48 protein-coding genes and 1 other RNA gene are annotated in these 56164 nt (G+C 66.7%); 36 read left to right on the top strand and 13 right to left on the bottom strand.

Features of this window, described 5'->3' with window-relative positions:
- The 7 genes from C664_RS10530 to C664_RS10500 all read left to right on the top strand — a co-directional run.
- On the top strand, positions 1-334 hold a 334-nt coding region (locus tag C664_RS10530), incomplete at its 5' end, for an ANTAR domain-containing response regulator (RefSeq protein ID WP_004259222.1).
- Positions 335-683: 349 nt separating this feature from the next.
- Complete coding sequence (locus tag C664_RS10525; protein WP_004259220.1) at positions 684-1943, top strand: CmpA/NrtA family ABC transporter substrate-binding protein; 1260 nt, start codon at positions 684-686, stop codon at positions 1941-1943.
- Between the two features lie 43 nt (positions 1944-1986).
- Positions 1987-2904, top strand: a complete 918-nt coding sequence (gene ntrB, locus C664_RS10520; protein ID WP_004259218.1) for a nitrate ABC transporter permease — start codon at positions 1987-1989, stop codon at positions 2902-2904.
- Positions 2905-2921: 17 nt separating this feature from the next.
- Positions 2922-3725 (top strand): ABC transporter ATP-binding protein, encoded by an 804-nt coding sequence (locus C664_RS10515; protein ID WP_004259216.1) that lies wholly within the window; start codon positions 2922-2924, stop codon positions 3723-3725.
- 36 nt (positions 3726-3761) lie between these two features.
- A complete protein-coding gene (gene nirB / locus C664_RS10510) occupies positions 3762-6239 on the top strand; it encodes a nitrite reductase large subunit NirB (protein ID WP_004259213.1) in 2478 nt (825 codons plus the stop codon).
- Between the two features lie 27 nt (positions 6240-6266).
- Positions 6267-6578, top strand: coding sequence for a nitrite reductase small subunit NirD (gene nirD, locus C664_RS10505; RefSeq protein ID WP_004259210.1), 312 nt, complete (start codon positions 6267-6269; stop codon positions 6576-6578).
- Positions 6579-6624: 46 nt separating this feature from the next.
- Positions 6625-9405 carry a nitrate reductase gene (locus tag C664_RS10500; protein ID WP_004259208.1) on the top strand — a complete coding sequence of 927 codons (2781 nt, stop codon included), beginning with the start codon at positions 6625-6627 and terminating at the stop codon, positions 9403-9405.
- 20 nt (positions 9406-9425) lie between these two features.
- Here C664_RS10500 and C664_RS10495 read toward each other — a convergent pair whose 3' ends face one another.
- From C664_RS10495 to C664_RS10480, 4 genes are all read right to left on the bottom strand, one after another.
- The gene (locus C664_RS10495) at positions 9426-12188 is read right to left on the bottom strand and encodes a bifunctional diguanylate cyclase/phosphodiesterase (protein ID WP_004259204.1); all 2763 of its coding nucleotides are present in this window, start codon (positions 12186-12188) and stop codon (positions 9426-9428) included.
- Between the two features lie 180 nt (positions 12189-12368).
- Positions 12369-14228, bottom strand: a complete 1860-nt coding sequence (locus C664_RS10490) for an SLC13 family permease (RefSeq protein ID WP_004259201.1) — start codon at positions 14226-14228, stop codon at positions 12369-12371.
- 148 nt (positions 14229-14376) lie between these two features.
- The gene (locus C664_RS10485; protein ID WP_004259184.1) at positions 14377-15792 is read right to left on the bottom strand and encodes a hypothetical protein; all 1416 of its coding nucleotides are present in this window, start codon (positions 15790-15792) and stop codon (positions 14377-14379) included.
- Positions 15793-15829: 37 nt separating this feature from the next.
- Positions 15830-16651 carry an NADPH-dependent oxidoreductase gene (locus tag C664_RS10480; RefSeq protein WP_004259180.1) on the bottom strand — a complete coding sequence of 274 codons (822 nt, stop codon included), beginning with the start codon at positions 16649-16651 and terminating at the stop codon, positions 15830-15832.
- Positions 16652-16895: 244 nt separating this feature from the next.
- On the opposite strand from C664_RS10480, the gene C664_RS10475 reads away from it, so the two are divergent.
- The gene (locus C664_RS10475) at positions 16896-18587 is read left to right on the top strand and encodes an AMP-binding protein (RefSeq protein ID WP_004259177.1); all 1692 of its coding nucleotides are present in this window, start codon (positions 16896-16898) and stop codon (positions 18585-18587) included.
- Positions 18588-18655: 68 nt separating this feature from the next.
- Positions 18656-18754, top strand: an RNA gene (ffs, locus tag C664_RS20330) — signal recognition particle sRNA small type.
- 76 nt (positions 18755-18830) lie between these two features.
- On the opposite strand, the gene C664_RS10470 is transcribed toward ffs, so the two are convergent.
- Positions 18831-19733: a ZIP family metal transporter gene (locus C664_RS10470; RefSeq protein ID WP_004259174.1), complete on the bottom strand. Its 903-nt coding sequence runs from the start codon at positions 19731-19733 to the stop codon at positions 18831-18833.
- A 140-nt stretch (positions 19734-19873) separates the two neighbouring features.
- Entirely contained in the window at positions 19874-21082 is a 1209-nt protein-coding gene (gene cfa / locus C664_RS10465) for a cyclopropane fatty acyl phospholipid synthase (protein WP_004259163.1), read from the bottom strand.
- A 392-nt stretch (positions 21083-21474) separates the two neighbouring features.
- Between cfa and dnaX the strand changes: the two genes are divergently transcribed.
- From dnaX to C664_RS10420, 9 genes are all read left to right on the top strand, one after another.
- On the top strand, positions 21475-23508 hold the full coding sequence (dnaX, locus tag C664_RS10460; RefSeq protein WP_004259161.1) for a DNA polymerase III subunit gamma/tau: 2034 nt from the start codon (positions 21475-21477) through the stop codon (positions 23506-23508).
- A 68-nt stretch (positions 23509-23576) separates the two neighbouring features.
- A complete protein-coding gene (locus tag C664_RS10455; protein WP_004259160.1) occupies positions 23577-23900 on the top strand; it encodes a YbaB/EbfC family nucleoid-associated protein in 324 nt (107 codons plus the stop codon).
- 10 nt (positions 23901-23910) lie between these two features.
- Positions 23911-24504 carry a recombination mediator RecR gene (gene recR, locus C664_RS10450; protein WP_038011490.1) on the top strand — a complete coding sequence of 198 codons (594 nt, stop codon included), beginning with the start codon at positions 23911-23913 and terminating at the stop codon, positions 24502-24504.
- 183 nt (positions 24505-24687) lie between these two features.
- On the top strand, positions 24688-25281 hold the full coding sequence (gene petA / locus C664_RS10445) for a ubiquinol-cytochrome c reductase iron-sulfur subunit (protein WP_004259156.1): 594 nt from the start codon (positions 24688-24690) through the stop codon (positions 25279-25281).
- 3 nt (positions 25282-25284) lie between these two features.
- The gene (locus C664_RS10440) at positions 25285-26553 is read left to right on the top strand and encodes a cytochrome b (protein WP_004259155.1); all 1269 of its coding nucleotides are present in this window, start codon (positions 25285-25287) and stop codon (positions 26551-26553) included.
- The gene (locus C664_RS10435) at positions 26550-27305 is read left to right on the top strand and encodes a cytochrome c1 (protein ID WP_004259154.1); all 756 of its coding nucleotides are present in this window, start codon (positions 26550-26552) and stop codon (positions 27303-27305) included. Before C664_RS10440 ends, C664_RS10435 begins: the two co-directional genes overlap by 4 nt.
- A 108-nt stretch (positions 27306-27413) precedes the next feature.
- Positions 27414-28010, top strand: a complete 597-nt coding sequence (locus C664_RS10430) for a glutathione S-transferase N-terminal domain-containing protein (protein WP_004259147.1) — start codon at positions 27414-27416, stop codon at positions 28008-28010.
- A gap of 63 nt (positions 28011-28073) precedes the next feature.
- Complete coding sequence (locus C664_RS10425; RefSeq protein ID WP_004259143.1) at positions 28074-28547, top strand: ClpXP protease specificity-enhancing factor; 474 nt, start codon at positions 28074-28076, stop codon at positions 28545-28547.
- Between the two features lie 8 nt (positions 28548-28555).
- Positions 28556-29053 (top strand): hemerythrin domain-containing protein, encoded by a 498-nt coding sequence (locus tag C664_RS10420; RefSeq protein ID WP_004259139.1) that lies wholly within the window; start codon positions 28556-28558, stop codon positions 29051-29053.
- Positions 29054-29081: 28 nt separating this feature from the next.
- Here the strand turns inward: C664_RS10420 and C664_RS10415 are convergent, their stop codons facing one another.
- Positions 29082-30335, bottom strand: coding sequence for a D-amino acid dehydrogenase (locus tag C664_RS10415; RefSeq protein ID WP_038011488.1), 1254 nt, complete (start codon positions 30333-30335; stop codon positions 29082-29084).
- Positions 30336-30527: 192 nt separating this feature from the next.
- Between C664_RS10415 and C664_RS10410 the strand changes: the two genes are divergently transcribed.
- The 13 genes from C664_RS10410 to C664_RS20325 all read left to right on the top strand — a co-directional run bounded on the left by C664_RS10410 (position 30528) and on the right by C664_RS20325 (position 43461).
- On the top strand, positions 30528-31529 hold the full coding sequence (locus C664_RS10410; protein ID WP_004259121.1) for a class 1 fructose-bisphosphatase: 1002 nt from the start codon (positions 30528-30530) through the stop codon (positions 31527-31529).
- A gap of 10 nt (positions 31530-31539) precedes the next feature.
- The gene (locus C664_RS10405) at positions 31540-33285 is read left to right on the top strand and encodes an autotransporter assembly complex protein TamA (protein ID WP_004259117.1); all 1746 of its coding nucleotides are present in this window, start codon (positions 31540-31542) and stop codon (positions 33283-33285) included.
- A 164-nt stretch (positions 33286-33449) separates the two neighbouring features.
- On the top strand, positions 33450-34046 hold the full coding sequence (locus tag C664_RS10400) for a phosphoribosyltransferase family protein (RefSeq protein WP_004259113.1): 597 nt from the start codon (positions 33450-33452) through the stop codon (positions 34044-34046).
- A gap of 13 nt (positions 34047-34059) precedes the next feature.
- On the top strand, positions 34060-34692 hold the full coding sequence (locus C664_RS10395) for a phosphoribosyltransferase (protein WP_004259107.1): 633 nt from the start codon (positions 34060-34062) through the stop codon (positions 34690-34692).
- A gap of 201 nt (positions 34693-34893) precedes the next feature.
- Positions 34894-36657, top strand: a complete 1764-nt coding sequence (gene acsA / locus C664_RS10390; RefSeq protein ID WP_004259104.1) for an acetate--CoA ligase — start codon at positions 34894-34896, stop codon at positions 36655-36657.
- Positions 36654-37667: a pyruvate dehydrogenase (acetyl-transferring) E1 component subunit alpha gene (pdhA, locus tag C664_RS10385; protein ID WP_004259101.1), complete on the top strand. Its 1014-nt coding sequence runs from the start codon at positions 36654-36656 to the stop codon at positions 37665-37667. Before acsA ends, pdhA begins: the two co-directional genes overlap by 4 nt.
- Complete coding sequence (locus C664_RS10380) at positions 37664-38644, top strand: alpha-ketoacid dehydrogenase subunit beta (RefSeq protein ID WP_004259097.1); 981 nt, start codon at positions 37664-37666, stop codon at positions 38642-38644. The genes pdhA and C664_RS10380 overlap by 4 nt, the downstream gene beginning before the upstream one ends.
- Positions 38637-39854 carry a dihydrolipoamide acetyltransferase family protein gene (locus tag C664_RS10375; protein ID WP_004259094.1) on the top strand — a complete coding sequence of 406 codons (1218 nt, stop codon included), beginning with the start codon at positions 38637-38639 and terminating at the stop codon, positions 39852-39854. The genes C664_RS10380 and C664_RS10375 overlap by 8 nt, the downstream gene beginning before the upstream one ends.
- A gap of 24 nt (positions 39855-39878) precedes the next feature.
- Positions 39879-40127, top strand: a complete 249-nt coding sequence (locus tag C664_RS10370) for an acyl carrier protein (RefSeq protein ID WP_004259091.1) — start codon at positions 39879-39881, stop codon at positions 40125-40127.
- Positions 40128-40170: 43 nt separating this feature from the next.
- Positions 40171-40773 carry an acyl carrier protein phosphodiesterase gene (locus C664_RS10365; RefSeq protein ID WP_004259088.1) on the top strand — a complete coding sequence of 201 codons (603 nt, stop codon included), beginning with the start codon at positions 40171-40173 and terminating at the stop codon, positions 40771-40773.
- Between the two features lie 207 nt (positions 40774-40980).
- On the top strand, positions 40981-41781 hold the full coding sequence (locus C664_RS10360) for a methyltransferase domain-containing protein (protein WP_004259082.1): 801 nt from the start codon (positions 40981-40983) through the stop codon (positions 41779-41781).
- Positions 41774-42529 (top strand): PEP-CTERM/exosortase system-associated acyltransferase, encoded by a 756-nt coding sequence (locus tag C664_RS10355; RefSeq protein ID WP_004259080.1) that lies wholly within the window; start codon positions 41774-41776, stop codon positions 42527-42529. The genes C664_RS10360 and C664_RS10355 overlap by 8 nt, the downstream gene beginning before the upstream one ends.
- A 146-nt stretch (positions 42530-42675) precedes the next feature.
- Positions 42676-43461: a GNAT family N-acyltransferase gene (locus C664_RS20325; protein WP_004259075.1), complete on the top strand. Its 786-nt coding sequence runs from the start codon at positions 42676-42678 to the stop codon at positions 43459-43461.
- Positions 43462-43581: 120 nt separating this feature from the next.
- On the opposite strand, the gene C664_RS10350 is transcribed toward C664_RS20325, so the two are convergent.
- The gene (locus C664_RS10350) at positions 43582-44379 is read right to left on the bottom strand and encodes a PEP-CTERM sorting domain-containing protein (protein ID WP_004259071.1); all 798 of its coding nucleotides are present in this window, start codon (positions 44377-44379) and stop codon (positions 43582-43584) included.
- Between the two features lie 277 nt (positions 44380-44656).
- Between C664_RS10350 and C664_RS10345 the strand changes: the two genes are divergently transcribed.
- From C664_RS10345 to C664_RS10330, 4 genes are all read left to right on the top strand, one after another.
- Positions 44657-45529, top strand: coding sequence for a ThiF family adenylyltransferase (locus C664_RS10345; protein WP_004259067.1), 873 nt, complete (start codon positions 44657-44659; stop codon positions 45527-45529).
- A gap of 151 nt (positions 45530-45680) precedes the next feature.
- The gene (locus C664_RS10340) at positions 45681-46451 is read left to right on the top strand and encodes an outer membrane lipoprotein-sorting protein (RefSeq protein WP_232435090.1); all 771 of its coding nucleotides are present in this window, start codon (positions 45681-45683) and stop codon (positions 46449-46451) included.
- Positions 46452-46504: 53 nt separating this feature from the next.
- A complete protein-coding gene (locus C664_RS10335; RefSeq protein ID WP_004259061.1) occupies positions 46505-47767 on the top strand; it encodes a DUF1302 family protein in 1263 nt (420 codons plus the stop codon).
- Between the two features lie 40 nt (positions 47768-47807).
- Positions 47808-50114: an efflux RND transporter permease subunit gene (locus tag C664_RS10330; protein ID WP_004259058.1), complete on the top strand. Its 2307-nt coding sequence runs from the start codon at positions 47808-47810 to the stop codon at positions 50112-50114.
- A 78-nt stretch (positions 50115-50192) separates the two neighbouring features.
- Here C664_RS10330 and proB read toward each other — a convergent pair whose 3' ends face one another.
- The 5 genes from proB to C664_RS10305 form a co-directional block, all read right to left on the bottom strand.
- A complete protein-coding gene (proB, locus tag C664_RS10325; RefSeq protein ID WP_004259054.1) occupies positions 50193-51308 on the bottom strand; it encodes a glutamate 5-kinase in 1116 nt (371 codons plus the stop codon).
- Between the two features lie 108 nt (positions 51309-51416).
- Positions 51417-52586 carry an Obg family GTPase CgtA gene (gene cgtA / locus C664_RS10320; RefSeq protein WP_004259051.1) on the bottom strand — a complete coding sequence of 390 codons (1170 nt, stop codon included), beginning with the start codon at positions 52584-52586 and terminating at the stop codon, positions 51417-51419.
- An 84-nt stretch (positions 52587-52670) separates the two neighbouring features.
- Complete coding sequence (gene rpmA / locus C664_RS10315; RefSeq protein WP_004259048.1) at positions 52671-52934, bottom strand: 50S ribosomal protein L27; 264 nt, start codon at positions 52932-52934, stop codon at positions 52671-52673.
- A gap of 20 nt (positions 52935-52954) precedes the next feature.
- The gene (gene rplU, locus C664_RS10310) at positions 52955-53266 is read right to left on the bottom strand and encodes a 50S ribosomal protein L21 (RefSeq protein ID WP_004259044.1); all 312 of its coding nucleotides are present in this window, start codon (positions 53264-53266) and stop codon (positions 52955-52957) included.
- Positions 53267-53400: 134 nt separating this feature from the next.
- On the bottom strand, positions 53401-55107 hold the full coding sequence (locus tag C664_RS10305; RefSeq protein ID WP_038011484.1) for a SulP family inorganic anion transporter: 1707 nt from the start codon (positions 55105-55107) through the stop codon (positions 53401-53403).
- A 191-nt stretch (positions 55108-55298) separates the two neighbouring features.
- Here C664_RS10305 and C664_RS10300 point away from each other — a divergent pair, with 191 nt between their 5' ends.
- Entirely contained in the window at positions 55299-56060 is a 762-nt protein-coding gene (locus C664_RS10300; RefSeq protein WP_038011482.1) for a PP2C family protein-serine/threonine phosphatase, read from the top strand.
- The last annotated feature ends 104 nt before the right edge of the window (positions 56061-56164 follow it).

Below are 56164 nucleotides of genomic sequence, written 5' to 3'. Positions count from 1 at the left end.
AGCGGTGCCCGCCCGCACGGCGCCAGGCGCCGAGCGGGTCGAGGCGCCGGGCGCCGAAGCGCTCGGCCCGCGCCTGGGGCGCTCCATCGTCGATCTCCTTCACGCCCAGTCGCAGCGGCTGCAGGCCATGAGCGACGAGCTCGACGCGGCGCGCGCCGCGCTGGAGGAACGCAAGCTGATCGAGCGCGCCAAGGGCCTTCTGATGTCCTGCCGCGGCCTGTCCGAGGACGAGGCCTACCGCCTGCTGCGCCAGACGGCGATGAGCCAGGGGCGTCGCCTGGCCGAGGTGGCCGGCGCGACATTGGCGCTGGCGGATGTGCTCGCCAGACCCTGATCGGGGTGTCCGATCGCCGCGGCCCGCGGCCCCGACCAGGGTGGCGCGACATCGATGGCGGCGCACCACGGGTGTGCGAGGAGCGCGGCTGTTGCACTGCAGCAGTGCGTGCGGCATTTCCCTGAGTTTCGCGACGAATCCTCTCCGGGCCAGACGGCAAGCGGGTTTCGAGGCAGTTCTCGTTCCTGGCACGCTTGATGCATAAGGAAAAGCGTGGCTGAGCCAACGAGGGCTTGGCGTTCGAACAACCGACTCGAACACAGGACAACGGCGTCCATTCCCCTTCGCAGCATGCGGAGTGCGGGATGGGCGCCTTTTGCTTTTCCGCTTGCCTTTCAAGGAGCTCATCATGAAATCGCTCAAGACCGAAACGCCCGAACTGTCGCGCCGCGGCTTCATCAAGGCCGGCGCAGCCGCCGGCGTGGCCACCCTGTTGCCCGGCCTGTTCCCCGGCGGTGCGTGGGCGGCCGGCTCGGACGCCCCCGAGAAGAAGGAGATCAGGGTCGGCTTCATCCCGCTGACCGACTGTGCCTCGGTGGTGATGGCCGCAGTCAAGAAGTTCGACGAGAAGTACGGCATCAAGATCATCCCGAGCAAGGAGGCGAGCTGGGCGTCGGTGCGCGACAAGCTGGTGTCGGGTGAACTGGATGCGGCGCACGTGCTCTACGGGCTGGTGTATGGCGTGCATCTGGGCATCGGCGGGCCGAAGAAGGACATGTCGGTGCTGATGACGCTGAACAACAACGGCCAGGCCATCACGCTCGCCTCGCAGCTGAAGGACAAGGGCGCTGTCGACGGCGCGTCGCTGAAGAAGCTCGTCGCCGCCAGCGCGCCCGGCAGCTACACCTTCGCCCAGACCTTCCCCACCGGCACGCATGCGATGTGGCTGTACTACTGGCTGGCGGCCAACGACATCCACCCGTTCCAGGACGTCAAGGCCATCGTCGTGCCGCCGCCGCAGATGGTGGCCAACGCCCGGGTCGGCAACATGCACGGCTTCTGCGTCGGCGAACCGTGGAACCAGCGCGCCATCATCGACGGCGTCGGCTTCACCGCCGTCACCACGCAGGACATCTGGACCGACCACCCTGAAAAGGTGCTCGGCACCACCTCCGACTGGGTGGCGAAGCACCCCAACTCCGCGCGTGCCCTGACGGCCGCCGTACTCGATGCCTCGCGCTGGATCGATGCCTCGGACGCCAACAGCAAGGAAACCGCTGCAGTCATCGCTGCGCGTTCCTACGTCAATACCGACGTCGATGTCATCGAGGGCCGCATCCTCGGCCAGTACGACAACGGTCTGGGCAGGACGTGGGCGGACGCCAACGCGATGAAGTTCTTCAGGGACGGCGCGGTGACCTTCCCCTACCTCTCGGACGGCATGTGGTTCCTGACCCAGCACCGGCGTTGGGGCCTGCTCGAGCGGGACGTCGATTACCTCGCAGTGGCGAAGGCCATCAACCGCATCGACGTCTACAAGCAGGCGGCCACTGCGGTCGGCGTCGCCGTGCCGGCGAATGAAATGCGCAGCGCAAAGCTGATCGACGGCGTGGTGTGGGACGGCTCGAACCCGGCGGCCTATGCCGGCGGCTTCAAGATCAGGGCCTGATGTCGTGGCCAAGGCGGAGGAACTCGAAATGACTGTCGTCGCAATGGCGGAGCGCAGCACGGGCCTGGCGCCCGTGAGCGGGACCGCGAGGGAAGGCGAGGCCGCTGGCGGCCGTGCCGAAGTCAAACCGATCACGCCGGCGGTCGTGGTGCCGAGCGGTCCGGGGTTCGCGGAAAGGGCGGGCGATGCCCTGCGCGCGCTCGCGGCCGCCCTGCTGCCGCCCATCATCGGCCTGGCCCTGCTGGTCGGCTTGTGGCACCTCGGCACGGCCAACGGCGGTGGCATCCCCACGCCGGCCAAGACCTGGGATGCCGCGGTGGCGCTGTTCTCGGACCCCTTCTATCGCGAAGGGCCGAACGACCAGGGCATCGGCTGGAACGTGCTGGCCTCGCTCGAGCGCGTCGGCATCGGCTTCGGCATTGCCGCGCTGGTGGGCATCCCGGCGGGCTTCATGCTGGGGCGCTTCGCGGTGCTGTCGAAGATGATGAACCCCATCATCAGTCTGCTGCGCCCGGTGTCGCCGCTGGCCTGGCTGCCGATCGGCCTGCTGGTGTTCCAGCGCGCCGACCCGGCCGCGACCTGGACGATCTTCATCTGCTCGATCTGGCCGATGATCCTCAACACCGCCCAGGGCGTCACCCGCGTCCCGCAGGACTATCTCAACGTCGCCCGCGTCCTGAACCTGTCGGAATGGAAGATCTTCACCAGGATTCTGTTCCCGGCCGTGCTGCCCTACATGCTCACCGGCATCCGCCTCTCCATCGGCACGGCCTGGCTGGTGATCGTCGCCGCGGAGATGCTGACCGGCGGCGTGGGCATCGGTTTCTGGGTGTGGGACGAGTGGAACAACCTCAAGGTCGAGCACATCATCATCGCGATCTTCGTCATCGGCGTGGTGGGCCTGCTGCTCGAACAGGCGCTGATGCTGGTCGCGCGCCGCTTCAACTACGAAAGCCGCTGAGCGCAGGAGACATCGTCATGAAAAAGATCGTTCAAATCCAGGATGTCGGGCAACGCTTCGAGATTACGCACAAGCGCAAGAAGGACAGCTTCGTCGCGCTGCGCGACATCCAGCTCGACATCTTCGAAGGCGAGAGCATCGCGCTGATCGGCCATTCCGGCTGCGGCAAGTCGACGCTGCTGAACCTGATCGCCGGCCTCACCACGCCTAGCACCGGCGTGATGCTGTGCGACGGCCGCGAGATCGCCGGCCCCGGTCCCGAGCGCGCGGTGGTGTTCCAGAACCACTCGCTGCTGCCGTGGCTGACCTGCTACGACAACGTCTACCTTGCGGTCGAGCGCGTGTTCGGCCGCAAGGAAGGGCGCGCCAGCCTAAAGCAGCGCACCCACGACGCGCTGGCGCTGGTTGGGCTGTCGCATGCCGAGACCAAGTTCCCGCACGAGATCTCGGGCGGCATGAAGCAGCGCGTCGGCATCGCCCGTGCGCTATCGATGCAGCCGCGCGTGCTGCTGATGGACGAGCCCTTCGGCGCGCTCGATGCGCTGACCCGCGCCCGCCTGCAGGACGAACTGATGAAGATCCTGTCCGACACCGGCGCGACGATGGTGATGGTCACGCATGACGTCGACGAGGCGGTGCTGCTCTCGGACCGCGTGGTGATGCTGACCAACGGCCCGGCGGCCACCATCGGCGAGATCCTCGAGGTGAAGCTCGAGCGCCCGCGCGATCGCCTGGCGCTGGCGCACGACCCGGACTTCGCCGAGTACCGCGCCGCGATCATGGAGTTCCTGTACCAGAAGCAGCTCAAGCACGCTGCCTGAATCCGCCCGACACGACGTCCGACCACTGGAATCGCCATGAAGAAACAGAAACTCGTCCTCGTCGGTAACGGCATGGCCGGGGTGCGCACGATCGAGGAACTGCTCAGGCTCGCTCCCGATCTGTACGACATCACCGTGTTCGGCGCCGAGCCGCACGGCAACTACAACCGCATCCTGCTGTCGCCGGTGCTGGCGGGCGAAATGAGCCTGCCCGAGATCATGCTCAACGATCTCGACTGGTACCGCGACAAGGGCATCACGCTGCACGCCGGCAGCAAGGTGGTGAAGATCGACCGCGTCAGGCGCAAGGTCATGGCCGAGGATGGCACCGAGGCCGACTACGACCGCCTGCTGCTCGCCACGGGCTCGACCCCCTTCATCCCGCCGATTCCCGGCAACGACCTGCCGGGCGTGCTCGGCTACCGCGACATTGCCGATACCGAGGCGATGATCGAGGCCGCCGGCAAGTACCGGCACGCCGTGGTCATCGGTGCCGGCCTGCTCGGCCTGGAGGCCGCCAACGGTCTGATGCTGCGTGGCATGGACGTCACCGTGGTACACATCGGCGAATGGATCATGGAGCGCCAGCTCGACCAGGCCGCGGCCGACATGCTGCAGGCCTCGCTCGAGGCGAAGGGCATGAAGTTCCTGCTCGCGCGCCAGACCGAGGCACTGCTGCCGGCGCGCAACGAAGACGGTGACATGACGTCGCGCGTGGGCGCGGTGCGCTTCAAGGATGGCATGGAGATTCCCGCCGACCTGGTGGTGGTCGCGGCGGGTATCCGCCCCAACTTCGCGCTGGCCGAGTCCGCCGGGCTGTACTGCGGAAGCGGGCGGGTGCGCGGCATCCATGTGTCGGACACGCTGCAGACCGTCACCGATCCGCGCATCTACGCGGTGGGCGAATGCGTGGCCCACCGTGGTATCGCCTATGGTCTCGTCGCGCCGCTGTTCGAGCAGGGCAAGGTGTGCGCCAACCACCTCGCCAACTTCGGCATCGGCCGCTACGAGGGCTCGGTGACCTCGACCAAGCTCAAGGTGACCGGCATCGACGTGTTCTCGGCCGGTGATTTCAGCGGCGGCGCGGACACCGAGGAGATCGTGCTGCACGACCGCCAGGGCGGGGTGTACAAGCGCATCGTGCTGCGCAACGACCGCATCGTCGGCTCGGTGCTGTATGGCGACACCGCCGATGGCGCCTGGTACTTCCAGCTGATGAGGGACGGGCAGGACATCCACGAGATCCGCGACCACCTGATGTTCGGGCAGAACAATCTGGGGGACGTCGGGCACAAGGGCGAGAACCGCGCCGCCAGCATGCCGGACAGCGCCGAAGTCTGCGGCTGCAACGGCGTGTGCAAGGGCACCATCGTCAAGACGATCAAGGAAAAAGGGCTGTTCACGCTCGACGAGGTCAAGAAGCATACCAAGGCCGCGTCGTCCTGCGGCTCCTGCACCGGCCTGGTCGAGCAGATCCTCGCGTCCACGGTCGGCGGCGCCTACCAGTCGGTCAGCGCTGCCGACAAGCCGGTGTGCGGCTGCACCGAGCACTCGCACAAGGTGGTGCGCGAGGCCATCTTCGCCCACCACCTGACGACCAAGGAGGCGGTGTTCGAGACGCTGAACTGGCGCACGCTCAACGGTTGCGACAAGTGCCGGCCGGCCATCAACTACTACCTGATCTCGTCCTGGCCGCACGAGGCGCAGGACGACCCGCAGTCGCGCTTCATCAACGAGCGCGCCCACGCCAACATCCAGAAGGACGGCACCTACTCGGTCGTGCCGCGCATGTGGGGCGGGCTGACGACGCCTTCGGAGCTGCGCGCGATCGCCGATGCTGCCGAGAAGTACAAGGTGCCCACGGTGAAGGTGACCGGCGGCCAGCGCATCGACCTGCTCGGCATCAGGAAGGAAGACCTGCCGGCGATCTGGGCGGATTTCAACGCGGCCGGCATGGTTTCGGGCCACGCCTACGGCAAGTCGATCCGCACCGTAAAGACCTGCGTCGGCGCCGAGCACTGCCGCTTCGGCACCCAGCTGGCGATGGACATGGGCGTGAAGCTTGAGCGGATGCTGTTCGACATGTATGCGCCGCACAAGGTCAAGCTGGCCGTGTCGGGTTGCCCGCGCAACTGTGCCGAGGCCGGCATCAAGGACGTGGGCGTGATCGGCGTCGATTCGGGCTACGAGCTCTACGTCGGCGGTAACGGCGGCATCAAGACCGAGGTGGCGCAGTTCCTGTGCAAGGTGGGCAGCGACGAGGAAGTCATGGAGTATGCCGCTGCCTTCCTGCAGCTCTACCGCGAGGAAGGCTGGTATCTGGAACGCACGGTGCACTGGCTGGAGCGCGTCGGTCTGGAGTACGTGAAACGCAAGGTCGTCGAGGACGCCGACAGCCGCGAGGCACTGCATGCGCGCCTGCTGTTCGCGCTGAAGGATGCCCGGGACCCCTGGCAGACCAGCCGCGAGGCCGGGGCGGTCAAGCAGTTCATCCCGCTCACGGTCGAGGCCTGAGCATCTGTGGCACACGAGGACGCAAGCATGAGCAACTGGAAGCATATCTGCCAGCTGGACGAGATTCCGCCACTGGGCGCGCGCGTGGTGCAGCGCCCGACGGGGGGCGACATCGCGCTGTTCCGCAATGCCGGGGACGAGGTGTTCGCGCTGCACGACAAGTGTCCGCACAAGGGCGGGCCGCTGTCGCAGGGCATCGTCCATGGGCGCAAGGTCTCCTGCCCGCTGCATGGCTGGAACATCGATCTCGAGGATGGTCAGGCCGTGGCGCCCGACGTGGGGCACTGCGGGCGCTTCGAGGTCAAGGTCGAGGACGGGCAGGTGTGGCTCGCCCTCTGAGGGCGGCCCGCCCGACCCGCAACGCACATCGCCATCGAGGCTGAGCATGAACACGACCGAATCGTCCCCCGCGCTGCGCGAAACGCGTTCCGTGTGCTGTTACTGCGGCACCGGCTGCGGCGTGATCATTGAGCACGAGGGTGACCGCATCGTCGGCGTGCGCGGCGACCGCGCGCACCCGGCCAACTTCGGCCGTCTGTGCACCAAGGGTTCGACCTTGCACCTGACGACGGGCGCGGCGGGTCGTGCGCTCCATCCGGAGATGCGTGATGCCCGCGGCGAGGCTCGCCGGCGTGTGGGTTGGGATGTCGCGCTCGATACGGCCGCCGGGCGCTTTGCCGACATCATCCGTCGCCATGGTCCCGATGCCGTGGCCTTCTATGTCTCGGGCCAACTGCTCACCGAGGACTACTACGTCTTCAACAAGCTGGCGCGGGCGCTGGTCGGCACCAACAACATCGATTCGAACTCGCGGCTGTGCATGTCGAGCGCCGTGGCCGGCTACAAGGCCACACTCGGTGCCGACAGCGTGCCCTGCAGCTACGAGGACCTCGCGGCGGCCGACCATCTGCTGATTGCCGGCTCCAACACTGCATGGGCGCATCCCGTCCTGTTCCGCCGCATCGAGGACGCGAAGAAGGCCAACCCGGCGCTCACGATCACGGTGGTCGATCCGCGCCGTACCGAGACCGCCGAGTTTGCCGACCTGCACCTGCAGATCGCGCCGGGCTCGGACCTGCTGCTGTACAACGCGATGCTGCACGTGCTGCTGTGGGAGGACCTGGTCGACCGCGATTTCATCCGCGACCATACCAGCGGCTTCGATGCGCTGCGCAGCCAGCTTGCCGAGTGCTCGCCCGGCAACGTCGCGGCCGCCTGTGGCGTGCCGGCCGAGCGCATCGTCGAGGCGGCGCGCCGCTTCGGCCAGTCCAGGGCAGTCCTGTCCTTGTGGTGCCAGGGCCTCAATCAGTCGCACCACGGCACGGCCAACAGCGCGGCGCTGATCCACCTGCATCTGGCGACGGGCCAGATCGGCCGTCCCGGCGCGGGCCCGTTTTCGCTCACCGGCCAGCCCAACGCGATGGGCGGGCGCGAGGTGGGGGCGATGGCCAACCTGCTGCCGGGCCATCGCGAGCTCGCCAATCCCGCGCATCGCGACGAGCTCGCCGCGGCGTGGGGCGTGCCCGCCCTGCCCGAGAGACCGGGCCTGACGGCAGTGGAGCTGTTTGAGGCGCTGGGTGAGGCCCGGGTCAAGGCGGTGTGGATCGCGTGTACCAACCCGGCGCACTCCTTGCCCGATCAGGCGCGGGTCCATGCGGCGTTGCGGGCTGCCGAGTTCGTCGTGGTGCAGGAAGCCTATGCCGATACGGAAACCGCTGCCTTCGCCGACCTGTTGCTGCCGGCGGCGAGCTGGGGCGAGAAGACCGGCACGGTGACCAACTCCGAGCGGCGCGTTTCGCGGCTGGCGGCCGCCGTGCCGGTGCCGGGCGAGGCGCGTCCGGACTGGGCGATTGCCGCGGACTTCGCGCGGCGTCTGCAGCGGCGGCTGGGCGGGGAGGGCGCCGCCGGTGATGGCTTCGACTGGCCGGACGAAGCGGCGGTGTTCGCCGAGCACGTCGCCCTGAGCGCCGGCCGTGACTGCGACATGAGCGGGCTCTCGCATGCGCTGCTCGAGGTGCGTGGCCCGCAGCAGTGGCCGTTTCCGGCGGGCGCCACGGGTGGAACGACGCGACTCTTTGCCGACGGCGTGTTCCCGACCGGGGACGGCCGCGCGCGCTTTGCGCCCGTTGCCTTCCCGGCGCGCCACGCGCTGCTGCCGGAAGCGGTCGATGCGCGCCGCCCGCTGGTGTTGCTGACGGGCAGGCTGCGCGACCAGTGGCACGGCATGAGCCGCACCGGCAAGGTGCCGCTGCTATGGGGGCATACCCCGCGCGCCGAAGTCGCCCTGAATCCGGTCGATCTGGTTCGTCGCGGGCTTCAGGTGGGGAAGCTGGTGTGCCTGGCGAGCCGGCGCGGCGAGATGGTGCTTCCGCTGGCATCGGACGATGACGTTGCGCCGGGGCAGGCCTGGCTGCCAATGCATTGGGGCGCTGGCACGCAGGCGCAGGCGGGCGCCAACGCCCTGACGGTGCCGCTCGTCGATCCGGTGTCGCAGCAGCCGGCGCTGAAGCAGGCTGCGGTGTCGATCGTCCCCTATGTGCCGGGCTGGCAGGCGGCGTGGGCGGCGATTGCCCGCGATGCGGGGCAGGCGGCACGCTGGCGCAGTGCGTTGCAGCCGCTGCTGGCCGACTTCGACCATGCTTCGATCAGTCTGGCCGGCCGTGAGCGCATCGTCCTCCAGTTGCGTCTGGCGCATGCGGCGCCGGCTGAAGATGCGGTGCTGCAGGAGATCGATCAGCTTCTCGGATGCGATGCCGCGCAGGCACCGCTGGCCTTTGCCGATGCGCGGCGCGGCGTCGTCAAGCGTGCCCGGGTCGAGGATGGCCAGGTGCTTGCGCTGCGTTTCGCGGGCGAAGTCGCGGCCCTGGATTGGCTGCTGCCGCTGATGGTGTCGGGCGAGCCGCTCGGTGCGCGCCGTGCCTGGCTGTTCGCGCCGCTCGCAACGCTGCCGGCCGGGCTTGGAGCGGGCGATGCGACGGGAGGACGCATCGTGTGCAGCTGCTACGGTGTCGGCGCGGGCGCCATCGAGGCAGCCCTGGCGTCGGGCGCGAGCCTGGGCGAGGTGCAGGAAAAGCTGAAATGCGGCACGTCCTGCGGCTCCTGCCTGCCGGCCTTGCGGCGCATGGCGGCCAGCGCGCTGGCCGCGTGCGCTGGCACTGCATCATGACGCCACAAGGCTGACGGCGTTCAACCCGAGGCCGTGGCGAGGAAGTCGCCCCAGGCCTCGATCGGCAAGGGCCTGCCGAACAGGTAGCCCTGATAGAACTCGCAGCCGTGCAGCCGCAGGAACTCGCGTTGCGTCGGCGTCTCGACACCTTCGGCGATCGTCTCGAGGCCGAGTGCGTGGCTCATCGACAGGATGGCCAGCACGATGGTCTCGCTGCCTTCGTCCTCGGTCATGTCGCGGATGAAGGACTGGTCGATCTTGAGCTGGGCAAAGGGCAGGCGCTTGAGGTAGGACAGCGAGGAGTAGCCGGTGCCGAAATCGTCGAGCGCGAACTGGATGCCGAGCGTGCGCAACTGGTTCATGCGCGCGACGGTTTCGTCGAGATCCCCCAGGATCACGCTTTCGGTCAGCTCGAGCTTGAGCCGGCTCGGGTCGATGCCCGCGCCTTCGACCGTACGGCGCACCATGGCGAAGAAGTCCGCCTGGTGGAACTGCCGTGCGCTCACGTTGACCGCGATCGAAAGCTGGCGGGTTGCCGGCGCCTGTTGCCACTGCGCGATCTGTGCGCAGGCGGTGGTCAGCACCCACTGGCCGATCTGCACGATCAGGCCCGTGTCTTCGGCCAGCGGAATGAACTCGGCCGGCGAGATCATCTTGCCGTCGGTGCCTGGCCAGCGGATCAGGGCCTCGGCACCGGCGAGCCGGCCGTGGCGGTCGACCTGGGGTTGATAGAAGAGGCGGAAGCTGCCGGCCTGCAGGGCTTCGCGCAGGCCGATTTCCATGCGTGCGTGGGCATCGACGACCGCCTGCATTTCCGGATTGAAGAAGCGGATGGCGTTGCGTCCTTCTTCCTTTGCCCTGTAGAGCGCGACTTCGGCCTGCTTGAGCAGCATCTCGGGCGCGACCGCCTTGCCGCGGAACAGGCTCACGCCGATGCTCAGGGTGGCGTAGTGAGGTTCGTCGCCGTTCTCGCCGAGGGCGTAGGGCGCATCGAGTTCGGCGTGCAGCTTCCTCGCGATGAGCTCCGCGCGCGCGATGGCGTCGTCCTGATTGTCGCCGATGTTCTCGATGACGATGGCGAAGTCGTCGTCGCCATGGCGGGCGACGGTGTCGTCCTCGCGCATGGCGGCGCGCAGGCGGTTGCCGAGTTCCTTCAGCAACTGGTCGCCGCTGGCATGGCCGCGCGAGTCGTTGAGTTGCTGGAAGCGGTCGACGTCGAGCAGCATCAGCATGCCCCAGGCTTCGCTGCGACCACTGCCGCGGATCGCCTGCTGCAGGCGGTCGCGCAGCAGGGCGCGGTTGGGGAGCCCGGTCAGTGCGTCGTAGTAGGCCAGCCGGTGCAGCAGCGCCTCGGACTGCTTGCGCTGGGTGATGTCTTCCTTGACCGCGACATAGTGCGTGATGGTGCCGTCGGGCTGCTTGATCGGCGCGATCGTTGCCAGTTCGAGGTAGCTCGCGCCGTCCTTGCGCGTGTTGTGGAACTCGCCGCGCCAGACCTCGCCCCGCAACAGCGTGGCCCACAACTCTTCATAGGTCTCGCGTGGCGTGAGGCCGGCATTGAGGATGCGCGGATTGCGGCCGATCGCTTCCTCGCGCGAGAAGCCGGTGATGCGGCAGAAGGCCTCGTTGACGTATTCGATGCGGGCGTTGGTGTCGGTGATGACGATGCACTCCGGGCTCTGTTCGATCGCCATGGACAGCTGCCGCAGCTCGGCGTCGCGCCGTTCGATCTCGGTCGCCATGCGATCGATGCCGGCCGTCACCTCGTCCAGTTCGCGCACCGATGTGCCCGTGCCGATGCGCGTGCCGAGGCTGCCGGCAGCGATGCGTGCGACCGCGTCGCGCACGCGGACGGCCCACACTTCGATCAGCTGGTAGATGTAGAGCCGCGCGAGCAGCGCCGACAGGATCGTCACCGCCGCCAGCAGGGCGAGGTGGAGCTGGAAGCGGCGGTCGACGGCGTCGAGTGACTGCTCGAGCGGGGCGCCGATCGTCATCAGGCCACTGTCAGGCGCAAAGCCGGGTGCCGCGACACCGTACAGGCGCCGCATGCCATCGAATCCGGGCAATTCGACAATGCCATTGCCTTCCGTCTGCGCCCGGCGCAGCGCGGCGAGCTGTTCCGGCGCGAGCACATGGTCGCGCCAGCGGTCCACATCAGGCTGGTGGGACAGGATCTTGCCTTCCATGCTGATCAGGCTGGCCTCCCAGCCCGGGGGTAGCTTGAAGTCGTCGATCAGCCGATCCACCCAGTCGAGCGAGATCGACGCGAACAGCACGCCGCGCACCTCGCCCTGTGGTCCGTGCAGCGGGTAGCCGAACGCCATGCCCGGCTTGCCGGATATGCGGCCGACGATGAATTCGCCGTAGGTGATGCCTCCGCCCCGCATGCCTGCCTGGAACCAGGCGCGATGGGCGACATTGATCGCCTCGCCCGTCGATCGTGCGCTGCAGAACAGGCTGCCGTCAGGCAGGGCTGCGCCGATGTTGGTGAAGTCGTCGCGCGATATCAGCAGGCGCTGGGCGATCTTGTCGCAACTCGTGCCGTCGAGCGACTGCAGGTCGTTCGACCGCGCCATGATCCGCAGCACGAACTCGACCATCTGATGGGCGCCAAGCGCTTCGCGCCGGGCGGCGGCGAGGCGCTGCTCGATCTCCGCATGTGCGCGCTCGACGGCCTGCGTGCGCCGATCCTGGTAGTCGACCAGCACGAACAGGAAGAGCGGCAGCACGGCAAGACCGATGGTCAGCCAGAGTCGCAGGTGCAGCGAATTACGCGTCATCTCGTCCTTGGCATGGTGGGGTGGTCGGGTGCTGATTCAGGCACGGGGCGTCGCCAGCCCGCAATTTGCCCCAATTTGGGCAGTCTGTCCCGTACGACGCTGGGGGGCTTGCCTAGTGCGTCACACTTCGCATCTTGCACCAAGGCGGCGGCTTTCGGCGGCGTCGTGTCTCTGCGATCGTCATAACGGCCATGCCCACAGCAGCATCGGCACCGCGACGGCCGCCACCACGATCTCCAATGGCAGGCCCAGCTTCCAGTAGTCACCGAAGCCGAAACCGCCCGGGCCGAGGATCAGGGTGTTGTTCTGGTGGCCGATCGGCGTCAGGAAGGCGCACGATGCGCCGATGGCCACCGCCATCAGGAAGGCGTCGGCATTGACGCCCAGCGCGGAGGCGGTACCGATGGCGATCGGGCACATTACGGCGGCCGTGGCGGCGTTGTTCATCAGGTCGGACAGGCACATGGTGATGACGAGGATCAGGAGCAGGCCAGCGACGGCGTGGCCCTGCGCCACATTGTCCATCAGCAGGCGGGCGATCAGGTCGGCGGTGCCGGTCGCTTCCATTGCGCCCGCGACCGGGATCAGGCTCGCCAGCAGCACGACGATGGGCCAGTCGATTGCGTCGTAGACCGCACGTGGCGGCACCGTGCGCAGGACCATCGAGGCGAGCACGCCGAGGGCGAACGCCACTGCCGCCGGCAGCACGTCGAAGGCGGCGACGGCGATTGCCAGCACCATGATCGACACGGCTTCCCACGCCTTGCGCCGGTCGGGGATGTAGAGCTCGCGCGCGGCGAGCGGTACGCAGCCCTTGTCGGCAGCGAATTCCGCGATCGATTCGGGTGGTCCCTGCAACAGCAGCAGGTCGCCGGGCTGGATGGCGATCCTGCGCAGCCGCTTCATCGAGCGCCGTCCCTCGCGGGAGAGCGCCAGCAGATTGATGCCGTAGCGGGTGCGCAGCATGATGTCGGTGGCCGAACGCCCGGCGAGCGGCGAGCCGGGCAGTGCCGCAAGTTCCATCAGCACGATCTCGCCCGACTTTGCGGCGGGCGCCTTGTCTTCGTCCTCCTCCCTCTCGTCACCGGGCTTCGTTGCTGCCTGCGGGCCGGATTGCGTGCCCGCTTCAGGCCCGTCGGTCTTCTCCGGCTTGACGGCCTCCTCCAGCTTCAGGCCCAGGATGGACAGCACGTCCGGCAGCGAGTCGGCCTCGGCCTCGATCATCAGGATGTCGCCGGCGTGGACCATGCGTCCCGGATTGGCCGCGATGAGGCGGACTTCCTTGTGCACCACGCCGACGATCTGTGCGTCGACATCGGCGAGCGCCTCCTCGATCTCGCGCAGCCTCAAGCCGGCGGCCTTGCTGTCCTCGGGGACACGCACCTCGGTGATGTAGGCCCCCGTTTCGAAGCCCTCGATGCCCGCCTGCTTGCGCGCCGGCACGAGCCGCCAGCCCACGAGCGCGACGAGCAGGATGCCGGACAGCGCCACGGTGAGCCCGACCGGGGTGAAGTCGAACATGGCGAAGCCGCCCTGTCCGGCGGCGGCGCGGAAGCCCGACACGATGAGGTTGGGCGGGGTGCCGATCAGGGTCGTCATGCCGCCGAGGATGGTGCCGAAGGCCAGCGGCATCAGGATCTGCCCGGGCGCGAGCCCGAGCCGGTCGGACAGGTGGATTGCCACCGGCATCAGCAGGGCCATGGCGCCGACGTTGTTCATGACGCTCGACAGCAGCGCACCGAGGCCCATCAGCGCGGCGAGGCTGAGCGTGCGACCGGCCTTTGCCGGCAGGATGGCGCGCGCCAGCGCATCCACCGCGCCGGAAGTCTGCAGGCCGCGGCTCAGGACCAGCACGCAGGCGACGGTGATGACGGCGGGGTGCCCGAAGCCCGCGAACGCGTCGCCGGGCTCGACCAGGCCGCCGAGCACGCAGGCGAGGAGCGCACCGGCGGCCACCATGTCGTGCCGCCATCGGCCCCACAGGAAGGCGCCGACGGTCGCGGCCAGGATGGCGAGGATCAGCAGCTGCTCGGGTTTCATCGGCGCCTCGGGTGCTCATGTCGGGCGTAGGGGTGTTCCCGGCCCGCCGCTTCCCCGGGGCGCGCCTGCTTCCAATATAGATGCCCGGTGCATGCCGGGTAAATGACGAAAAGGCGGTCGGGGGCGATCGACGCCCCCGGGCGCGGACTTACTCGGTATCGAAGCCCAGCAGGCGGCTGTCGATGATGCGGCGGGCAACCGCGTCGGGCACATTGGTTTCCCAGTCACCGCGACCGCGGCGCAGGCCTTGCAGCACCTCGGTGACGTCGATATGCAGGTGGCCGTCGTCGTGCGGATGAACGGCCACGAGCTTCTTGTTGGTCACGAGGTGGGCGAGCAGGTGACGCAGGTTCTCGGGCACCTGGACGTTGTCGAGCGTGACCAGTTCGTCCGGCTGCGCGCCCGTCGGTCGTGAGGGATAGACGTACACGTGGGTGTTGTCCGGGAAAAGCTTGCCGAAGGCTTCGAGGATGCCGCCTTCCAGACCCTCGTAGTACTTCTCGTCGAACAGGAAGTTGAAGTCGCGCACCGACAGCACGATGCCGATCGGCTTCTGCGTGTAGCGCCGCAGGTAGGCCCGCAGGCGGAAGAAGCGCACGTAGTCGGAGATCATCACCGTGTAGCCCTGCGAGGTGAGCAGGTCCACGCGGGCAAGGAAGTCGGCGCCGTCGACGTTGTCGCCGCTGATCAGCGAGTTCATCGTGATCTCGGCCAGCTGCAGGATGCTGGTCTCGTCGACCGCGGCGAGCTGGCTGAACTGCTTCAGGCCGGAGGCCATCATGTCCACATTGACGCAGGTCACCGGCTTGAAGCTGCCGCGCATCACCATCACCGGCTTGCGGTAGAACAGCTCGCCCGGCACCACGACCTCGCCGTCGGGGTTGAACACCACCGCGCGCGTCAGCCAGCTGCGGATCAGGTGCAGGTTCATCAGGCGGTTTTCCACTTCCTCGAAGTAGGGGCCGGAGAAGTGGATGAGGTCGACCTCGATGCGCTCGGGCGTGAGGCCGTCGCCCAGGCCCTCGACGATCCATTCGGGCTGGTCATGGTGGAAGAAGGCGCCGTGGATCAGGTTCACGCCGAGGATGCCGAGCGCCTCGGACTGCTGCGCGTTGGTGTCGTCGAGCATGCGCACGTGCAGGATGACGTCACTCGGCGCCGCGCCCGGATGCAGCTGCAGGCGCACGCCGATCCAGCCGTGGCATTCGTTCTTCTGCTTGAAGCTGCGCGCGGTCACCGTCGCCGCGTAGGCGAAGAAGGTGGTGTTCTTCGGCCGGATGTGGGCGAGGCGGTCCACCACCTGGGTGAACTCCTTGTCCAGCATCTGCAGCAGGCGGGCGCGGCTGACGTAGCGGTCGACGTGGCCGTAGATGTCGTCGCTGACGGCCATGTCGTAGGCCGACATGGTCTTGGCGATGGTGCCGGCGGCGGCACCGACCTGGAAGAAGCGGCGGGCCACTTCCTGCCCGGCGCCGATCTCGACGATGGAGCCGTACTTGAACTTGTCGAGGTTGACCGCCAGCGCCTTCTGGTCGGTGGTCAGGATGGTGTCGCGTTTGCGCATCGGTGCGTTCCTTGATGAGCGGGGCCGCGGGGCGGCCTTACTTGAGCTTGAAGCCGCGGTTGTGCAGCGCCTCGACCAGGCGGTCGCGTCCGGACAGCGTCTGTGGGCCGGCGATGCGCTTTGCCGAATGCACCGCCCAGGTGCCATGCACGTTCATCTGCTGTTCTTCGTAGAAGCGCGCCATGGTGGCGTTGTAGGCCTCGATGCCCGGTGCCTGGACCTCGAGCGAGTATTTCTCGTGGTGCAGCACCACCGACTGCGGCGGCCGCGGCTTGACTGCCGCGGGCTGGGCCGGGTCCGGGTGGCCGACGCACATGCCGAACACCGCGACCACGCCGGGCGGCAGGGCCAGCAGTTCGGCGACCTTCGCCGGCTGGTTGCGCATGCCTCCGATGTAGACCGTGCCGAGGCCGAGCGACTCGGCCGCAGCGACCGCGTTCTGGGCCGCCAGCGCGGCGTCGATGACGCCGACGAGGAACATCTCGGTGTAGTCGAGCGCCTCCGCCGGACGGCCCGTCTTCTCGGCAAGATGGCGCAGACGGGCGAGATCGGCCAGCCACACCAGCTGCAGCGGCGCGTCCTTCACGTGCGCCTGGCCGCCGGCGCACTCGGCGAGCGCGGCACGGGTTGCTGGATCGCGCACGGCCACCACGCTCCAGGCCTGCAGGTTGGAGGAGCTGGCAGCCGATTGTGCTGCGGCGATGATCGCGGCGAGTTCGTCGTCGGCGACGGGGTCGGGCAGGTAGGCGCGCACCGAGCGGTGATCGAGCAGGTGGTCGATGAGCGGCGAGCTGGCCGCCCGAAGCGAAAGGCCGAGATCGCCATAGCGGGCGCGCAGGCGTTGCGGGTCGAGAGACATGAATCACTCCGGAAGCTGCGGGAAAACGACAAGTATATTGGCGCAAGGCGACGCTTCGGCGATCCTCCCGCGGCAGGGGAAACGATTGCGTGCGCAGGTCGCCCCGCCGCGGCGGGTGCAAACGGGCAATGCAGATTTGATCTCGATGCAGGAATTACGTTAACGTCAACGTAATGTGGCGCCCGGCGGGCTTGTGCCCGTCCGGACGCCACCGGTTTCGATCACAACGAGGAGAGGGAATACCATGAGCGCTGTCGCCGAATTCATCGCCGCACGCGACTTCCTGTTGCAGCACCGCAGCGATTACGCCACTGCCTACGCCGGCTTCAAGTGGCCGAAGCTCAAGGAGTTCAACTGGGCGCTGGACTACTTCGACGCCATGGCCAGGGGAAACGACAACCCGGCGCTGTGGATCATCGAGGAGGATGGCCGCGAGTCGAAGCTGAGCTTCGCCGAGATGTCGGCGCGCTCGAACCGGGTCGCCAACTGGCTGCGCAAGCAGGGCGTCAAGCGTGGCGAGCGCATCCTGATCATGCTCGGCAACGAAGTGCCGCTGTGGGAAACCATGCTCGCCGCGATCAAGCTCGGCGCGGTGGTGATCCCGGCGACCACGCTGCTGACCCCCGAGGATCTGGTGGACCGCGTCGAGCGCGGCCAGGTCAAGCACGTGGTGATCGGCAAGGCCCACACCGACAAGTTCGAGAACCTGCCGGGCAGCTTCGGTCGCATCGCCGTGGGCGGCGCGCCCGCCGGCTGGAAGGCCTTCGAGGAGGCCGCGGCCGAATCCGACCAGTTCACCCCGGACGGCGTGACCCGCGTCGACGACCCGCTGCTGCTGTACTTCACCTCGGGCACCACCTCCAAGCCCAAGCTGGTGCTGCACACCCACCAGTCCTACCCGGTCGGCCACCTGTCGACGATGTACTGGATCGGCCTGAAGCCCAACGACCGCCACATGAACATCTCCTCGCCGGGCTGGGCCAAGCACGCCTGGAGTTGCTTCTTCGCGCCCTGGAACGCCGGCGCCTGCGTGTTCCTGTACAACTACAACCGCTTCAACGCCAAGGCTCTGCTCGACGTGCTGGTGAAGTACGAGGTCACCACCATGTGCGCGCCGCCGACCGTGTGGCGCATGCTGATCCAGCAGGATCTGGCCTCGGTCAAGACCAAGCTGCGTGAGCTGATCGGCGCCGGCGAACCGCTCAACCCCGAAGTCATCGAGCAGGTGCAGAAGGCCTGGGGCATCACCATCCGCGACGGCTTCGGCCAGACCGAGACCACTGCCGAGATCGGCAACACGCCCGACCAGCCGCTCAAGCCCGGCTCCATGGGGCGCCCGCTGCCCGGCTACAAGATCGCCCTGCTCGATGTGGACAGCAACCCGGTGACCGAGGGCGAGATCTCGCTGGTGCTCGGCGACAGCCGTCCGGTCGGCCTGATGGTGGGCTACTCGGGTGATCCGGCCAAGACCGCGGAAGTGATGCGCGATGGCCACTATCGCACCGGTGACGTCGCCAGCATCGACGAGGACGGCTACATCACCTACGTCGGTCGCGCCGACGACGTGTTCAAGGCCTCCGACTACCGCATCAGCCCCTTCGAGCTCGAGAGCGTGCTCATCGAGCACCCGGCGGTGGCCGAAGCCGCGGTGGTGCCGAGCCCGGATCCGGTGCGCCTGGCGGTGCCCAAGGCCTTCGTGATCCTGGTTGCCGGCCAGGAGCCGAGCAAGGAGCTCGCCAAGGACATCTTCGCCTTCACCCGCGAACGCCTGGCCCCGTACAAGCGCATCCGCCGCCTGTCCTTCGCCGATCTGCCCAAGACCATCTCGGGCAAGATCCGCCGCGTCGAGCTGCGCAAGGCCGAAGAGGCACGGGGCGAGAACGCGCGGGGCGAGCTGGAGTTCTTCGAGGAAGACTTCCCCGAGCTGAAGGGCTGATCGCGGCCCGCACAAGGGGGCGATCATGCGCCCCCGTACGGCCGGCATGCTGCTACAATGCCGGCCGTGGCGGGTCTCCCCGCATTGCAGCGCGGTGAACCTGGTCAGGGCCGGAAGGCAGCAGCCACAGCCGTTCCCTGCAAGTGCCGGGGGTCGGGCTCGCCACCCCGAATGCAACAAGCCGAAGGGCGCTCCGATGTGGGCGCCCTTCGGCTTTTCTGCGTGTCGTTCAAGCCTGGTCGTTCAGGCGAGCAGGCTGTCCATCAGCATCATCGCCACGAAGCCGACGATCAGGCCGCCAGTGGCCAGCGTCTCGTGGCCGCGACGGTGCGACTCGGGGATGATCTCGTGGCTCACCACGAACAGCATCGCGCCGGCCGCGCCCGCAAGGCCCCAGGGCAGGATCATCGCGGACGCCGACACCATCACCGAACCGGCGACCGCGGCGATCGGCTCCATCAGTCCGGACACCGCGGCGACGCCGAAGGCGAACAGGCGGCTGTAGCCGGCCGTCACCAGTGCGATGGCGACGATCAGGCCTTCGGGCACGTTCTGCAGCGAGATGCCGGTGGCGACGGCATCGCCGCTACCCGCGCCAGTGCCGTTGAGACCGGACGCGACGCCGATCGCCAGGCCTTCGGGGATGTTATGCACTGCGATGGCGAACACGAACAGCCAGACCGCGGTGCCGGTGCGCGAGCCGTCGGGCGCATGCGAGTGGGGCAGGGCGCGATCCATCGTCAGCAACAGTGCAGCACCGATGGTGAGGCCCACGGCCACCAGCAGCGCTGCGCCGGTCTGCCCCATGCCTTGCGCCTGGGCGGCACCGAAGGCCGGCAGCAGCAGCGAGAACACGCTCGCAGCCAGCATCACGCCGGCGCCGAAGCCGAGCAGCATGCCTTGCGCACCGTCGTTGATCCTGCGCATCACCAGCAGCGGCACGGCGCCCAGTGCGGTGGCGGCAGCGGCCATGGCGCCGCCGGACAGCGCGCCGGACAGCGGCAGGTTGAAACCCTCCAGGCCGCGCGCGGCCTGCGCGAACAAGACCGCGAAACCGGTGAGCGCGATCAGCCAGCCGGCGAGCGCGCGCAGGGCGCCGGCCGGGCTGGCGGGCAGGAAATGCAGGCGGGCGACTTTGGCAACCATGATCGGACTCCTTTCGATCTGCAGGCGTCACCACCGGTCGGGGCAACGCACGAATCAGTAATCCGAGTATGGAGTCCACCCGCCGATAGGGCTAATTGAAAGCTCGAAGTCGGTCGATAGGGCATCGGTATCGGGGCGCGTCAGCCGGGTCGTCGGTAGCCGCCCGCCACGCCGCGTGGCGACATCACGAATTGCCACAACTGGTTGCTGCGCGCGCGGAAGGTACCGGCGCAGGCGAGCAGGTAATAGCGCCACATGCGGTAGAAGCGCTCGCCGTAGCGTGCGGCGAAGCGCGGCCAGGCCGCTTCGAAGCGGGCATGCCAGGCCATCAGCGTGCGGTCGTAGTCGGCGCCGAAGTTGTGCACGTCCTCGACGACGAAGCAATCCTCCGAGGCGTCGCAGACCTGGCCGAGCGAGGGCAGGTCGCCGTTGGGGAAGATGTAGCGATCGATCCACGGATCGGTCGGCGTGCGCCGGACGTTCTTGCCGATGGTGTGCAGCAGGAACAGACCCTCGTCCTTGAGACTGCGCCGGGCCATCTCGAAGAAGGCGCCCTGGTTTTTCGCGCCGACGTGCTCGAACATGCCCACCGAGGCGATGCAGTCGAAGCGTTCGCTGCCGCCGCGGTTGAACTGGCGATAGTCCTGCAGCCGGAAGGTCACCGGCAGGCCGCTACAGCGGGCCTGGCCGAACTCTGCCTGCTCGCGCGAGATCGTCAGGCCGACGCAGTCGACGCCGTAGTGTTCGGCGGCGAACTTCATCAGGCTGCCCCAGCCGCAGCCGATGTCGAGCAGCCGCATGCCGGGCCGCAGTTCGAGCTTGCGGCAGACGAGGTCGAGCTTGGCCGCCTGCGCGTCTTCCAGCGTATCGGCCGCGGCCCAGTAGCCGCAGGTGTAGGCCATGCTCGGGTCGAGCATGGCCTCGAAGAAATCGTTGCCAAGGTCGTAATGCACCTCGCCGACCTGCCAGGTGCGACGCAGGCTCTGGAGGTTGAACAGGCGCGCGCGCAGTCCCTGCACCATCAGCGCCGTGGTTCCCACCTTCTCGTCGAGGCGGGCGAGCAGCACGCGGGCGATGAATTCGTCGACCTGATCGCAATCCCACCAGCCCTCCATGTAGCTTTCGCCCAGGCCGAGGCTGCCGCGTGCCAGGATGCGTTCCGCGGTCTGCGGGTGGTGGATGCGCATGTCCCACGGGCGCTCGCCGTCGATCTCGATGTCGGCCTGGGCAAGCAAGCGGGCCATGGCGCGCAGCGCCGGATCCTGCTCCCTTGGCCTGATTGGGCGGCGCGCGCCACTCTGGTGCGTCGGGCGTGGCTTGCGGGCGTGCGCTTCGCTGGGCTTGTGCATGCTCTCCATCCTGTACTCCCGGCCGTGTCAGGGTTTGAAGTCTGGAAGCGGAAGGAGGGGGCCTTCGCCGCCCAACTCCGCCCGGACGTCAAGCAGGAATCGGGCCGTTCCGTGCGTGCGGCGCGCGGCTCAGACGGTCAGGGCGAATTCGGCGCACACCGCGCACAGCAGATCGAACAGGGCGTCGATGTCCCGGGTATTCGGATTCATGTGCGGGGTCCTCCGTGCAATGCCGGATAGCGCCGGCTGACGACTGCAGCATAGGCAGCAGTGTCGGATAGATCCAATCGATACGCAGGATGTTCGAAATTGTCTCGAGCTATCGGGCAGGGGAACGGCGGGGCGACGATCGGCGCCGGACGCCCGTCACGGCTCTGCTAGAATCGCCCGCCATGAGCTATCAGGTCCTTGCGCGCAAGTGGCGGCCGAAGTCCTTCGGCACGCTGGTCGGTCAGGAGCACGTCGTGCGGGCGCTGACGCACGCGCTCGCCACGGGCAGGCTGCACCACGCCTGGCTGTTTACCGGGACGCGCGGCGTGGGCAAGACCACGATCAGCCGCATCCTGGCCAAGGCGCTGAACTGCGAGACCGGCATCACGCCCGAGCCCTGTGGCGTCTGCGATGCCTGCCGCGCCATCGACGCCGACCGCTTCCCCGATTACGTGGAGATGGATGCCGCGTCCAACCGGGGCGTCGACGACATGGCGGCGCTGCTCGACAAGGCCGTGTATGCGCCGGTGCAGGGGCGCTACAAGGTCTACATGATCGACGAAGTGCACATGCTCACCGGCCACGCCTTCAACGCCATGCTGAAGACGCTGGAGGAACCTCCGGAGCATGTGAAGTTCATCCTCGCCACCACCGATCCGCAGAAGATTCCGGTGACGGTGCTGTCGCGCTGCTTGCAGTTCAACCTCAAGCAGATGCCGCCCGGCCATATCGTCGACCACCTGACGCGCATCCTGCAGGCCGAGGAGGTGTCCTTCGAGCCCGGCGCGCTGCGCCACATCGCCAAGGCGGCCAACGGATCGATGCGCGATGCGCTGTCGCTGCTCGACCAGTCGATCGCGCACGGTGCGGGCAAGGTCGAGGAGGAGCAGGTCACCCACATGCTGGGCACGGTCGGCGACGACCATCTGTACGCCGTGCTCGACGCACTCGCGGCCGGGAACGTGACCGGCCTGCTCGCGGTGGCGGACGGCATGGAGGCGCGCAGCCTGTCTTTCGATGCCGCGCTGCAGTCGCTGGCGACGCTGGTGCATCGCATCGCGCTGGCGCAGTACGCGCCGGAGGCGATCGCAGACGAGGCCGAGCGGGCCCGCATCGGCTCCTATGCCGGCGCCTTCGATGCGGAGTTCCTGCAGCTTGCCTACCAGATCGCGATTCACGGCCGGGACGAGCTGCCGTTGGCGCCGGACGAATACTCCGGCTTCACGATGACGTTGCTGCGCCTGCATGCATTCCGCCCCGATCAGCCTGCGGCGCTCGGCGGGCCTGGCGTCGCGCCGGCGGGGGGCGGTCAGGCACGCAGCCTGCCGGCCGCAGCGTCCGCAAGTCCGGGGGGAGCGCAGGGTGCGCTCCCGGGCGGGGCGAGGGCGTCGTCTGCGGTTCCCGCGGCGGAGGGCGGAAGTCCGGCGGTTGGCGTGCCTGCGCCACAGCCCGCTCGCGTAGATGTCTCCCCGCCTGCGGCCCCTGTGCCCGCTGCGCCGCTGGTCGAGAAGGCTGAGCCGGCGCCCGTCGTTCCCGCAGCGAGTGCGCCCGCGAAGGCCAGCGATAACGATGTGCCTCCTTGGGAGGACTTGCCGCCCGAGGCGTATGCAGACGATTACGGCGCGACAGCGGCTGCGCCCGCGCCCGTGCGGACCTTGCCTGAAGCCACGACACGCTCGCGCGGTCCTGAGCCGGCGCAGGCGACGGCTGCTGCTGACGTCGAGCCTCCTCCGGCGCTATCCGCGGCCGCTGTTGCCGCACCGCCGGTCGCTGTTCCCACCGTTGCCGGCCGGGCTTCGTCGGGCGGCGGTGGCGATGTCGCATCCCTGCTTGCAATGGGGGACTGGCGTGGCATCATCCGCGCGCTCGAACTCGGCGGGCTCGTGCGCGAGCTAGCCCAGCATTGCGAGTGGGTCGATTGCGTCGAGGACGAATTGCAGTTGCGCCTGTCGACGGCGCATCGCCATCTGCTGGACATGAACCGCGCTGCGGTCGACCGTCTGCAGGATCTGCTCGGTGGGGCCACGGGGCGTGCGATGCGTGTGCGCATCACGATCGGCGACATTGCCGGCGAGACGCCGGCCCAGCGCGACGAGATCGAGCGCCGCGCGCGCCATGCCGAGGCGGTCGCAGCGCTGGAAGCGGACCCCTTCGTGCGCGAACTCATCGAACGCTTCGATGCCACCCTCGTCGAAAACACCGTGAAGCCGCTTTGACGGCCGCGGCGCGACGGGCGTGGCGTCAAGACTCTTTTCAAACAGCTCAATAACCTGGAGTGTCCAAGATGATGAAAGGCGGAATCGCCGGGCTGATGAAGCAGGCCCAGCAGATGCAGGAAAATATGAAGAAGATGCAGGAGCAGCTTGCTTCGGTCGAGGTCGAGGGGCAGTCGGGCGCCGGCATGGTCAAGGTGCAGATGACCTGCAAGTACGATGTGCGCCGCGTCTCCATCGACGCGTCGGTGATGGACGACAAGGAGATGCTCGAGGACCTGGTCGCGGCGGCGCTGAACGATGCCGTGCGCAAGGTCGAGGCGACCACGCAGGAGAAGATGTCCGGCTTCACTTCCGGCCTGAATCTGCCTCCTGGCATGAAGCTGCCGTTCTGAGCCTGCAACGATGACGCCATCCAGCCTCGACGAATTGATCGAGGCCTTACGTTGCCTGCCGAGCGTCGGCCCGAAATCCGCTCAGCGCATGGCCTACCATCTGTTGCAGCGCGACCAGCGGGGCGCTGCGCGGCTGGCGCACGCGCTGGCGCACGCGCTGGAGGTGCTGCGTCACTGCGAGCGCTGCAACAACTTCAGCGAGGAGGCCGTCTGCCCGCGCTGCGCCAATCCGCGGCGCGACGCCTCGCTGCTGTGTGTCGTCGAAATGCCGGCCGATCTGGCCATGATCGAGCAGACGCAGTCCTATAACGGGCTGTACTACGTGCTGATGGGGCGGCTCTCGCCGCTCGACGGCATCGGGCCGCGCGAGCTCAAGCTCGACAAGCTCATCGGTCGCGCGACCGACGGCAAGGTGCAGGAAGTCATTCTCGCCACCAACTTCACCAATGAAGGCGAGGCCACGGCGCATACGGTGGCGACGCTGCTGACCACGCGCGGGCTCAAGGTCAGTCGCCTGTCCCGCGGTGTGCCGGTCGGGGGCGAGCTCGAGCACACCGATACGGGCACCATTGCGCAGGCCCTGGTCGAGCGCCGCGCCGTGTAAGAAGGTTGCTGCGTCGCAGCATATCAGGCCGCTGCTGCGGCTTTCCGACGCGGGAATGCCGCCCGGAAAGCCTTGTTACGACTGGTGATCCGCCCTTCGTGCTTTCTCTGCTGCAGTGACTCCGTTATAATTTCGCAGTTATTTGTATCCGGGTCTTTCGTTTTCCTTTTTGGGAAGAGGGTCATGAGCGTTGATCAAAAGATGGACAGCAGCCGCCGCACCTTGCTGCTGGCAACGTCCGCCGCGGGCGGTGTTGCCGCCGTGGCAACGGCCGTGCCGTTCGTTGCCAGCCTGACGCCGTCCGAGCGTGCCAAGGCAGCCGGTGCGCCGGTCGAAGTGGATGTGGGTAAGCTCGCTCCGGGCGAGATGATGACTGTGGAGTGGCGCGGCAAGCCGGTGTGGATTCTGCGCCGTACGCCCGAGATGCTGGCTTCGCTTGAAAAGACGGACGGTAAGGTCAGCGACCCCGAGTCTGACAAGCCCATGCAGCCGGGCTACGCCAAGAACAAGCACCGCTCGATCAAGCCGGAATACCTGGTCGCGGTCGGTATCTGCACCCACCTCGGCTGTTCTCCGTCCGAGAAGTTCAAGATGGGCGCCGAGAGCGGCATGGGCGCTGACTGGCCCGGTGGTTTCCTGTGCCCCTGCCACGGCTCGATCTTTGATCTGGCCGGTCGCGTGTACAGCAGCATGCCCGCGCCGGACAACCTCGAGATTCCGCCGCACCAGTACCTCGCGGATACCACCATTCTTGTTGGCGAAGACGGGAAGGCATAAGCGATGACCACCAAATCCCAGGCTGTGCTGAACTGGATCGACGAGCGCTTCCCGCTGACGTCGTCCATCAAGGGGCACCTCACCGAGTACTACGCCCCGAAGAACTTCAACTTCTGGTATTTCTTCGGCTCGCTGGCGCTGCTGGTGCTGGTGATCCAGATCCTGACCGGTATCTTCCTGGTCATGCACTACAAGCCGGATGCCTCGCTGAACGCAGCGGGGGTGCCGGTGGCCTTCGCCAGCGTCGAGTACATCATGCGCGAGGTGCCGGGTGGCTGGCTCATCCGCTACCTGCACTCGACCGGTGCCTCGGCCTTCTTCGTCGTGGTCTACCTGCACATGTTCCGCGGCCTGCTCTACGGTTCCTACCGTAAGCCGCGCGAGCTGATCTGGATCTTCGGCACCCTGATCTTCCTGGTGCTGATGGCCGAAGCCTTCATGGGTTATCTGCTGCCGTGGGGGCAGATGTCCTTCTGGGGCGCCCAGGTCATCGTGAACCTGTTCTCGGCGATTCCGGTGATCGGCCCCGACCTGTCGCTGGTCATCCGCGGCGACTTCGTCGTGTCCGATGCCACGCTGAACCGCTTCTTCTCCTTCCACGTCATCGCCGTGCCGCTGGTGCTGATCGGTCTCGTCGCTGCGCACATCATCGCGCTGCACGAAGTCGGCTCCAACAACCCGGACGGTGTCGAGATCAAGAAGAAGAAGGATGCGAACGGCATTCCGCTGGACGGCATTCCCTTCCACCCGTACTACACGGTCAAGGACATCGTTGGCGTCGTGGCCTTCCTGTTCTTCTTCAGCGCGGTGGTGTTCTTCGCGCCTGAAGCGGGCGGGTACTTCCTCGAGTTCAACAACTTCCTGCCTGCCGACCCGCTGACGACGCCGCCGCACATTGCGCCGGTGTGGTATTTCACCCCCTTCTATTCCATCCTGCGTGCGGTCACCTACCCGCTGTTCGGGCTGGATGCGAAGTTCTGGGGTGTCGTGGCCATGGGCGCGTCGGTGGTGATCATCGCCTTCCTGCCCTGGCTGGACCGCAGCCCGGTGAAGTCGATCCGCTACAAGGGTCCGGTCTTCAAGATCGCGCTGGTCATCTTCGTCATCTGCTTCTTCATCCTGGGCTACCTGGGCGTGCTGCCCCCGACCCCGGGTCGTACGCTGGTGTCGCAGATCTGCTCGGTGCTGTACTTCGCGTTCTTCCTGCTGATGCCGTGGTACAGCAAGCTCGACAAGTGCAAGGCCGAACCGGAAAGGGTGAACTTCAAATGAAAATGCGCGTGATCAATCTCATCAAGCGTGCGGCGGCGGTGCTGCTGTTCGCTCCGGCGGTGGCGCTGGCGGCAGGTGCTGCGGTGCACCTCGACAAGGCGCCGGTCAGCACCGATCCGGCAGCGCTGCAGCACGGCGCCAAGCTGTTCGTCAATTACTGTCTGAACTGCCACAGCGCCTCGTTCACGCGCTACAACCAGCTGCAGAACATCGGTCTGTCCGAGCAGATGATTCGCGACAACCTGATGTTCACCGGCGAGAAGGTGGGCGATCTGATGAAGATCGCGATGCAGCGTGAAGATGGCAAGGTGTGGTTCGGCAAGGCGCCGCCCGATCTGACGCTGGTTGCACGTGCGCGCGCGTCCGGTGACGGCAGCGGGGCCGACTGGCTGTACACCTACCTGCGCCAGTTCTACCGCGATCCGGCACGCCCGACGGGCTGGAACAACGTGATCTTCGCGAACGTGGGCATGCCGCACGCGTTGTGGGAGCTACAGGGCGAACAGGTCGCCAAGATCACCCAGAACGCGGATGGCACGACCACGACCGTGCTCGAGCTCGCCAAGCCCGGCAAGCTGTCGGTCGAAGAGTACGACAAGTCGATCGCCGACCTCGTGTCCTTCCTGGTCTGGATGGGCGAGCCGGTCGCCGAGAAGCGCAAGTCGATCGGCACCTACGTGCTGATCTTCCTGGCGGGCCTGTTCGTGCTGTCGTACGCACTGAAGAAGAACTACTGGAAGGACATTCATTGATCGGAATGGCAACCGGCCGCGAGGCCTGTTGATGCAGTCCTGACCCAGACGCACCACGCGGAACCGCGTGGTGCGCTTTTGCTTTTGTATCCCCGGAGTGGCAACACCATGATGAACCTGTATTCCGGCACGACCGATCCCTTCAGCCATCGCTGCCGGATCGTCCTGTTCGAGAAGGGCATGGATTTCGAAGTCATCGACGTCGATCTCTACAACAAGCCCGAAGACATCGCCGTCATCAACCCCTACAACCGCGTGCCGGTGCTGGTCGACCGCGATCTCGTGCTGTACGAGTCGAACATCATCAACGAGTACATCGACGAGCGCTTCCCCCATCCGCAGCTGATGCCGCCCGACCCGATCATGCGTGCGCGTGCGCGGCAACTGCTGCACACCTTCGAGCACGAGCTGTTCTCGCACCTCGAAGCCCTGGAGGCCAACCAGAAGGGCGTGGAGAAGAGCCGCGCCCACGTGCGCGACCAGCTCACCCAGCTCGCACCGATCTTCACCAAGCAGAAGTTCATGCTGGGCGAGGAGTTCTCGATGCTCGACGTGGCCATCGCGCCGCTGCTGTGGCGCCTCGAGCACTACGGTATCGAGCTGCCGAAGGCGGCGGCGCCGCTGATGAAGTACGCCGAGCGCATTTTCAGCCGTCAGGGTTTCATCGACGCGCTGACGCCCTCCGAGAAGGTGATGCGTCGCTGACCTGCCAATCCCCGACGTCGTCGGCCGCGTCTCGCGGCCGCGGCGTCGCCTGCTGGAAGACACATGAGCACCGTATCGACCAAGCCTTACCTGATCCGCGCCATCTGGGAGTGGTGTGTCGATCAGGGCTTCACGCCCTACGTCGCCACGCTCGTGGACGCCCAGACGCGCGTCCCGCCGGGTTATGCACGTGACGGACAGATCGTGCTGAACCTGTCGCCCGATGCGACGGGGCAGTTGCAGATCGGGAACGATTTCATCACCTTCCAGGCCCGATTCGGTGGGGTCGCGCATTCGCTGGTGGTGCCGATTGCCAACGTGATCGCCGTCTATGCGCGCGAGAACGGGCAGGGCATGGCCTTCGAGACCGAGATCGCGGGCGAGGAGGCCGGCGTCGATGCGGATGAGCGGCCGGGCGAGATGCCCGACATCGTCGAGGACATGGCCGACGCGGCTGCCGCGGCAAAGGCCGAAGCGCCCTCGGGTGATGAGCCTCCGCGCCGTCCTCGTCCTTCCCACCTGACCGTCGTGAAGTGAGACACCCCATGGCCAGTCTTGAATGGAGCGAGAAGCTGGAAAACGGCCTCCCGCGCATGGATGACACGCACCGCGAGTTCGTCGAGCTGTACAACGTGGTCGCCAACGCCGGACCGGACGCGTTCCTCGCTGCCTACGATGCCTTCGTCGCGCACACCGAGGCCCACTTCGCCCAGGAGAACCGCTGGATGGAGGCGGTGAATTTCCCGGGTTGCCATCGCGCCGAGCACGACCGTGTGCTGGCGGTGCTGCACGACATCCGCAAGCGCGTCGCTGCGGGTGACACCTTCTTCGCCAAGCGCCTGGTGCAGGAATTGCCGGCCTGGTTCGACCATCACACCAACGGCATGGATGCCGCGCTGGCTTTCCATTTGCAGAGCGTTGGCTATGACGTCGACAGCGGTACGTTTGCGAATGCCGAAGGCGCCGAAGGGCAGGCCGCATCCGGTTGCGCCTGTGCGACGCTGACCGCCGAAAGCGACGCCGAGAAGAAGGCCTGCGCCTGATTCGCGCTGCCGCGGTGCTGCACGTGATTCAATCCAGGAACGGAAAGACCACGGGCGGTCGCTGACCCTCGATCAGGGCGGTGAGCGCGGCGGCCGAGCCGCAGGCGAGCGTCCATCCCAGGGTGCCGTGGCCGGTATTCAACCACAGGTTGTCCAGCCGGCCGCGCCCGATCAGGGGCAGATTACCCGGCGTTGCGGGGCGTAATCCCGCCCATGGCGTCACCTGCGTTTCGTCGATCGCGCCCGGGAAATGGGTCCGCGCCCATTCGAGCAGCGGCTCGATGCGCTCGGGCCGGATCGTCGTGTCGAAGCCGGCGAGTTCGGCCGTTCCCGCCACGCGAAGGCGATCCCCCAGCCGCGAGCAGACGATCCGGCGCGATTCGTCGGTCAGGCTCACCACCGGCGCCCGGTCCGGTGCTGCAAGAGCGGCCGTGATCGAATAGCCCTTCACCGGATAGATCGGTACGCGTTGCCCCAACGGTCGCAGCAATCGGCCGCTGTAGCTGCCGAGGCACACGACGACCGCGTCGGCGCTCAGCATGCCCTTGCGCCCCTCGGCGTCGCGCACGTATGCGCCCTCGATGCGATTGCGGGTAACCGCCAGCCGCTGGATCTCGGTGTTCCAGTGCAGCAAGGCCCCCCTCGCTTCCAGCCTCGCGGCGAGCGCTTCGGTGAAGCGCTGTGCATTGCCGGATTCGTCGTCCGGAGCATACAAGCCGCCTGCGATCGCATCCGGCCGGCCCGCGAGCGCGGGCTCCAGGGCGAGGCATTCCTCGCGCGAGCGTACTTCCGCGGGAATGCCGAGCTTCTGCAGCGACGATGCGCGCATGGGGGCATGGGCGAATTCGCGTGCGGTGTGGAACAGATGCAGGATGCCGGCCGTGCGTTGCTCGTAGTCGATGCCGGTCGTCTCCCGCAGGGCACGCAGGCGTTCGCCGCTGAAGAGGGCGAGTGCGGCGATCGCCTCGGTGTTGCGGCGTGTGCGCCACGGCAGGCATTCGTGCAGGAAGGACAGCGCCCAGCGCCATTGCGCCGGGTCGAGGGAAGGGCGGATTTTCAGCGGCGCGTCCTCGCGCCCGAGCCAGCGCAGCGCGAGCCAGGGCGCAGCCGGATTGGCCCACGGTTCCGGATGGCTGATCGAGATCTGGCCGCCGTTGGCAAAGCTTGTCTCGCGCCCGGCGCCGGGCTGGCGGTCGACGAGACTGACCTCGAAGCCCGCCTGCTGCAGGAACCAGGCGGTCGTGACGCCGGCGACGCCGGCGCCGAGAACCATGACGTGCATATGTCGGGGAGCGGTGGATGACGGCTGTACGAGTCGGGCCCCCGAGCGAGGTTCCCGCCGCAGCAGAGGCGCGATCATACCCCTACGGCCCGCGGCGGAAACACGCGGCGCGTTTTTTTGCCGTGCGTACGGCGCGTGGAACCGGGATAATTCGGCCTGTCAGACATCACACCGCATTCACGGAGTTCTCTCATGCGTCGCGTCACCCTCACCCAGTTCCTGATCGAGCAGCAACGCGCCGGTCGCATCACCGCCGACCTGCGCCTGCTGATCGAGGTCGTCGCCCGGGCGGTCAAGGCCATCAGCGTCAATGTGTCCAAGGGCGCGCTCGCCGGGGTGCTCGGCGAGGCCGGCACCGACAACGTGCAGGGCGAGGCGCAGAAGAAGCTGGATGTGATCGCCAACGAGATCCTGCTGCAGGCCAACGAGTGGGGGGGGCACCTTGCGGCGATGGCCTCCGAGGAGGTCGAGACGGTGCACCAGATCCCCTTCGACTATCCGAAGGGCGGCTTCCTGCTGCTGTTCGATCCGCTCGATGGCTCGTCGAACATCGACGTCAATATCTCGGTCGGCACGATCTTCTCCGTATTGCGCAATCCGCCGGGGGGCGAGCAGCCGAACGAAGCCAGCTTCCTGCAGCCGGGGCGCGAGCAGGTCGCCGCGGGCTATGCCGTCTATGGTCCGTCCACCCAGTTTGTGCTGACGGTCGGCCAGGGCGTGCATGCCTTCACGCTGGACCGCGAGATGGGCAGTTTCATCTACACGCACCCCTTCATGACCATCCCCGAGGAGACGCGCGAGTACGCGATCAATGCGTCGAATGCGCGTTTCTGGGAGAAGCCGGTGCAGCGCTACATCGACGAACTGCAACAGGGCAAGACGGGGCCGCGCGGTGTCGACTTCAACATGCGCTGGGTCGCGTCGATGGTGTCCGACGTGCATCGCATCCTCACCCGCGGTGGCATCTTCATGTACCCGATGGACGACAAGTGCCGCGACAAGGGCGGCAAGCTGCGCCTGATGTACGAGGCCAATCCGATGGCGATGCTGGTCGAGCAGGCAGGCGGGGCGGCCAGCACCGGTCGCGAGCGCATCCTCGACGTGCAGCCGCGCGAACTCCATCAGCGCGTGCCCGTGATCCTCGGTTCCAGGGCCGAGGTCGAGCGCGTGACCGAGTACCACCGCGAGACCTGATCGCGGCCGTATGCGCCCTTGGCGCGGTTTGGCTCTCCTGCTGATCAGCGGCGTGTTGGCCGCGCCCCTGTCGACTGCGGCGCAGCAGGCGCTCGACGTCGAGCTGGAAGCGCCCGAGGCGGTGCGCGGGCTGCTCGAGCGTCACGTGCGCCTGTTGCGACGCAGCGACGCGACGATGCCCGAGGCTGCTCCCGACCGAAGCGCGATGGCCCGCCGCGCCCGGCGCGAGGTCGGCGACCTGCTCGCCACCGAGGGCTACTTCACGCCGACGGTGCGCATCGATCGCAGCGAGGCCGGGCGCTGGGTGATCAAGGTGGACCCGGGGCCACGCACGACCATCGCTGAGGTGACAGTGGACTTCGATGGCGAGATCACGCGTGCTGCAGAGCAGGGCGGCGACGAGTATCTCGCCCGGCTGCGGGCGAGTTGGTCGCTGCCGCCGGGGGCGCCCTTCCGCCAGGCCGACTGGGATGCCGCCAAACAGCAGATGCTCGACAGCGTATCGGCGCGGCGCTATGCGGCGGCGCGCATGGTGGAGAGCCGCGCGGAGGTCGACCCGGAGCGCGCCACTGCCCGACTCCGCGTCCGCCTCGACAGCGGCCCCGCCTTCTATCTCGGAGCGCTCGAGGTCAGCGGACTGCAGGAACTGCCGGCGGACCTGGTGCAGCGCTACAGCCGCCTGCGGGTCGGCGAACCCTACGACCGCGAGGCCTTGCTGGCCTTCCAGACGGGGTTGCAGAACACGCCGCATTTCGCGTCGGTGATCGTCGATGTCGAGCGCGATCCGGCGCTCGCTGCCGCGGTGCCGGTGCGCGTGCAGGTCTCCGAGGCGCGTCCAAAGCGCCTCGCGTTCGGCGCGGGCGTTTCCAGCAACACCGGCCTGCGGGCGGAGGCGAGCTATCGCGACGTGAATCTGCTGCGCCGCGGCTGGGAGCTGTCGACCGGCCTGCGCCTGGAGCAGCGCCGCCAGTCTGCCTACGCCGACGTCTTCCTGCCCCCCTCGGGCAACCATCGCGACAGCGTGGGTGCCCTGGTCGACCGCAGCGACCTCGAAGGCCTGCTGGTGCATTCGCAAGCCGTCGGCGTCGCCCGCAACACGGTGCGGGGCAACATCGAGACCCAGCTGGCCCTGCGCCTGCAGCATGAGCAGTTGCGCCCCGAGGGGGGGGAGTCCCGCTCGAGCAACACGCTGACCGCGAACTGGACCTGGGTCCAGCGCGCAGTGGATGACCTGCTCGATCCGACGCGCGGCTACGTGCTCGAGTTCCAGATGGGCGGCGGTGCGGCGGTGGCGATCGCTGATCGCGACTTCGTTCGCCTTTACGGCCGCGCAGTGCGTTACCAGCCGGTGGGCGAGCGCGACGTGCTGATCCTGCGCGGCGAGGCAGGCGCGACCCTGGCCGATTCGCGCGAGGGCATTCCGCAGGACTTCCTGTTCCGTGCCGGCGGCGCGCAATCGGTGCGAGGCTATGCCTACCAGAGCCTGGGCGTCCGCGAAGGCGACGCGACGGTCGGCGGGCGCTACCTCGGCACCCTCAGCGCGGAGTACGTGCATTGGTTCCGCCCGCAGTGGGGTGCGGCATTGTTCGTCGATGCCGGGGATGCGGCGGACACGCGCGAAGACCTCGACTTCCGCACCGGCTACGGCGTCGGGGCGCGCTGGCGCAGTCCGGCGGGCCCGCTGGCGGTTGATCTGGCCTGGGGGCATGACGAGCGCCGGCTACGTCTGCACTTCGGCGTTGCCATCGCCTTCTGATGTCGAGCAGCCGGTCCGGTGTCGCAAGCATGCGGCGCGGGGGGCATCCGGATGGTCAACGTACCCCGAAGAGGAGTATGGTTTTCACAGGCGGGCCGGCATGACGTTTTCGGTGGAATCCCTGCAACTGGCCGGCTGAACGACATTGTTCGCGCGAGGCAAGCATGGAACGCCCACCCGGTCGTCGCACCTGTCTTTATGCCGCCGAGCAGTTGAACGCGGTTGTCGAGCGCATGGCACGGCAGGCCGCCGCGGTGCTGTATGGCTGCGAGCGCATTGCCGTCATTGGCCTGTTGCGCAGGGGTGCGCCGCTGGCCGACCGCATCACGGCCCTGATGGTCGAGCGTCATGGCCTCGTCCCGCCGCTGCGGCTCGATCTCAAGGTCAAGCGTTATGCCGACGATCTCGCCCTGCTGCATCCCGAGACGCAACTGCTCGAGGACCCCGCGCATGCAACGCTGGACCTTCAGGGGCGGAGCCTTCTGGTCGTCGACGACGTGCTCTATACCGGACATTCGCTGCTGCGGGTGCTGGGCTATCTGGCGCGCTGGTCACCGGCCGAGGTGCGTGTCGCGGTGCTGGCCGACCGTGGCGTCGCGCGCTTGCCGATGCGGGCGGATGTCGTCGGCCTTCGGCTCGACGTCGCGCCGACCGATGTCATCGAATGCAATGTGCCGCCCTATGAGTCGTCCTGGCGGATCGAACTGCTGCAGCCCGACCGGGGCGCCGGCAGTGCGGACGAAGTGCGCGGCGGCGTGTGAGGCGGGAGGCGCGATGATCTTCCAGGACCGACTCGACGCCGCGCGGCAACTCGCCACTGCCTTGTCCGCCTATCGGGGGCAGAACCCGCTGGTGCTCGCGATTCCACGCGGTGCGGTGCCGATGGGCGCGGCACTCGCGGACGCACTGCAGGGCGAGCTGGACGTGGTACTGGTGCACAAGCTCGGTTCGCCCTGGAGCCCGGAGTATGCGATCGGCGCGATCGACGAAAGCGGCTGGTCCTTCATCTCCGACCCCTCCGAGGGCGACGAGGCCTGGCTGAAGGCCGAGCGCGAGCGTCGGCTTGAGGGGCTGCGCCAGCGCCGGGCCCTGTATTCGCCCGAGCGTCCGCCGATCGACCCACGCGGGCGCGTGGTGATCGTCGTGGACGACGGCCTCGCCACCGGCGCGACGATGATCGCGGCGCTGCACGCCGTGCGTGCGCAGGCGCCGCAGAAACTGGTCTGCGCGGTGCCGGTCGCTGCCCCCGACAGCCTGAAGAAGGTCGAACCGCATGCGGATGAAGTCGTCTGCCTTCACACACCCTGGGATTTCCAGGCGGTCGGACAGTTCTATGTGCATTTCGGCCAGGTCGAGGACGAGGAGGTGGTCGCCTGTCTGCGCCAACGCCGCGAACGAGGCGCGTAAGCGCCGGGACACGGCGTGACTGGCGTACCTTCACGCATGGCGTCGACGCCGGCGTGCGGGGCGGCGGCGCGACGATGGCTGAAGCCGCCGCAGCATGACCCACGGCCTGCCTGCTGCGAGGTGGGTTTTCGCCAATGGTGGGGCTGGGCGCGATTTGCGAGCCTGATGCGGGTAGCGAGCGCGCGAGAGGGAGACTTGGACATGCAGCGTTCCGGGATCATCCACAAGACGCCGGCCGATCTGGCCGTGGCGCCCAACCTTGGCGATTACGCGGCGACCTGCGCCGCGTTCTCGTGGGACAACGCGCGCCACGCGCTGGCCGGCCTGCCGGGCGGTGGGCTCAACATCGCCTACGAGGCGGTCGAGCGTCATGCGCAGGGGCCCTTGCACGATCGCACCGCGTTCCGTTTCCTGTGCGACGAATCGGTGCGCGATGTCAGCTTCGGCGAACTGGCGCGCCTGACCAGCCGCTTCGCCAATGTGTTGCGCACGCTCGGCGTGCAGCGTGGCGAGCGGGTGTTCGTGCTCACCGGCCGCATCCCCGAGTTGTACATCGCGGTGCTCGGCGGCCTGAAGGCGGGCTGCGTCGTGTCGCCGCTGTTCTCGGCCTTCGGCCCGGAGCCGATCGCCACGCGCTTGAATATCGGCGAGGGCGCGGTGCTGGTGACCACCGACGGGCTCTATGCGCGCAAGGTGGCGAAAGTGCGCGACACGCTGCCCTCGCTGCGCCACGTGCTGGTCGTGGACGCCGAGGGCACGGCGGCCGGACTCGCCGGGACGCATGACCTTGCTGCGCTGATGGCCGAGGCAGCCGAAGTCTTCGACACCGAGCCGACGCGGGCCGAGGACCTCGCGCTGCTGCACTTCACCAGCGGCACCACCGGCACGCCCAAAGGCGCGATGCACGTGCATGGCGCGGTGGTGACGCACTGGGCGACGGGGCGTTATGCGCTCGATCTGCACCCCGACGACGTCTTCTGGTGCACCGCCGATCCGGGCTGGGTCACCGGCACGTCCTACGGCATCATCGCGCCGCTGCTGCACGGCGTGACCTCGATCGTCGACATGGCCGAGTTCGACGCCGAGCGCTGGTACCGCATCCTGCAGGCGCAGCGGGTCACAGTGTGGTACACCGCGCCGACGGCAATCCGCATGCTGATGAAGGCCGGCCCGGAGCTTGCACGCGGCTTGCGCTTCCCGCAGCTGCGCTTCGTTGCCAGCGTCGGCAAACCGCTTAACCCGGAGGCGGTGTGGTGGGGGCTGGAGGTGCTCGGCAAGCCGATTCACGACAACTGGTGGCAGACCGAGACCGGCGGCATCATGATCGCCAACCTGCCCGCCCTCGACATCAAGCCCGGCTCGATGGGCAAGCCGCTGCCCGGCGTGGAGGCCGCCATCGTGCGCCAGCGCGAGGACGGTTCGGTGGCGCTGATCGATGCGCCGGACGAGGAGGGCGAGCTGGCGCTCAGGCGCGGCTGGCCGTCGATGCTGCGCGGCTACCTCAACAACCCGGAGCGCTACCGCAAGTGCTTCGCCGGCGACTGGTACCTGAGCGGCGATCTCGCGCGGCGCGATGCCGACGGCTACTACTGGTTCGTCGGTCGCAGTGACGATGTGATCAAGTCCGCCGGCCACCTGATCGGTCCGTTCGAGGTCGAGAGCGCGCTGATGGAGCACCCGGCGGTGGCCGAGGCCGGCGTCATCGGCAAGCCCGACGAGATGGTGGGCGAAGTGGTCAAGGCCTTCGTCTCGCTGAAGAAGGGCTTCGAGGCCTCGGACGCCTTGCGCCGCGAACTGCTCGGCCATGCACGCAAGAAGCTGGGTGCCGTCGTCGCGCCGAAGGAGATCGACTTCCTGCCGGTGCTGCCGCGCACGCGCAGCGGCAAGATCATGCGCCGGCTGCTGAAGGCGCGCGAGCTCGGCCTGCCTGAAGGCGGCACCTCGACGCTGGAGGCCGGCGCATGAAGAAACGCCAGCCAACACAGAGCCGCCCCGCTGCGGGCGAACCGCTGCGCCTGCTGGCAGACATGCTGCGCATCCGCCGCATGGAGGAGAAGTGCGCCGAGCTCTACGGTGCCGGCAAGATCCGCGGCTTCCTGCATCTCTACATCGGCGAGGAGGCCTGTGCCACCGGGGCGATGCATGCACTGGGCGAGGAGGACAGGGTGGTCGCCACCTACCGCGAGCACGGCCACGCGCTGCTGCGCGGCGTGCCGATGGACGCGATCATGGCCGAGATGTTCGGCAAGGCCTCGGGCTGCTCGCGCGGGCGCGGCGGCTCGATGCACCTGTTCGACGTTTCGCGCCACTTCTACGGTGGCAACGCCATCGTCGGTGGCGGATTGCCGCTGGCCGCCGGGCTGGCGCTGGCGGACAAGCTGCAGGGCGAGTCCCATGTGACGGCCTGCTTCTTCGGCGAGGGGGCGATTGCCGAAGGCGCGTTCCACGAAGCGATGAATCTCGCCGCGCTGTGGGCCTTGCCGGTGCTGTTCTGCTGCGAGAACAACCTGTATGCGATGGGCACCGCGCTGTCGCGCTCGGAGTCGCAGACCGACCTGTGCGCCAAGGCTGCGAGCTACAACATGGACGGCTTCCGCGTCGATGGCATGGACGTGCGCGCGGTATTCGAGACCGTCAGCCAGGCGGCGAGGCAGGTGCGCGCGTCGGGCAGGCCTGCCTTCGTCGAGCTGCAGACCTATCGCTTCCGCGCCCATTCGATGTTCGACCCCGAGCTTTACCGCGACAAGGCCGAGGTCGAGCAATGGAAGACGCGCGGCCCCATCCACAGTTTCTCGGCGCAGCTGAAAGCCGAAGGCTTGCTGACCGAGGACGCCTTTCTCGCGCTCGATGCGGCGGCACAGGCCGAGGTCGATGCCGCGGTCGCCTTCGCCGAGGCCGCGCCCTGGGAGCCGGAGGCGGACCTGCTGAAGGACGTGCATGGGCCGGCGGCGATCGCGCACGGCGGCCGGCGATGAAGATCAGTTACCGCGAGGCGCTGCGTGAGGCCCTGCGCGAGGCGCTGGCGCAGGATTCGCGCGTGTTCCTGATGGGCGAGGACGTGGGGCGCTACGGCGGCACCTACGCGGTGTCGAAGGGCCTGCTGGAAGAGTTCGGGCCGGATCGCATCCGCGACACGCCCCTGTCAGAGCTCGGCTTCGTCGGCGCAGGTGTAGGCGCTGCGCTGGGCGGCATGCGGCCGATCGTCGAGATCATGACGATCAACTTCAGCCTGCTGGCGCTGGACCAGATCGTCAACAGCGCGGCACTGCTGCGCCACATGTCTGGGGGGCAGTGCGCGGTGCCGCTGGTGATCCGCATGGCGACGGGCGCTGGCCGCCAGCTCGCCGCCCAGCATTCACACAGCCTGGAGAACTGGTACGCCCACATCCCCGGCATTCGCGTGCTGGCGCCGGCGACCGTCGCCGACGCGCGCGGCATGCTGGCGCCCGCCCTGGCCGACCCCGACCCGGTGGTCATTTTCGAGCACGCCCAGCTCTACAACCAGGAAGACGCGCTGCCGGCCGAGCGGGTCTGGCGCGCCTGCGACATCTCGCGCGCGGCCGTGCGGCGTGCGGGTACCCGGGCGAGCCTGATCACCTATGGCGGCTGCCTGCCCAAGGCGATGCAGGCCGCGGACGCGCTGGCTGCCGCGGGTATCGACGTCGAGGTGCTCGATCTGCGCGTGCTGCGCCCGCTGGACCTGGACACCATCGCTGCGTCGGTGCGCAGGACGCACCGCGTGGTGGTGGTCGATGAAGGCTGGAAGACCGGCAGCCTCGCGGCCGAGATCGTCGCGTGCATTGCCGAGGACTGCCTGTACGACCTCGACGCCCCGCCGCGGCGGGTGTGCAGCGCGGAGGTGCCGATCCCCTACGCCCGGCACATGGAGGCGGCGGCGCTGCCGCAGGTGGCGCAGATCGTCGCCGCGGTGAAGGAGATGCTGAATGTTTGAGTTCAAGCTGCCCTCGCTCGGCGCCGACATGGACGAAGGCAAGCTGCTGGAGTGGCGCGTCAAGCCCGGCGACAAGGTGACGAAGGGCCAGGTCGTCGCGGTGGTCGACACCTCGAAGGCAGCGGTCGATGTCGAGATCTGGCAGGACGGCACGGTGTTCGAGCTGCTGATCGAACCCGGCACCCGCCTGCTGGTCGGCAGCGTGATGGCGACGCTGCTCGAGGAGGGCGAGTCCGCGCCAATGCGCAAGCCGCTCACCTCGCGTGGCGCGCGAAAGGGCGAGGCACGCCGCAGGGCGACCGCTCCAGCAGCGGTGGCCGCCGAGGTAGGCGTCGCCCCGCCCGCTGTCGAGCCGGCGGTGGCGGGGCGCGCTCGCGTGTCGCCGGCTGCACGCAAGCGCGCGGACGCGTTGGGGATCGACATCGTCCGCGTCGCCGGATCCGGCCCCGGGGGCGTGGTCACGCTGGCCGACATTGAACATGCGGCCGCCACGCGCACGGTGACCGCAGCGGCGGTGCCCGCCGAGGTCATGGCGGCGCGCCAGGCCGAGATGCGAAGGACCATCGCCGCGGCGATTAGCCGCTCCAAGCGCGAGATCCCACATTACTACCTGTTCGAGACCATCGCCCTCGCACGTGCGAGCGAGTGGCTGACTGCCACGAATGCTGACCGCCCGATCACCGAGCGCATCCTCATGGCTGCGTTATTGCTGAAGGCGGTCGCAATCGCGCTGAAAGGTTTTCCCGAGCTCAACGGCTTCTACCGCAACGAGCGTTTCGAGCCCGCGGACGCGGTACATGCCGGCGTGGCGATTTCCCTGCGCGGCGGTGGGCTTGTCGCGCCGGCCCTCCACGATGTCGGCAGCAAGCCCCTGCCGGTGCTGATGCGCGAGCTGTCGGATCTGGTGAGGCGCACCCGCGCCGGCTCGCTGCGCAGTTCGGAGATGAGCGATCCCACGATCACCGTCACCAACCTGGGCGAGCAGGGCGTCGAAGCGGTGCTGGGCGTGATCTATCCGCCGCAGGTGGCGCTCGTCGGTTTCGGGCGCGTCGCGCCGCGCCCCGTCGTGGATGAAGCCGATGGCATACTGCAGGTGGTGCCGACCGTCACCGCCAGCCTTGCGGCCGATCACCGCGTCTCGGACGGTCACCGCGGCGCCCTGTTCCTTGGCGCGTTGCGCGAGTTGCTGCAGCATCCCGGGGATCTCTGAAACCGACCGCGCGAGAGCGTCGCCATGAACGACACCGAACTGCTTGCCGTCCTCATCGAAACGCTGCAGTCCATCGCCCCTGAAGTCGAGGGCAGCGAGTTGCGCCCGGACCGCCCCTTGCGCCAGCAAGTGGATCTGGACTCGATGGACTGGCTGAACTTCCTGATCGGCCTCTCCGAGCGGCTCAAGGTCAGCATCCCCGAGGCCGACTATCGTCGCCTGGTCACGCTGGCCGACCTGGTGGCCTATCTGCAAGGGCGGATGACTTGCTAGTTCGCACTCGTGTGGGGCGACAACGCTCCGATGCCAGGCGCCCATGAACTTCCTCGCCCATGCCCTGCTTGCCGGTGACGACCCCGCCCTGATCGTAGGGGGCGTGGTCGGCGACTGGATCAAGGGAACGCTGCCCGGCGTCCTGCCTGTCGACCTTGCGCGCGGCGTCGCGTTGCACCGCGCGATCGACGTGTTCGCCGAGACGCATCCTGCCTTCTGTAGGAGCCGGACGCGAGTCTCTGCCTCGCGGCGGCGCTATGCAGGTGTGCTCGTCGACATCTTTTACGACCACCTGCTCGCACGTGCATGGGAGGCACATCATGACAGGCCGCTGGATGACTACTGCGCCCGGGTATACGCGCACATAGGCGGCCGCCTGCAGGACCTGCCGCCTGCGGCGCGACCCGCGCTGTCGATGATGGCGCGCGAAGGCTGGCTTCAGAGCTACACGAGGATCGAAGGCATTGCAGACGTCCTGGCGAGGATGTCGCTGCGTGCGCGACAGCCAAATCCCATCGCGCAGGCCGAGCTGGAGTTCATCGCCGACGAAACGGGATTTGCCGATGACTTTGCGTGCTGGTTGCCGGAGGCTCAGGCCTTCGTCCGGAACTGGCTGCATCGACGGGAAACGCCCGATTCGGCGTAGCCCGTCGCAGAGATCGGAGGCCGTCCTGCGCAATACGTATGCCGTCGCATTGGCCGGGGATGACAATTGTCAAATTCCGCGGTCGGAAGCGTGCAATAGTTCCTTAACTGCAGCAAAATACTTGGTGCGTCATTCAGCGGGCCGCGTCGCCGTAAGCAAGGCATCATGCGGCTCCCGGGTGCCGGCCCGCGCCATTGGAAACTGATCATGACAAGTACCGGCTCTTACGATTTCGATGCCTTGAACGACGCAGCGTTTCAGACCGAACGCCTGCGCCAGCAGGCAATGGCGGTGCGGGGTATCGAAGCCTCGATCCTGCGCTCAGCCGGCATTCAGGCGGGACACGACGTGCTGGAAATCGGCAGTGGGCCGGGTTACGTTTCGGACCTGTTGTGCGAGCTCGCCCCCGACGGCAGCCTTCATGCGGTGGAGCCGAACGCGGCCCTGTTGAGGCAGCTGCCGGAGAACGTCAAGAAGCCGCCGGCACGAGGTCTTCATCCGCATCAGGCCTATGGCAACGCGCTGCCACTGGCCGATGCGTCCATTGATTTCGGGTATGCACGCTTCGTGCTGCAACATGTGCCCGGTCCGCAGGCTGTGGTCGACGAGGTCTTTCGCGTGCTGCGACCTGGTGGGGTGTTCTGTGCGGTCGATTCGGACGACGGCCTGGTCATCTTCCATCCCGAGGAGTCGCGCGTGACCGAGGTGATGCAGTCGGCGCAGGCTGTGCAGCACACGCAAGGCGGCGATCGCTTCATCGGCCGCAAACTACCCGGGATGATGCGGCATGCGGGCTTCTCGAACGTGAAGGCCCGCGTCATGTCGCTGACCAGCACCGAGTTGCCCTTTGGCGTCCTCTTCAACATCCTGCTGGGTTACAAGGCGTCCCTGCTTGGCGAGAGTGTCGACGCGCGCAAACTCTATGAGGATCTGGCGGCAGATGTCGCGGCCGGGCGCCGTCTGGTGGCGGCCGGCGTGTTCATCGTGTCCGGACAGAAGAATGTATGACATCGAAGCGGATCAGGAACAGGAACTGAGCATGGAGACGAGTTATTTCAGCTTCGAGGAAGTGTTGCCCGGCACGTCGGCGTATGAGCGTTATCTCGAAGCGCGCTATGAGATCTTCTGTGAGGAGCTCGGGCGTGTCGAGCCGCCGAATGCGATGTCGAGCAACGGCAATCCGATCGAGACGGATCAGTACGATCCGTACAGCCGCCATTTCCTGGCGACGCACAAGCCGACACAGACCGTTGCGGGTTTCGTCCGTGTCATCCTGCCCAATTTGCACGGACTCAACGTCACGCCCCGCTACACGATCGATCGTCCTCTGCCGTATGCGGATGCGAGGGATGACAACACTGGCGAAATCTCGCGAATGGCTATCGCCCCGCATTTCCGTCGGCGGCATGCTGACCAGGGCAAGATTCAGGGCAGTCCCGAAGAGGAAATGTCCGGTAAGCGGGAGGGTGCTCGCCGTCACCAGCCCGAACTCGTGCTCGGGATGTACCGCGAGGTGTATCAACTCTGCCGGCAACTGGGTATCGACTACTGCGTGGCTGCGATGGACAGCCATTTCAGCCGCTTGCTTGTCGCCCTCGGGTTTCCCTTTGTCCCCGTTGGGCCTGTCAATGAGGCGGTGAGCCCTCCGCGTCGCGTCTTCCTGATCAGCGCACAGGAAATGGAGCGCAGTCTGGGGGAGAGGGAGGCCTCTCTGCTTGAGTTCATGCGGGCCGGCGGGGAGTCTGCTGCTGGCTAGCACGCTGACGACAGAGTTGGCGTGATTTGTGTCACGAAGAGTTTTACACTTCATTCAAAGCATCGACGGTGGTGCTTCGATATCTTTGCCGCAATTGATGACATGCAAACGGGTCGAGTGGAGATCCGTGTGTCCGCGGAGTGAGCATGGTCTTGCAGAACGTTGAGTACCTGATTGTCAGTCCTGGTTCGAAGGACTATCAGGACTATCTTGCGCTTCGCCACGCCGTCTTCTGCGAAGAACTGAAGCGCATTCCGTCGTCAGGGGACAGCAGGGCCGAAACCGACGAATTCGATGTTCACAGCCTGCACATCTTTTGTCGCGCTCGGGATACGAGGGAAGCCCTCGCTTGCTCTCGGCTTATTCTTCCTGGCCCCAATGGGCTAAACGTCAGCGCCCGATACTCACTTCAGTTCTGTGGGGAGGTGCCTGTTGACCGCGTTGGAGAGATAGGGCGCTTGACATTGGCGCCCGGGCTTCGGCGGTGGCGGAGTAATGAAACCCTCTCACGTCGCCGGAGCGTCTTGGCAGCCAGTGAAGGCAATGGCCAGATCGATCTGGGCGATTTCCGCCGTCACGGCGCCTTTATCGCGCTTGGCCTATATCGGCAGATCTTTCGACTGATGGGGCGGTACGGTATTTCGCATTGCTTTGCTGCAATGGAGCCTTCGCTTGCCCGTCTCTATGCACGCCTTGGGTTTGCGTTCAAGGCTGCGGGACCGGTTTCACGCGACGTGATACCCGCAAAGCGGCCTTATCTCATTGATTTGCAACACGCAAGGGCTGTGTTGGCGGGACGAAACGCAGATCTGTATGGGTTCATCGTCGGGGGCGATGAGTTTGCAGACGCATCCCGGGCAGATGTGCGTTCAGGCACGATGCGTGGGGCCGTTTCATTGCCCGTGTCAGCGGAAGAGAGACTGTTGTTCTGAACTGGGAAGGGGCCGGGGGAGCTTTTCGCGGCGGGCGGTCTATCCGTGCTGCTGAGCACCCCTAAAAAAGAAGCCGCACAGCAAAACTGTGCGGCTTCTTTACGAAGCACCTAAGCTAGGTCAGGCAGCCTTCTTGAGTCGGCGGGCAGCACCGAGACCGAAGAGGCCGATTCCAAGCAGGGCGAGCGCGCTCGGTTCGGGGACGCGATTGAACTCAACACTGCCATTCAGTGTCGTCGTTCGGGTAAACCTGCCGTCACCGATGTCTGCCGGGGGCGTTCTCGTGTCCAGGTTCGTGTCCAAGCGCATGTTGATAGCGACAGTCAGGGAACTCCAATCAACTGCCGGTGGGAAGAACCACGTGCCAGGGAGCGGGTCCGATACGGTCGCGAAGATGATTGCGTTCGCCAGATCCCCTCCGCTCCCGAAGACATTCAATTTGAGGAGTTGCGACTCGATGCCGACGATATTCCCGTCGCCATCGATGGCCGACCCGTAAACGTTAATAGTGCCGGAAGAATACGCGGCCAAGATCGCAGAGCTGGTTGTGCTCATCGCAGCGATCTTGCCTTGCAGATCGTCATACGCGAAGCGAATCTGGTAGTTGCTGCCGATGCCTTCGTTGTTATTGGACCCGAAGATTCCTCCACCGTTACTGCCAAGGAAACCCGTAACAGTGCCAAAGCCGCTGTCAATTACCGAGTCGCCCAGATTGAGCCCAGCCAAGCCATTGTCATCAATGTAGGTGGAGGTGGCGTTCCAATCTACTGCCAGCTGGAAGATGTTTGCGGTTTTGCCGTCTTGTGCATACGACGCCGTGAATTGGCTGACATCCATGTAGAAAGGTTCAGCCATGGCGACCCCTGACGCCAGCATCGACGAAGCGGCCAGTACTGCTGCGAGTTTGTTGAGTTTCATGATTTCCCCCACGGTTTACGGGTACCGGTCGCTTCCGAGTACGCCTCAGCAATCATGTAGCATCTTCTGTGCCGGAGTTTTTTAGTTTATAAAAAACAAAGGCTTAAAGGTTTATTGTCTCAAAAAGAAGGAAGTGGTGTAAAAAAGTTCGACACTGCCTAGGTGCGGTGCGGCTGGTGGCGCGTCAAGAATGCCCCCGGGGACTTGACCGGAATGCTTGTAAAGCGACCGTTGATGGGAAAAGATGCTGCAACTCCAAGCATTCTAGGAAATTATCTTGAGCTCCTTCGACTACAACGAAGCCTTCAGCCGCAACCTCGGCGTCGTCAGTCCCGATGAACATCAGCGTCTGCGCAATGCCACCGTGGCGATCGCCGGCATGGGGGGGGTCGGGGGCGATTATCTGATCAGCCTGGTGCGAGCGGGCGTTGGCGGCTTTCACCTCGCCGAGTTCGACGAATTCGAACTGGTCAACTTCAATCGGCAATACGGCGCAAACATGGGCACGATTGGGCGGCGCAAGCTCGATGTCATGGTCGAGTATGCCTTGCAGATCAATCCCGCGCTGCGCATCAAGACCTTCCCGGAAGGGATCTCCACGGGGAATATCGACGCGTTCCTGACCGGTGTGGATCTGGCGATCGATGCAGTGGATGCATTCGCTGTGGATATGCATCCGTTGTTGATCAATGCGGCAAGTGCGCGCGGGCTGGCGACAGTGGCAGCGGTGCCGTTGGGGTTGGGTGCGGGGGTGCTGGCTTTTGGTCCGGAGGGCATGCCGTATGCAGATTATTTTGCGATCACCCCCCACATGAGCGAGGACGAGAAGATCGTGCAGTTCATGCTCGGCTTCGCCCCCGAGATGTACCACCTGAAATATCTGGATCCGAAGTTCATCAACCTGAAGGCACGCAAGGGGCCGAGTTCGGTGGCGGGATGCAAGCTGTGCACTGGCTTCATCACGACGCAGGCGCTGGTTGCGCTGCTGCACCCTGAGGAACTGCGCTGCGTGCCGTGGTACACCTACCTCGATGCGCGCCTCGGGCGTTTCCGCCACCGCCGCCTGTGGTTGGGCAACCGCAACCCGCTGCAGCGGATCAAGAGCTTCGTTGCGAAGAAACGGCTCGAGAAGCTGAGCCCGACCGCGTGAGCGCGGAATCCGGCAGCCTGCGCCGGGTGTGTGGGTTAGAATCGGCCTCGCATGCCGGTGCATGGCTCGGCTGCTTGATCTGGAGGGGGTGATGTTGACTGGAACAGGCAGGCTGTCTGGCGGTTGTCTGGCCCGGGCATTGGCGTTTTTCGTGTCGGGACTCCTGTTGGCCGGCGCTGCGATGGCGGACGAAGCCGGCATGGCGCTGGCTCAGCGCGTCTATGACCGTCCCGATGGCGAAGACGCCACGTCGGCGGTCACCATGGCGCTCGTCGAGGAGGGGCGCAGCCCGCGGTTGAGGTCGATGCTGCTGTACCGGCGCAGCGCCCCGGAGGGCGAGGTGTCCACCCTGATCCGCTTCACCGAGCCGGCAGACATCGAGGGCACCGGCCTGCTGACGATAGACGCGGCCGACGGCGCTTCGAACCAGTGGATCTACCTGCCCGCCCTGCAGCGCGTCCGCCGGGTGGACTCGAACCGCAAGGGCGGCCGCTTCGTTAACTCGGACTACTACTACGAGGACTTGCGCGACCGCAAACCAAGCATGGACGAACATCGTCTGCTGGGTCGCGAGGTCGTCGACGGCGTGGAGTGCGATGTGCTCGAGAGCATTCCGGTCGAGGCGGGCAATTCGGTCTACAAGCGGCGCGTGAGCTGGATCGATCCCGCGTCCCACCTGCCCTTGCGGATCGATTTCTTCGAGAAGGATCCGCAGGCGCCCAGCAAGCGGCTGCGGGTGGAGCGGCGGGAGCAGGTTCAGGGCTACTGGACGGTGATGGACAGCACGCTCACCGACCTGAGCAGCGGGCATCAGACGCGCCTGACGGTGCGCAGCATCGCCTACGATCGGCGCCTGCCCGAACGTCTGTTCAGCTCGAAGGCGCTCGAGGACGAGCGCATGGAACGAGAGTTCCGCCCTTGATGGTGCCGGTTTCGGGCGTGATGGCGAAAAGAACAACAATGCGGGAGTGTGAGATGCGTTTCATGTTTGAGCGGCGACGTCGTGCCATGGCGGCCTGCATGCTGGCGCTGGGCCTGACATCGACGTCGAAGTTGCATGCCGATGGTCTGAGCGTGCGTGCCGAGTCACTGCGACTGGAAGTGGGCGGCTTCACCGATGATCCGGGAACCTCCGGGTCCGGCCTGTTGCGCGGGGCGGTCAGCGCCAAGGGCGGCAGTGGGGACCTGGAGTACGCGCTTGGCATGCGTTTCGACGTGCTGACGCAGTTCGGCGGCCGTGATTTCAACCGCGCGCGAGGCGACTACACCGAGAACTATCTTCGCTGGCGCGGAGATGACCTGCGGCTGACGATTGGCACGCAGAACATCATGTGGGGCCGGGTGGACGAGATCTCGCCGATCGATCGCATGAGTCGGGCCGACCTGACGCGCGCGGTGCTCGACAAGCTGCCTGAACGCCGGCGTGCGGTGCCTGCGCTGCGAGCGGAACACTTCGGCGAGGACTACAAGCTCGATGCAGTGCTGCTGCCGGCTTTCGACGACGCCGTGATGCCGCATCGCGACAGCGTCTGGCACCCCGTCGATGTGCGCCGCGGCCGGATTTTCGGCATCGGTACCTTCCCGGCACTGGTCGGCGTGCGCGTTCGCGAGGCCGACAACGACAGCAGTGGCGGCGGCGGGCTGCGTTTCACCCGTGAAGCGGATGGCATGGACTACGGCCTGAGCATCCAGCGCGTGCGCCAGTCGCAGCCCTATTACAAGCTGATGGGTGGCACGCTGCAGGCGGTTCATCCCTACAGCACCACGGTGGGGGCCGAGTTCGAGACCGAGCGCGGCGGCGCCACGTGGCGCATGGAGGCCGCATGGACGAGTGACGTGCCGCTCACGACACGGCGCTTCGGCTACCGCACGGCGCCCGGTTACGACGTGGTGATCGGGGCTGAGCTGTTCCCGGGTGACGGCGAGACTCGCCTGACGCTCCAGCTTGCCGCCCACCGGGTGATGACCGATGAGGCGGTGCTCGACCGGACCGAGGTCTACGCCCTCACGGGCGAGATCGAGCATCCGTTCGCGCTCGGTCGCTGGCGGGCCGATCTGCGCTTCGTTGCGGGGCTGGGCACACGCGATTTCTACCTGAATCCGCGCCTCACCTACACCGGTATCGACCAGCACGAGATCTTCGTCGCTGCTCACCTGTTCAGTGGCGCCGAGCAGACCCTGGGCGGCTTCTACGAGCGCAACGACAGCGTGTCGGTGGGCTGGCAGGCCTCGTTCTGAGGCGGCAGGGTGAGCGAGTGAGGGAAATCGGTTCGCGTCCATGCTGAGGTCCTGGCTGCAACGCATCCTGCTGCGCGTGACGCAACCCCAGCTGCTTCGCAGGCGGCCGGCGATGGCGATCATCCTGATCATCCATCTGATCTGCGGTGCGCTGCTGCTCCGTCTCGAACTCAACAATGCCCCCGAGCTCTACTTTCCGTCGGATGCGCCGGCGACGGTGCTGGAACGCGAACTGCGGGCGGAGTTTCCGAACGACGAGATCCTCATCGCCCTGTTCGAGGGTGACGATCTTTACTCGTCCGAAGTGCTCGGCGCGCTCGACCGCGTCGCCGGGCGCATGGAAGCGCACCCCGATGTCGATCGGGTGTTCTCCGTCACTCGGGTCGATCACATTGCAGGCAGTGCGGACGGCTTCGTCGTCGAGCCCCTGATCGATCCGGAACGGCTGGACGAGGGGACGGCCGATGAGCGCTTGCAGCGTGTGCTGGCCGACCGCTTCATGCCCGGCTGGCTTGCCTCGCGCGACGGCAAGGTGCTCGCATTGGTGGTGCGCACGCACAAACTGCAGGAGAGCCGGCAGCGCCAGTCCGTAGAACAGGCGCTCTACGATGCGGTGGGCGAGGAGGCGGTGGATGAGCGGCTGACCGCGGTGGCCGGTACGGTGGCGCTCGATGCTGCGCAACTGCGCTCGATGGTGCGCGACACGCTCGTCTTCACGCCGCTGGTGATGGGTCTGGGCCTGGCGCTGCTTTACTGGGTGGTCGGGCGCATCGTGCCGATCGTGATCGGCGCGGTGGCGATGAGCACCGTGGTGATCGCCTGCGTCGGCTTGATCGCGGCTCTCGGGCTGCCGTACACCCTGGTCACCGCGATGATCCCGACCTTGCTGTCCGCCTACACGGTCGGCAATCTCCTGCATCTCTACGCGGCGCTGAAGCGCATGCGGGATGCCGGTTTCCGGCGCCCCAAGCGCGTGGTGTTCGCGCTGCAGAGCGTGCATTCGCCGGCGATGTTCAACGTGTTGACCACGGCCGCCGGCATGATCAGCCTGGTGCTGGTGCCGATCCCGCCGATCCAGGTGTTCGGCGCGATCAGCGCGGTCGGTGTCGTGGTCATCTACTTCGTGGTGTTCTACCTCGTGCCGCCGCTGCTGGTGAAGTACGACCGTGGGCCGTGGCCCAAGAGCGGGGGCGGGTTTGCGTGGACCAAGCGCATCTCCTATGCGTTTGCGAGCTTCGGCATGCGCCGCGCGGGCTGGGTGGTTGGCGGTGCCGTTGTACTGGCTGTCGCGGCGATTCCGCTTGCGCTGAAGGTGCAGGCTGAGTCCGATCTGCTGAAGTTCTTCACCGCATCGCATCCGTTGACCCAGTCGACGGACAGGGTGGAGCGAACCTTGGTGGGGGTCACCGCGCTGGAGATCGTCATCGACGGGCCGGGGCGCGACGCCTTCAAGGATGCGAAGCGGCTGCAGGCGATCAAGGCCCTGCAGATGCAGGTCGAGGCGCTGCCCGAGGTCGATCGCAGCCTGTCGATGATGGATATCGTCGAGGAGATGCATTGGGCCTTTAACGAGGAGGACGAGGCTTTCCGTCGCCTGCCTGACGACGACCGCCTGCTCAGCCAGCTTCTCCTGATCTATGACGGCCGCGATCTGCAGGAACTGGTGAACAACGAGTACCAGCGCATGCGCATCCTGCTCAACGTGAACGTGCATGGCGCGAACGAAATCCAGGGTGTCATCGATCGCATCGAGGCCCTGATCGCGACGGTGGATGATCCTGCGCTGAAGTGGGAGCTGGCGGGGTACGGCCGCCTGTTCGCCGATCAGGAGGATCTGCTCGTCGTCGGCCAGTTGCATAGTTTCCTGGGTGCGTTCGGTCAGATCTTCCTGATCATGTTCCTGCTGTGGCGCTCGTTGCCGGCGGCGGTGATCGGCATGATTCCCAACCTCGCTCCGCTGTTCTTCGTGTTCACGCTGATGGGGGGCACCGGTATTCCGCTGGACATGGCGACGGTGCTGATCGCGGGGGTCGTGCTGGGCATCACGGTGGATGACACCATCCACCTTTTCCACAACTACCTGGCGCGCCGGGAGCAGGGGCGCAGCGTCGTGTTCTCGGTCGCGCGCAGCTTCGAAGCCTCGGGGCGCGCGGTGGTGGCGATCTCGCTGCTGCTGGTGTCGCAGTTCCTGCTGTTGGGTACGTCGAGCTTCGTCCCGACCTCCAACTTCGGTCTGCTCACGGCCACCGGCCTGCTGGCGGGACAGTTGATGGAGCTGCTGATGCTGCCCGCGCTGCTCGTGCTGTGGGGCCGGTTCAGGACGCGATACCGCTTCCTGTCGGCCTGAGACTGGGGGACGGCCGCCTGCCGGTGGAGTTTCAGCCGCGCATCGGGCGCTGCGGACTGCAGGGCCCGATGCGCGCCTTCAGCGTACGACCATGTTGTCGCGATGGACGACTTCGGGTTCGTCGACGTAGCCCAGCAGCGTCTCGATTTCCCCCGTCGGCTTGCGTGCGATGCGGCGGCATTCGGTGGCGCTGTAGTTGACCAGGCCGCGCGCGACTTCCTCGCCGTCCGCGGTACGGCAGGTGACCGCCGCGCCGCGCTCGAAATCGCCGCGCACTGCAACGACGCCAACCGGCAACAGGCTACGTCCGCTCTTCAGCGCGGCGACGGCACCATCATCGATGACGAGATCGCCTGCGAGCTGGAGATGGTCGGCGAGCCATTGCTTGCGCGCCTGCAGCGGGCTGCTGGTCGCATAGAGGAGGGTGCCGAGGGCCTCGCCGGCAGCGAGGCGCAGCAGCGGATCCTGCTCGCGCCCGCTGGCAATGCAGGTGTGCGCACCACTGCGGGCGGCGCGCTGGGCGGCGCGGATCTTGGTGATCATGCCGCCCTTGCTGATGCCGGTGCCGGCGTCGCCCGCCATGGACTCGTACTGTCGGTCCTCGGCGCGGCCTTCGGAGATCAGCGTCGCCGCCGGGTCCTTGCGCGGGTCGGCGGTGTACAGGCCTTGCTGGTCGGTCAGGATGATCAGCGCATCGGCTTCGAGCAGGTTGGCGACCAGCGCGCCCAGGGTGTCGTTGTCGCCGAACTTGATCTCGTCGGTGACCACGGTGTCGTTCTCGTTGATGATCGGCACGACACCGAGTTCGAGCAGGGTGGTGAGGGTGCTGCGGGCGTTGAGGTAGCGCGTGCGGTCGGCCAGGTCCTCGTGCGTCAGCAGGATCTGCGCGGTGTGCAGGCCGTGGCGCGAGAAGGCCTTCTCATAGGCCTCCACCAGCCCCATCTGGCCGACGGCTGCGGCAGCCTGCAGCCTGCTCATCTCCTGGGGGCGCTTGCTCCAGCCCAGACGTTGCATGCCGGCGGCGATGGCGCCGGAAGATACGAGGGTCACCTCGCGGCCTTCCGTGCGCAGCGCAGCGATCTGCCTCGCCCAGTCGTCCAGTGCGTCCTTGTCGAGTCCGGCGCCGTTATTGGTGACGAGTGCGCTGCCGACCTTGACGACGAGGCGGCGGGCGTTGCGGATCTTGGTTCTCATCTGGGCTGCAAACCTTGGGTCAACAGGGGTCAATGCGGGGGTCAATGCGTTTGTGTCCGCCGCGCCCCGCGCGGCCGGATGGACGCCGCGCAGGGGGCGGCGCAGAGGTCAGCGCAATTCGTCGCCGGATGCGTCCTCGGGCAGGTCGTCCTCGTCCAGGGCTTCGGCTTCGTACGCTGCATCCGCGGCGGCGCGCTCGGCCTCGATCGCTGCAAGACGGGCCGTCTCGGCGGCCAGGCGCTCTGCACGTTCGGCTTCGATGCGGGCGCGTTCGGCGTCGAGGAAATCCTGGATCGCGAAGACGAGCGCCTTCGTGCCCTCAGCTTTCAGCGCGGAGATCTCGAAGTGCCGTTCCACCGGGCCGTAGGCCTCGAGAAACGCGGCAACACGCTCGGCGCGTTCTTCCTCGGGAATCAGGTCGAGCTTGTTCAGCGCCAGCCAGCGCGGCTTGTTGTAGAGCGCCTCGTCGTATTTGCGCAGTTCCTCGACGATGGCCTTGGCGTCGGCGACCGGGTCGGCCTCGGGGTCGAAAGGGGCGAGGTCGACCAGGTGCAGCAGCACATGGGTACGCTGCAGGTGACGCAGAAACTGGTGGCCCAGGCCGGCGCCTTCGGCCGCGCCCTCGATCAGGCCGGGGATGTCGGCGATGACGAAGCTGCGGTTCTCGGACGTGCGGACCACGCCCAGGTTGGGTGCGAGCGTGGTGAAAGGGTAATCCGCGACCTTCGGCTTGGCTGCCGACACGCTGCGGATGAAGGTGGACTTGCCGGCGTTGGGCATGCCCAGCAGGCCGACGTCCGCGAGGATCTTCAGCTCGAGGTGCAGGCTGAACTGCTCGCCTGGTTGGCCCATGGTCTTCTTGCGCGGAGCGCGATTGACGCTGGACTTGAAGTGGATGTTGCCCAGGCCGCCACGGCCGCCTCGGGCGATCAGGACTTTCTTGCCGTCCTCGTCGAGGTCGGCGATCAGCTCCTCGGTCTCGAGGTTGCGGATCACCGTGCCCACCGGGAAGCGCAGCGTGATGTCGTCGCCGCCCTTGCCATAGCAGTCGCGGCTGCCGCCGTTCTCGCCGCGTTCGGCGCGGAAGCTGCGGGTGTAGCGGTAGTCGATCAGGGTGTTGAGGTTGCGGTCGGCCACTGCGTACACGCTGCCGCCTCGCCCGCCGTCGCCGCCACTGGGGCCGCCCTTGGGAATGAACTTCTCGCGGCGGAAGGTGGCCGCGCCGTTGCCGCCGTCGCCGGCGAAGACTTCGATGCGGGCTTCGTCAAAAAACTTCATGCCTGATCAACCTTGATCCAAAAATGAAAAAGCCCTACCGCAAGGATAGGGCTTTTGTACTGCAAAAGCGCGTGGCGCCAGTGATCAGGCCGCTTCGGGCACGATGATCACGGTGCGGCGCTTCGACGGGCCCTTGACCGCAAACTGTACAACGCCATCCTTCAGCGCGAACAGCGTGTGATCCTTGCCGATGCCGACGTTGTCGCCCGGGTGATATTCGGTGCCGCGCTGGCGAACGATGATGTTGCCGGCGAGCACGAACTGGCCACCGTAGCGCTTCACGCCGAGGCGTTTCGATTCCGAGTCGCGGCCGTTGCGCGAACTACCGCCAGCTTTTTTGTGTGCCATGTCGGATTACCCCCTACGCCTTAGGCCGAGATCGCTTCGATGCGAAGCTCGGTGTAGTTCTGACGATGCCCCTGGTGCTTCTGGTAGTGCTTGCGGCGGCGCATCTTGAAAATCTTGATCTTGTCGTGACGGCCGTGCGAAACCACGGTCGCCTTGACGGAAGCTCCGGCGACCACCGGCGTGCCGATCTTCACGGACTCGCCTTCACCGACCATGAAAACCTGGTCGATGGTGATTTCGGAACCCACGTCGGCCGGTATCTGTTCTACCTTGATCTTTTCGCCAGCGGCAACGCGATACTGCTTGCCACCGGTTTTTATCACCGCGTACATGGTGTTGCTCCAGTTGATGGGTTTGCAAAGAATCGCGCACTCTAACTGGCGGGGTCGCGAAAGTCAATGCCAATCAGCAGCATACGCTTCTCGTCCGCCATCGCAAGGCAGATCGCGAACCGCTGCGCAGGGGCTCACGCGGGCGTCGCGGCTGGCGGCTTGTGCAGCAATGCCCTGAGTGCCTGCTGTTCGGTGCGGTAGGCGGCGATGTCAGCGATGCGCGGCCACAGGCCATCGCGTTCCATGGCGTCGATCACCTGCTTCTTGAGACCGCAGAAGGCGATCGACTGGCCTTGGGCGTGAAAGCGCTCGATCAGCCCGGCGAGCGTGTAGAGCCCGGTGGCATCGATCTCGTTGATGCCGGCCGCCGACACCAGCACGGTCCGCACGTCGGGCTGTGCCCGCGCGGCGCGTAGCAGTCCGTCCTCGAAGGAGGCGGCGGTGACGAAAGTCAGCGGGCTGTCGAAGCGGACGATCACGACCCGCGGATCGGGGTGGGTGAGCCCGAAGCGGTGAAGGTCGCGGTAGGTGCCGTCCGGGTGAAGGCCGAGCTGGACGACGCGCGGTTGCATGCTGCGATAGACCATCAGGGCCAGCGTCAGGATCAGGCCGGTGAAGATGCCGTTCTGGATGTTGGGCGCAAATGCCAGCGTCGCAATGAAGGTAAGGACCGCGCTGATGCCATCGTCCCGGTTTGCGCGCCACGCGCGTCGCAACACCTTGAGGTCGATCAGGCCGCTGACCGCCTGCAGGATCACGGCGGCGAGCACGGGTTTGGGCAGGTGCCAGAGCAGGGGTGTGAGATAGAGCAGCACGATGAGCACGATCGCTGCCGTCACCACGGACGACAGCCCGGTGCGCGCTTCGCTGGCGTAGTTGAGCGCCGAGCGCGAGAACGAGGCGCTGACGGGCATGCCGCTGGTGAAGGCGGCGGCGACCTTGCCCAGGCCCTGGCCGATCAACTCCTGATCCTGGTCCCAGGGTTGGCGGGTACGGCCGGAGATCAGCTTGGCGCTCGACGCGGCTTCCATGAAGCTGACCATCGCGACCACGAAGGCGGCTGGCAGCAGCGTCATGGCAAGCTCGGGCCGCAAGGGTGGCAGGCTGAGTGCTGGCAGAGACTGCGGAATGTGGCCGATCACGTCGCCGCCGCCTGCCTCGAATCCCAGCAGCGCCGACGCCACAGTGCTTGCCGCGACCACGATCGGCACGCCTGGCAGGCGTGGTGCGAGGCGTTTCATCGTCAGCAAGGCCCCCAGGGTGCCGAGGCCGAAGGCGACCGAGGTCGCGTGGAGGTCGCGGTTGTCGGTCAGCATGTGTACCACGCCCATCACCAGGTGTTCGTCCTGCGCGAGGGCGATGCCGAACAGCGCGGGAACCTGCGTCAGGCAGATGATCAGCGCCGCTGCGTTCACGAAACCCATCAGAACAGGCATCGACAGCAGGTTCAGCAGCCAGCCCAGGCGCAGGACGCCCAGTGCGAGCTGGATGAGTCCGGACAACAGTGCAAGCAGCAGGGCGAGTCCGATCAGGCGCTCGGGGTCGCTTCCTGCAAGCGGCAGGAGGCTGGCGCCGACGAGCAGGCCGGTGAGGGCGACCGGGCCGGTGGACAGTTGGCCGCAGGAACCGAACAGCGCGGCGACCACGGCGGGTAGCAGGGCGGCATACAGGCCGACCTGCGGCGGCAGTCCCGCGAGTTTGGCGTAGGCCAGCGCCTGGGGAATCATGACCAGCGCGACGGTCAAGCCTGCCAGCAGATCGCCGCGCAGCCCGCCATCCGCCCAGTGCCGCGGCCAGGCGAGTGCGGGGAGAATTCTTTCTGGGCGTAAGCGCGCGGTCATCGGAAGGGAGCAACGGATCGATGGGCGCCATGGTAGCAAATGCGCGCATGCGACCTGCTGACGCCCCAGTTTGGGTCTGGTCGTGAAATCCGTCACGCGGGTCCGCAGGCAGGGCGCGCCGCTGCGGGTTTCGGCCGCGCGCTGGCTTGGGCGGTTGGTATGATTCCGTCACCGTCATCCATGCATCTCAAATGGCATTCTCTGCTGAAACCTGTGTCGCCATGCATATCGGCGACCGCGCCGAACAACAGGACCGCGTAGGGCTGTTCGCTCATCCGAAGAGGCCGGGCGTCATGCTCGCCGTCCTGGCGGACGGCATGGGCGGCCATAGTGGCGGGGCAATGGCGGCCGAGCAGGTCATCATGCGCGCGAAGCAGAATCTCGAGGTGTATGCGCCCGGACACGAGACGCCGCAGGAGTTGTTGTCGAGCGTCATCGACGAAGCGCATGTCGTCATCAAGCTCACGCGCTTTACCAGCGAGAAGGACCCGCACAGCACGGCCGTGACATTCCTGATGGAGCAGGGCAGAGCGTATTGGGCGCATTGCGGGGATTCACGCATCTACCACTTCCGCGGCACCGAGACGGTGTCGCGCAGCGGCGACCATTCGCTCGTCGGCGAATTGATGCGCAAGGGGCGCCTCGACGAAGAGGGGTCGCTGAGGCATCCGCAGCGCAACGTGCTGTTGTCCTGTCTCGGCAGCGAGAGAGAGCCGAGGGTCGACTACGGCATGCTCGAGTCCCCCGATGCCGGCGATGCCTTCCTGCTGTGCTCCGACGGGCTGTGGGCCTACTTCACCGACGTCGAACTGGCTTCGACCATCCAGTCCGCGCCGCCGCGTGAGGCGGCCGAGCGCCTGATCGCCATGGCGCGCGAGCGCGCGGGCGGTGCGGGCGACAACATCTCCCTGATCATCGTCAAGCTCGTGCCTCTCGCCAGCGCTGCGCGCTGAGTGCAGGGGCTTCCTCCCGGGGCGCGGTCCTGCGGGAAGGTGTCCGCTCGCGCTCGCAGGCCTGCAGGCGGCTTCCCCATATACCGTCAAGATTATTGCCGGCT

Origin of the sequence: Thauera sp. 63, from assembly GCF_000310165.2 — a bacterium.
Lineage (GTDB): Bacteria > Pseudomonadota > Gammaproteobacteria > Burkholderiales > Rhodocyclaceae > Thauera > Thauera humireducens.
This window is presented reverse-complemented; position numbering and strand designations above follow the sequence as displayed.

What these genes read in the sequence shown, in the direction of transcription:
- C664_RS10350 (WP_004259071.1), bottom strand. Translation starts at nt 44,379, where the DNA reads ATGAAACTCAACAAACTCGCAGCAGTACTGGCCGCTTCGTCGATGCTG.
- C664_RS10475 (WP_004259177.1), top strand. Translation starts at nt 16,896, where the DNA reads ATGAGCGCTGTCGCCGAATTCATCGCCGCACGCGACTTCCTGTTGCAG.
- C664_RS10455 (WP_004259160.1), top strand. Translation starts at nt 23,577, where the DNA reads ATGATGAAAGGCGGAATCGCCGGGCTGATGAAGCAGGCCCAGCAGATG.
- C664_RS10495 (WP_004259204.1), bottom strand. Translation starts at nt 12,188, where the DNA reads ATGACGCGTAATTCGCTGCACCTGCGACTCTGGCTGACCATCGGTCTT.
- rplU (WP_004259044.1), bottom strand. Translation starts at nt 53,266, where the DNA reads ATGTACGCGGTGATAAAAACCGGTGGCAAGCAGTATCGCGTTGCCGCT.
- cfa (WP_004259163.1), bottom strand. Translation starts at nt 21,082, where the DNA reads ATGCACAAGCCCAGCGAAGCGCACGCCCGCAAGCCACGCCCGACGCAC.
- C664_RS10430 (WP_004259147.1), top strand. Translation starts at nt 27,414, where the DNA reads ATGATGAACCTGTATTCCGGCACGACCGATCCCTTCAGCCATCGCTGC.
- C664_RS10335 (WP_004259061.1), top strand. Translation starts at nt 46,505, where the DNA reads ATGCGTTTCATGTTTGAGCGGCGACGTCGTGCCATGGCGGCCTGCATG.
- C664_RS10365 (WP_004259088.1), top strand. Translation starts at nt 40,171, where the DNA reads ATGAACTTCCTCGCCCATGCCCTGCTTGCCGGTGACGACCCCGCCCTG.
- C664_RS10360 (WP_004259082.1), top strand. Translation starts at nt 40,981, where the DNA reads ATGACAAGTACCGGCTCTTACGATTTCGATGCCTTGAACGACGCAGCG.
- C664_RS10410 (WP_004259121.1), top strand. Translation starts at nt 30,528, where the DNA reads ATGCGTCGCGTCACCCTCACCCAGTTCCTGATCGAGCAGCAACGCGCC.
- petA (WP_004259156.1), top strand. Translation starts at nt 24,688, where the DNA reads ATGAGCGTTGATCAAAAGATGGACAGCAGCCGCCGCACCTTGCTGCTG.
- C664_RS20325 (WP_004259075.1), top strand. Translation starts at nt 42,676, where the DNA reads ATGGTCTTGCAGAACGTTGAGTACCTGATTGTCAGTCCTGGTTCGAAG.
- C664_RS10375 (WP_004259094.1), top strand. Translation starts at nt 38,637, where the DNA reads ATGTTTGAGTTCAAGCTGCCCTCGCTCGGCGCCGACATGGACGAAGGC.
- C664_RS10525 (WP_004259220.1), top strand. Translation starts at nt 684, where the DNA reads ATGAAATCGCTCAAGACCGAAACGCCCGAACTGTCGCGCCGCGGCTTC.
- cgtA (WP_004259051.1), bottom strand. Translation starts at nt 52,586, where the DNA reads ATGAAGTTTTTTGACGAAGCCCGCATCGAAGTCTTCGCCGGCGACGGC.
- C664_RS10485 (WP_004259184.1), bottom strand. Translation starts at nt 15,792, where the DNA reads ATGCGCAAACGCGACACCATCCTGACCACCGACCAGAAGGCGCTGGCG.
- acsA (WP_004259104.1), top strand. Translation starts at nt 34,894, where the DNA reads ATGCAGCGTTCCGGGATCATCCACAAGACGCCGGCCGATCTGGCCGTG.
- C664_RS10500 (WP_004259208.1), top strand. Translation starts at nt 6,625, where the DNA reads ATGAACACGACCGAATCGTCCCCCGCGCTGCGCGAAACGCGTTCCGTG.
- rpmA (WP_004259048.1), bottom strand. Translation starts at nt 52,934, where the DNA reads ATGGCACACAAAAAAGCTGGCGGTAGTTCGCGCAACGGCCGCGACTCG.
- nirD (WP_004259210.1), top strand. Translation starts at nt 6,267, where the DNA reads ATGAGCAACTGGAAGCATATCTGCCAGCTGGACGAGATTCCGCCACTG.
- C664_RS10380 (WP_004259097.1), top strand. Translation starts at nt 37,664, where the DNA reads ATGAAGATCAGTTACCGCGAGGCGCTGCGTGAGGCCCTGCGCGAGGCG.
- dnaX (WP_004259161.1), top strand. Translation starts at nt 21,475, where the DNA reads ATGAGCTATCAGGTCCTTGCGCGCAAGTGGCGGCCGAAGTCCTTCGGC.
- C664_RS10490 (WP_004259201.1), bottom strand. Translation starts at nt 14,228, where the DNA reads ATGAAACCCGAGCAGCTGCTGATCCTCGCCATCCTGGCCGCGACCGTC.
- proB (WP_004259054.1), bottom strand. Translation starts at nt 51,308, where the DNA reads ATGAGAACCAAGATCCGCAACGCCCGCCGCCTCGTCGTCAAGGTCGGC.
- C664_RS10480 (WP_004259180.1), bottom strand. Translation starts at nt 16,651, where the DNA reads ATGTCTCTCGACCCGCAACGCCTGCGCGCCCGCTATGGCGATCTCGGC.
- C664_RS10425 (WP_004259143.1), top strand. Translation starts at nt 28,074, where the DNA reads ATGAGCACCGTATCGACCAAGCCTTACCTGATCCGCGCCATCTGGGAG.
- pdhA (WP_004259101.1), top strand. Translation starts at nt 36,654, where the DNA reads ATGAAGAAACGCCAGCCAACACAGAGCCGCCCCGCTGCGGGCGAACCG.
- C664_RS10355 (WP_004259080.1), top strand. Translation starts at nt 41,774, where the DNA reads ATGTATGACATCGAAGCGGATCAGGAACAGGAACTGAGCATGGAGACG.
- C664_RS10300 (WP_038011482.1), top strand. Translation starts at nt 55,299, where the DNA reads ATGGCATTCTCTGCTGAAACCTGTGTCGCCATGCATATCGGCGACCGC.
- recR (WP_038011490.1), top strand. Translation starts at nt 23,911, where the DNA reads ATGACGCCATCCAGCCTCGACGAATTGATCGAGGCCTTACGTTGCCTG.
- nirB (WP_004259213.1), top strand. Translation starts at nt 3,762, where the DNA reads ATGAAGAAACAGAAACTCGTCCTCGTCGGTAACGGCATGGCCGGGGTG.
- ntrB (WP_004259218.1), top strand. Translation starts at nt 1,987, where the DNA reads ATGGCGGAGCGCAGCACGGGCCTGGCGCCCGTGAGCGGGACCGCGAGG.
- C664_RS10415 (WP_038011488.1), bottom strand. Translation starts at nt 30,335, where the DNA reads ATGCACGTCATGGTTCTCGGCGCCGGCGTCGCCGGCGTCACGACCGCC.
- C664_RS10330 (WP_004259058.1), top strand. Translation starts at nt 47,808, where the DNA reads ATGCTGAGGTCCTGGCTGCAACGCATCCTGCTGCGCGTGACGCAACCC.
- C664_RS10470 (WP_004259174.1), bottom strand. Translation starts at nt 19,733, where the DNA reads ATGGTTGCCAAAGTCGCCCGCCTGCATTTCCTGCCCGCCAGCCCGGCC.
- C664_RS10400 (WP_004259113.1), top strand. Translation starts at nt 33,450, where the DNA reads ATGGAACGCCCACCCGGTCGTCGCACCTGTCTTTATGCCGCCGAGCAG.
- C664_RS10515 (WP_004259216.1), top strand. Translation starts at nt 2,922, where the DNA reads ATGAAAAAGATCGTTCAAATCCAGGATGTCGGGCAACGCTTCGAGATT.
- C664_RS10305 (WP_038011484.1), bottom strand. Translation starts at nt 55,107, where the DNA reads ATGACCGCGCGCTTACGCCCAGAAAGAATTCTCCCCGCACTCGCCTGG.
- C664_RS10435 (WP_004259154.1), top strand. Translation starts at nt 26,550, where the DNA reads ATGAAAATGCGCGTGATCAATCTCATCAAGCGTGCGGCGGCGGTGCTG.
- C664_RS10405 (WP_004259117.1), top strand. Translation starts at nt 31,540, where the DNA reads ATGCGCCCTTGGCGCGGTTTGGCTCTCCTGCTGATCAGCGGCGTGTTG.
- C664_RS10395 (WP_004259107.1), top strand. Translation starts at nt 34,060, where the DNA reads ATGATCTTCCAGGACCGACTCGACGCCGCGCGGCAACTCGCCACTGCC.
- C664_RS10370 (WP_004259091.1), top strand. Translation starts at nt 39,879, where the DNA reads ATGAACGACACCGAACTGCTTGCCGTCCTCATCGAAACGCTGCAGTCC.
- C664_RS10420 (WP_004259139.1), top strand. Translation starts at nt 28,556, where the DNA reads ATGGCCAGTCTTGAATGGAGCGAGAAGCTGGAAAACGGCCTCCCGCGC.
- C664_RS10440 (WP_004259155.1), top strand. Translation starts at nt 25,285, where the DNA reads ATGACCACCAAATCCCAGGCTGTGCTGAACTGGATCGACGAGCGCTTC.